The organism is Streptomyces sp. NPDC107575, from assembly GCF_055657265.1.
This window is the reverse complement of record NZ_JBVKBG010000005.1, coordinates 902118-957963: the sequence shown is the minus strand read 5'-3', so window position 1 is coordinate 957963 and position 55846 is coordinate 902118. Positions and strand designations below refer to the sequence as shown.

At 71.1% G+C, this 55846-nt stretch carries 56 protein-coding genes (2 of these 56 only partly in view); 21 read left to right on the top strand and 35 right to left on the bottom strand.

The annotated features are described in order from the left end of the window. The 10 genes from ACZ7L4_RS29130 to ACZ7L4_RS29085 form a co-directional block, all read right to left on the bottom strand. Positions 1-1417 carry the 5' portion of an SUKH-4 family immunity protein gene (locus ACZ7L4_RS29130; RefSeq protein WP_472107201.1) on the bottom strand. It extends 791 nt beyond the left edge of the window, so only the first 1417 of its 2208 coding nucleotides appear in the window; its start codon is at positions 1415-1417; its stop codon lies off the left edge, out of view. Between the two features lie 35 nt (positions 1418-1452). Then, a complete protein-coding gene (locus ACZ7L4_RS29125) occupies positions 1453-2220 on the bottom strand; it encodes a hypothetical protein (RefSeq protein ID WP_472107199.1) in 768 nt (255 codons plus the stop codon). Then, positions 2221-2607 carry a toxin-antitoxin system YwqK family antitoxin gene (locus ACZ7L4_RS29120; RefSeq protein ID WP_472107197.1) on the bottom strand — a complete coding sequence of 129 codons (387 nt, stop codon included), beginning with the start codon at positions 2605-2607 and terminating at the stop codon, positions 2221-2223. Between the two features lie 106 nt (positions 2608-2713). Further along, positions 2714-3001, bottom strand: coding sequence for a hypothetical protein (locus ACZ7L4_RS29115; protein WP_472107195.1), 288 nt, complete (start codon positions 2999-3001; stop codon positions 2714-2716). A 14-nt stretch (positions 3002-3015) separates the two neighbouring features. Beyond that, positions 3016-5250 (bottom strand): SUKH-4 family immunity protein, encoded by a 2235-nt coding sequence (locus tag ACZ7L4_RS29110; RefSeq protein WP_472107193.1) that lies wholly within the window; start codon positions 5248-5250, stop codon positions 3016-3018. A gap of 143 nt (positions 5251-5393) precedes the next feature. After that, positions 5394-6194 (bottom strand): hypothetical protein, encoded by an 801-nt coding sequence (locus ACZ7L4_RS29105; protein ID WP_472107191.1) that lies wholly within the window; start codon positions 6192-6194, stop codon positions 5394-5396. Next, positions 6187-12351, bottom strand: coding sequence for a toxin glutamine deamidase domain-containing protein (locus ACZ7L4_RS29100; RefSeq protein WP_472107386.1), 6165 nt, complete (start codon positions 12349-12351; stop codon positions 6187-6189). Before ACZ7L4_RS29100 ends, ACZ7L4_RS29105 begins: the two co-directional genes overlap by 8 nt. A gap of 140 nt (positions 12352-12491) precedes the next feature. After that, positions 12492-12803 carry a hypothetical protein gene (locus ACZ7L4_RS29095; RefSeq protein WP_472107189.1) on the bottom strand — a complete coding sequence of 104 codons (312 nt, stop codon included), beginning with the start codon at positions 12801-12803 and terminating at the stop codon, positions 12492-12494. A gap of 52 nt (positions 12804-12855) precedes the next feature. After that, positions 12856-13326, bottom strand: coding sequence for a hypothetical protein (locus tag ACZ7L4_RS29090; RefSeq protein ID WP_450810993.1), 471 nt, complete (start codon positions 13324-13326; stop codon positions 12856-12858). A gap of 146 nt (positions 13327-13472) precedes the next feature. Further along, complete coding sequence (locus ACZ7L4_RS29085) at positions 13473-13922, bottom strand: hypothetical protein (protein ID WP_472107188.1); 450 nt, start codon at positions 13920-13922, stop codon at positions 13473-13475. Positions 13923-14131: 209 nt separating this feature from the next. On the opposite strand from ACZ7L4_RS29085, the gene ACZ7L4_RS29080 reads away from it, so the two are divergent. Together ACZ7L4_RS29080 and ACZ7L4_RS29075 are read left to right on the top strand one after the other, a co-directional pair. Further along, on the top strand, positions 14132-14470 hold the full coding sequence (locus ACZ7L4_RS29080; RefSeq protein ID WP_472107186.1) for a hypothetical protein: 339 nt from the start codon (positions 14132-14134) through the stop codon (positions 14468-14470). A 410-nt stretch (positions 14471-14880) separates the two neighbouring features. Then, the gene (locus ACZ7L4_RS29075; RefSeq protein WP_472107184.1) at positions 14881-16263 is read left to right on the top strand and encodes a glycoside hydrolase family 26 protein; all 1383 of its coding nucleotides are present in this window, start codon (positions 14881-14883) and stop codon (positions 16261-16263) included. A 36-nt stretch (positions 16264-16299) separates the two neighbouring features. Here the strand turns inward: ACZ7L4_RS29075 and ACZ7L4_RS29070 are convergent, their stop codons facing one another. Genes ACZ7L4_RS29070 through ACZ7L4_RS29035 form a run of 8 tightly spaced genes read right to left on the bottom strand, consistent with a single transcriptional unit; the run spans position 16300 to position 25647 of the window. Continuing rightward, entirely contained in the window at positions 16300-17445 is a 1146-nt protein-coding gene (locus ACZ7L4_RS29070) for a GNAT family N-acetyltransferase (protein WP_472107182.1), read from the bottom strand. Next, positions 17445-18119 carry a YveK family protein gene (locus ACZ7L4_RS29065; RefSeq protein WP_472107180.1) on the bottom strand — a complete coding sequence of 225 codons (675 nt, stop codon included), beginning with the start codon at positions 18117-18119 and terminating at the stop codon, positions 17445-17447. The genes ACZ7L4_RS29070 and ACZ7L4_RS29065 overlap by 1 nt, the downstream gene beginning before the upstream one ends. Then, complete coding sequence (locus tag ACZ7L4_RS29060; protein WP_472107178.1) at positions 18116-19261, bottom strand: glycosyltransferase; 1146 nt, start codon at positions 19259-19261, stop codon at positions 18116-18118. The genes ACZ7L4_RS29065 and ACZ7L4_RS29060 overlap by 4 nt, the downstream gene beginning before the upstream one ends. Continuing rightward, positions 19258-20040: a polysaccharide deacetylase family protein gene (locus ACZ7L4_RS29055; protein ID WP_472107177.1), complete on the bottom strand. Its 783-nt coding sequence runs from the start codon at positions 20038-20040 to the stop codon at positions 19258-19260. Before ACZ7L4_RS29055 ends, ACZ7L4_RS29060 begins: the two co-directional genes overlap by 4 nt. Then, the gene (murJ, locus tag ACZ7L4_RS29050) at positions 20030-21685 is read right to left on the bottom strand and encodes a murein biosynthesis integral membrane protein MurJ (protein ID WP_472107175.1); all 1656 of its coding nucleotides are present in this window, start codon (positions 21683-21685) and stop codon (positions 20030-20032) included. Before murJ ends, ACZ7L4_RS29055 begins: the two co-directional genes overlap by 11 nt. Then, the gene (locus tag ACZ7L4_RS29045) at positions 21682-23031 is read right to left on the bottom strand and encodes an O-antigen ligase family protein (RefSeq protein ID WP_472107173.1); all 1350 of its coding nucleotides are present in this window, start codon (positions 23029-23031) and stop codon (positions 21682-21684) included. Before ACZ7L4_RS29045 ends, murJ begins: the two co-directional genes overlap by 4 nt. Positions 23032-23035: 4 nt before the next feature. After that, the gene (locus ACZ7L4_RS29040) at positions 23036-24499 is read right to left on the bottom strand and encodes an exopolysaccharide biosynthesis polyprenyl glycosylphosphotransferase (protein WP_472107171.1); all 1464 of its coding nucleotides are present in this window, start codon (positions 24497-24499) and stop codon (positions 23036-23038) included. Then, on the bottom strand, positions 24496-25647 hold the full coding sequence (locus ACZ7L4_RS29035) for a glycosyltransferase family 4 protein (protein ID WP_472107169.1): 1152 nt from the start codon (positions 25645-25647) through the stop codon (positions 24496-24498). Before ACZ7L4_RS29035 ends, ACZ7L4_RS29040 begins: the two co-directional genes overlap by 4 nt. Before the next feature lie 511 nt (positions 25648-26158). Here ACZ7L4_RS29035 and ACZ7L4_RS29030 point away from each other — a divergent pair. Together ACZ7L4_RS29030 and ACZ7L4_RS29025 are read left to right on the top strand one after the other, a co-directional pair. Beyond that, positions 26159-26515: a tyrosinase family oxidase copper chaperone gene (locus ACZ7L4_RS29030; RefSeq protein ID WP_472107167.1), complete on the top strand. Its 357-nt coding sequence runs from the start codon at positions 26159-26161 to the stop codon at positions 26513-26515. Between the two features lie 4 nt (positions 26516-26519). Continuing rightward, positions 26520-27389: a tyrosinase family protein gene (locus ACZ7L4_RS29025; RefSeq protein ID WP_472107166.1), complete on the top strand. Its 870-nt coding sequence runs from the start codon at positions 26520-26522 to the stop codon at positions 27387-27389. A 65-nt stretch (positions 27390-27454) separates the two neighbouring features. On the opposite strand, the gene ACZ7L4_RS29020 is transcribed toward ACZ7L4_RS29025, so the two are convergent. Next, complete coding sequence (locus tag ACZ7L4_RS29020; protein WP_472107164.1) at positions 27455-27730, bottom strand: chaplin; 276 nt, start codon at positions 27728-27730, stop codon at positions 27455-27457. A gap of 197 nt (positions 27731-27927) precedes the next feature. On the opposite strand from ACZ7L4_RS29020, the gene ACZ7L4_RS29015 reads away from it, so the two are divergent. Continuing rightward, a complete protein-coding gene (locus ACZ7L4_RS29015) occupies positions 27928-29124 on the top strand; it encodes an FAD-dependent monooxygenase (protein ID WP_472107162.1) in 1197 nt (398 codons plus the stop codon). 3 nt (positions 29125-29127) lie between these two features. Here the strand turns inward: ACZ7L4_RS29015 and ACZ7L4_RS29010 are convergent, their stop codons facing one another. The 5 genes from ACZ7L4_RS29010 to ACZ7L4_RS28990 form a co-directional block, all read right to left on the bottom strand. Continuing rightward, positions 29128-30000 (bottom strand): ABC transporter ATP-binding protein, encoded by an 873-nt coding sequence (locus tag ACZ7L4_RS29010; RefSeq protein WP_472107160.1) that lies wholly within the window; start codon positions 29998-30000, stop codon positions 29128-29130. Continuing rightward, positions 29997-31073 (bottom strand): FecCD family ABC transporter permease, encoded by a 1077-nt coding sequence (locus tag ACZ7L4_RS29005; RefSeq protein ID WP_472107158.1) that lies wholly within the window; start codon positions 31071-31073, stop codon positions 29997-29999. The genes ACZ7L4_RS29010 and ACZ7L4_RS29005 overlap by 4 nt, the downstream gene beginning before the upstream one ends. Beyond that, a complete protein-coding gene (locus tag ACZ7L4_RS29000; RefSeq protein WP_472107156.1) occupies positions 31070-32074 on the bottom strand; it encodes a FecCD family ABC transporter permease in 1005 nt (334 codons plus the stop codon). The genes ACZ7L4_RS29005 and ACZ7L4_RS29000 overlap by 4 nt, the downstream gene beginning before the upstream one ends. Before the next feature lie 36 nt (positions 32075-32110). Further along, a complete protein-coding gene (locus ACZ7L4_RS28995; RefSeq protein WP_472107154.1) occupies positions 32111-33163 on the bottom strand; it encodes an ABC transporter substrate-binding protein in 1053 nt (350 codons plus the stop codon). Positions 33164-33266: 103 nt separating this feature from the next. After that, positions 33267-33728, bottom strand: coding sequence for a MarR family winged helix-turn-helix transcriptional regulator (locus ACZ7L4_RS28990; protein ID WP_472107152.1), 462 nt, complete (start codon positions 33726-33728; stop codon positions 33267-33269). A 193-nt stretch (positions 33729-33921) separates the two neighbouring features. Between ACZ7L4_RS28990 and ACZ7L4_RS28985 the strand changes: the two genes are divergently transcribed. Both ACZ7L4_RS28985 and ACZ7L4_RS28980 read left to right on the top strand, forming a co-directional pair. Next, positions 33922-35181 (top strand): cytochrome P450, encoded by a 1260-nt coding sequence (locus tag ACZ7L4_RS28985; RefSeq protein WP_472107150.1) that lies wholly within the window; start codon positions 33922-33924, stop codon positions 35179-35181. Between the two features lie 26 nt (positions 35182-35207). After that, positions 35208-35417 carry a ferredoxin gene (locus ACZ7L4_RS28980; RefSeq protein WP_472107148.1) on the top strand — a complete coding sequence of 70 codons (210 nt, stop codon included), beginning with the start codon at positions 35208-35210 and terminating at the stop codon, positions 35415-35417. A gap of 43 nt (positions 35418-35460) precedes the next feature. On the opposite strand, the gene ACZ7L4_RS28975 is transcribed toward ACZ7L4_RS28980, so the two are convergent. The 4 genes from ACZ7L4_RS28975 to ACZ7L4_RS28960 form a co-directional block, all read right to left on the bottom strand. Next, positions 35461-36237, bottom strand: coding sequence for a hypothetical protein (locus ACZ7L4_RS28975; protein WP_472107146.1), 777 nt, complete (start codon positions 36235-36237; stop codon positions 35461-35463). Between the two features lie 145 nt (positions 36238-36382). Beyond that, on the bottom strand, positions 36383-36730 hold the full coding sequence (locus ACZ7L4_RS28970) for a YciI family protein (protein ID WP_472107145.1): 348 nt from the start codon (positions 36728-36730) through the stop codon (positions 36383-36385). Between the two features lie 41 nt (positions 36731-36771). Beyond that, positions 36772-37671: a Vgb family protein gene (locus ACZ7L4_RS28965; RefSeq protein WP_472107143.1), complete on the bottom strand. Its 900-nt coding sequence runs from the start codon at positions 37669-37671 to the stop codon at positions 36772-36774. Next, positions 37668-38345 carry a CatB-related O-acetyltransferase gene (locus tag ACZ7L4_RS28960; protein ID WP_472107141.1) on the bottom strand — a complete coding sequence of 226 codons (678 nt, stop codon included), beginning with the start codon at positions 38343-38345 and terminating at the stop codon, positions 37668-37670. Before ACZ7L4_RS28960 ends, ACZ7L4_RS28965 begins: the two co-directional genes overlap by 4 nt. A gap of 196 nt (positions 38346-38541) precedes the next feature. Between ACZ7L4_RS28960 and ACZ7L4_RS28955 the strand changes: the two genes are divergently transcribed. Both ACZ7L4_RS28955 and ACZ7L4_RS28950 read left to right on the top strand, forming a co-directional pair. Next, entirely contained in the window at positions 38542-39435 is an 894-nt protein-coding gene (locus ACZ7L4_RS28955; protein WP_472107139.1) for a LysR family transcriptional regulator, read from the top strand. A gap of 68 nt (positions 39436-39503) precedes the next feature. Next, a complete protein-coding gene (locus tag ACZ7L4_RS28950; RefSeq protein WP_472107138.1) occupies positions 39504-40664 on the top strand; it encodes a pentapeptide repeat-containing protein in 1161 nt (386 codons plus the stop codon). A 33-nt stretch (positions 40665-40697) separates the two neighbouring features. On the opposite strand, the gene ACZ7L4_RS28945 is transcribed toward ACZ7L4_RS28950, so the two are convergent. Both ACZ7L4_RS28945 and ACZ7L4_RS28940 read right to left on the bottom strand, forming a co-directional pair. Beyond that, positions 40698-41006 carry a GNAT family N-acetyltransferase gene (locus tag ACZ7L4_RS28945; protein WP_472107136.1) on the bottom strand — a complete coding sequence of 103 codons (309 nt, stop codon included), beginning with the start codon at positions 41004-41006 and terminating at the stop codon, positions 40698-40700. 60 nt (positions 41007-41066) lie between these two features. Continuing rightward, the gene (locus ACZ7L4_RS28940; RefSeq protein ID WP_472107135.1) at positions 41067-41585 is read right to left on the bottom strand and encodes a carboxymuconolactone decarboxylase family protein; all 519 of its coding nucleotides are present in this window, start codon (positions 41583-41585) and stop codon (positions 41067-41069) included. A 114-nt stretch (positions 41586-41699) separates the two neighbouring features. On the opposite strand from ACZ7L4_RS28940, the gene ACZ7L4_RS28935 reads away from it, so the two are divergent. The 7 genes from ACZ7L4_RS28935 to ACZ7L4_RS28905 all read left to right on the top strand — a co-directional run bounded on the left by ACZ7L4_RS28935 (position 41700) and on the right by ACZ7L4_RS28905 (position 46552). Beyond that, the gene (locus tag ACZ7L4_RS28935; protein ID WP_472107134.1) at positions 41700-42689 is read left to right on the top strand and encodes a pirin family protein; all 990 of its coding nucleotides are present in this window, start codon (positions 41700-41702) and stop codon (positions 42687-42689) included. 73 nt (positions 42690-42762) lie between these two features. Beyond that, on the top strand, positions 42763-43101 hold the full coding sequence (locus tag ACZ7L4_RS28930; RefSeq protein ID WP_472107133.1) for a GNAT family N-acetyltransferase: 339 nt from the start codon (positions 42763-42765) through the stop codon (positions 43099-43101). 111 nt (positions 43102-43212) lie between these two features. Then, on the top strand, positions 43213-43884 hold the full coding sequence (locus tag ACZ7L4_RS28925; RefSeq protein ID WP_472107131.1) for a hydrolase: 672 nt from the start codon (positions 43213-43215) through the stop codon (positions 43882-43884). Between the two features lie 77 nt (positions 43885-43961). Beyond that, positions 43962-44303, top strand: a complete 342-nt coding sequence (locus ACZ7L4_RS28920) for an ArsR/SmtB family transcription factor (RefSeq protein WP_472107130.1) — start codon at positions 43962-43964, stop codon at positions 44301-44303. A 3-nt stretch (positions 44304-44306) separates the two neighbouring features. Next, complete coding sequence (locus ACZ7L4_RS28915) at positions 44307-44810, top strand: SRPBCC family protein (protein ID WP_472107128.1); 504 nt, start codon at positions 44307-44309, stop codon at positions 44808-44810. After that, on the top strand, positions 44810-45430 hold the full coding sequence (locus tag ACZ7L4_RS28910; RefSeq protein WP_472107126.1) for a dihydrofolate reductase family protein: 621 nt from the start codon (positions 44810-44812) through the stop codon (positions 45428-45430). The genes ACZ7L4_RS28915 and ACZ7L4_RS28910 overlap by 1 nt, the downstream gene beginning before the upstream one ends. A gap of 96 nt (positions 45431-45526) precedes the next feature. Beyond that, on the top strand, positions 45527-46552 hold the full coding sequence (locus tag ACZ7L4_RS28905) for an NADPH:quinone reductase (RefSeq protein ID WP_472107124.1): 1026 nt from the start codon (positions 45527-45529) through the stop codon (positions 46550-46552). A gap of 69 nt (positions 46553-46621) precedes the next feature. Here ACZ7L4_RS28905 and ACZ7L4_RS28900 read toward each other — a convergent pair whose 3' ends face one another. Both ACZ7L4_RS28900 and ACZ7L4_RS28895 read right to left on the bottom strand, forming a co-directional pair. Continuing rightward, the gene (locus ACZ7L4_RS28900; protein WP_472107122.1) at positions 46622-47479 is read right to left on the bottom strand and encodes an aldo/keto reductase; all 858 of its coding nucleotides are present in this window, start codon (positions 47477-47479) and stop codon (positions 46622-46624) included. Next, positions 47476-47910 carry a cupin domain-containing protein gene (locus ACZ7L4_RS28895; protein ID WP_472107121.1) on the bottom strand — a complete coding sequence of 145 codons (435 nt, stop codon included), beginning with the start codon at positions 47908-47910 and terminating at the stop codon, positions 47476-47478. The genes ACZ7L4_RS28900 and ACZ7L4_RS28895 overlap by 4 nt, the downstream gene beginning before the upstream one ends. A 460-nt stretch (positions 47911-48370) precedes the next feature. On the opposite strand from ACZ7L4_RS28895, the gene ACZ7L4_RS28890 reads away from it, so the two are divergent. Then, entirely contained in the window at positions 48371-49255 is an 885-nt protein-coding gene (locus tag ACZ7L4_RS28890) for a LamG-like jellyroll fold domain-containing protein (RefSeq protein WP_472107119.1), read from the top strand. A 62-nt stretch (positions 49256-49317) separates the two neighbouring features. Next, the gene (locus ACZ7L4_RS28885) at positions 49318-51456 is read left to right on the top strand and encodes a PQQ-dependent sugar dehydrogenase (RefSeq protein WP_472107117.1); all 2139 of its coding nucleotides are present in this window, start codon (positions 49318-49320) and stop codon (positions 51454-51456) included. A gap of 93 nt (positions 51457-51549) precedes the next feature. Here the strand turns inward: ACZ7L4_RS28885 and ACZ7L4_RS28880 are convergent, their stop codons facing one another. Together ACZ7L4_RS28880 and ACZ7L4_RS28875 are read right to left on the bottom strand one after the other, a co-directional pair. Then, the gene (locus tag ACZ7L4_RS28880) at positions 51550-51948 is read right to left on the bottom strand and encodes a helix-turn-helix transcriptional regulator (RefSeq protein WP_472107115.1); all 399 of its coding nucleotides are present in this window, start codon (positions 51946-51948) and stop codon (positions 51550-51552) included. A gap of 42 nt (positions 51949-51990) precedes the next feature. Next, on the bottom strand, positions 51991-52563 hold the full coding sequence (locus ACZ7L4_RS28875) for an AraC family transcriptional regulator ligand-binding domain-containing protein (protein ID WP_472107113.1): 573 nt from the start codon (positions 52561-52563) through the stop codon (positions 51991-51993). A 207-nt stretch (positions 52564-52770) separates the two neighbouring features. Between ACZ7L4_RS28875 and ACZ7L4_RS28870 the strand changes: the two genes are divergently transcribed. Genes ACZ7L4_RS28870 through ACZ7L4_RS28860 form a run of 3 tightly spaced genes read left to right on the top strand, consistent with a single transcriptional unit; the run spans position 52771 to position 54644 of the window. After that, positions 52771-53616, top strand: a complete 846-nt coding sequence (locus ACZ7L4_RS28870; protein ID WP_472107111.1) for an oxidoreductase — start codon at positions 52771-52773, stop codon at positions 53614-53616. A 35-nt stretch (positions 53617-53651) separates the two neighbouring features. Continuing rightward, a complete protein-coding gene (locus ACZ7L4_RS28865) occupies positions 53652-54347 on the top strand; it encodes an NAD(P)H-binding protein (RefSeq protein ID WP_472107109.1) in 696 nt (231 codons plus the stop codon). Positions 54348-54404: 57 nt separating this feature from the next. Continuing rightward, positions 54405-54644: an Imm50 family immunity protein gene (locus ACZ7L4_RS28860; RefSeq protein ID WP_472107385.1), complete on the top strand. Its 240-nt coding sequence runs from the start codon at positions 54405-54407 to the stop codon at positions 54642-54644. Positions 54645-54680: 36 nt separating this feature from the next. On the opposite strand, the gene ACZ7L4_RS28855 is transcribed toward ACZ7L4_RS28860, so the two are convergent. Further along, positions 54681-55846 carry the 3' portion of a DUF3100 domain-containing protein gene (locus tag ACZ7L4_RS28855; RefSeq protein ID WP_472107107.1) on the bottom strand. Its footprint extends 190 nt past the window's final position, so 1166 of the gene's 1356 nt are visible here — the last part of the coding sequence; its start codon lies off the right edge, out of view; its stop codon occupies positions 54681-54683.

The following is a 55846-nucleotide window of genomic DNA, read 5'->3' as shown; positions in this document are numbered from 1 at the left end:
CGTGCCCGTGCTCCGCGGGCCAGGTGAGTTCCGTGCCGTACTCGTCCAGGATGTCGTCGTCCTCAAGGGACTCCGTGAGCTGCTCTCCCGTCTCCACGTCCCAGATGGCGACGTACAGCAACTCCTCCTCGTTCACCGTCCGCCGCTGCAGACCGGCGACGGCGGGCCGCCCCTCGAAGCGCACCGCCGCCAGCGCGGCCAATCGCCCCGCCTCGAGGAAGTCCGCGTGCAGGCCGCCCGGCGGCCGCCACTTCGCCCACTTGGCCCGCCATGGCAGCGCGACACCGGAGGCGGCGACCGCCGATGCGAACGCGTGGTCGTTGCGTGTGAGCGCCATCAGGTGCATCCACGACGCCCACTCCGTCTGCTGCCGCGGGACGATTCCCCAGCCCCACAGGTGGATGGCGTCGGCGGCGGCCGTGTTCCCGGGGATGTAGAAGGTGACGCTGCGCGCCGCGTCCATGAGGGCCGTCTGCGGCAGATGGGCGACGACGCGTCCGTCCCGGAGGAGTTCCTCGTACGTTCCCGCTTGTACGGCGTGCATGGCGAGCCCCGAGGCCGCGTACAGGCCGACGCTGCCGTGCCGGGCCCAGCCCTCGGGGTGCCGGAACTCGGGAGCCGAGCGCGTCAGCCAGTCCACCATGTGCCCATGGAGTCGGCGGAGTTCAGCGGCATCGGCCTCGGCTCCGGTGTCCCGGCGCAGCCTCTCGGCGAGGCCCTCGTCGACGAAGGAGACCCCGAGCGGTCCGGTCCGGAGAACTCCGGGTTCTTCTCGTACGAGCGCGGCGAGTTCGTCCTCGGTCGTCGCGTCACCGGTCAGCGCCGTGACCAGTTGGGCCCACACAGGAAGAGGTACGAAACGGGGCTCAGCCAGGGCCAGGGCCCGCAGGGCCGCCGAGTCCGGCGTCGGTGTCGGTTCGGTGGCGGGAGCCGAGACCCGGAACACCGTCTGGGCCTCGGCATCCGAGGGGAGTAGCCCCGGAACCGTGTGGATCAGCACGGTCAACTTGCCGCGCGCCAACTGCGGGAGCGTCCGGGTCACCAGGCGCTCCGCCTCGTACGAGCGTCGTGTCGGGCCGGCCCGGTGAGTGTTGACGACCAGCAGCAGCCGTTCCTGCGGCCACGCGCCGAGCCCGAAGCGCCAGGCGTGCGGCCTGTCCGCGGGCAGCTCGACCTCAAGCGCAGTGAGGGCCTGCCGCAGGACCTGCTCGGCGGTGAGGCCGGTGGCGTCGACGACGACACTGCCGGGTACCTGCTCGTGCGTCCGGCGTACGACCGCCGAGGCGTCGGGGCCGTCCTCCAGGGCGAGGAAGGCGAGGTGACCGCCACGCCCGCCCTCACGCCACCACGCGCCGACGCGGCCGGCGACCTCCTCCTCGGGGATCCCGTCGGCAGTGTCGGTGGTCGGCTCGGGCACTGTGCCTCTCCCTGGTTGGTGTCGGTTCCCTGGTCTCAGGTGGAAGGGGGCGGCCCGGACCGCTGAATCACCCGGTCGATGAAGGCCGCCGCTTCGATCTCCGAGATCTCCACGTGGGCGGTGTCATTGTGTCCCAGCGCGTACAGGTCGAAATAGTCGGTGGGTTCCCATCGCAGGTTCCGGCTGAAGGCCTCGTCGCGCGTGACGGGCTCCCTTCCGACCGCCCGACGTCGCATCAGCCCCATCGGCCGTTCCCTCGGGAACCCCTCGTCGACCACCGCGAAGTACGTGACCTTCCCCTTCGCGTCGGAATCCAGGGCGTCGAGCGTCGCCGTGCCCAACGTCAGGAACGGCGGAGCGGCGATGGCCGTGTCGAGGCCCCAGCGGGGCAGGCTCACGCCGTTGAGGTCGATGGCCTGATCGACATAGAAGCCGCCCCCGCGCTCGTACATGAGCAGCAAGGGTTCGTACGGTTCCGGGAGTTCGGGCAGATCCGTACGCCCTTGACGACGCAACTCCGCCCAGCGGACCGCACCCGTCACGGTCCGCTCGACCGAGTTCGGGCCGATCCCGCCGCGCAGGAACGCGTCGAGGTCGCTCGCGACGTCCGGGGGCAACTGCACAGACGCGTCGACGTGTTCGACGATGTCGAAGAACGGCCAGACGCTTTCGGCGCCGTAGTGCCGGGCCCACTGGGCGGAGCGGCGAAGGTATTCGCGCATCAGCAGGGCGCGCGACCGTGAGTGGTCGAAGGCCACTGTCCAGTCGTCCCAGTTGATGGTTTGGAGGCGGTCAAGAATCACTTAATTCCCAGGAGGTGCAGGGCTGTTGGAGTCCTCGGGGAAGGTCCCGTACTCCTGGAGGAGGTTGCCTTGCTTGTCCCACTTGCGGCCGCACATGCCTGTGCCGCGATCGGTGTAGAAGATGTGCTTGGCCAACTGGCCATTGCGGTGCCATGAATGCCACTCGCCAATGTGCGCTCCCAGGCTGAGTGTTCCCTCCGACCTCACGGATCCGTCAGGCCACCACCGGCGGTACGGGCCGGTCGACACTCCGTCGACATACGTCTGGAGCTGGATCAGCCGACCTTCTTTGTCGTGCGATACGACCTCGCCCGTATAGGGCTCGCCCTCGTAATGCACGATCACGTTGTCGTCCTCTGTGTACGTGTCTTCCCTGTCGACTCGCATGGTCATTATCCCTGTGTTCGGCCACCGTCCAGTCGTCCCAGTTGACGGCTCGGAGACGGCTTGAGGATCCCGTCGGACGGACAACGGGAAGCGGTCGCCACACCGTCTACTCGGGCGGCATTGGCTGGTCCGTTCCGTTCTCGAAAAGGTACCGGTACATGTCCTGTAGGTAGGAGTACAGGGCTACCTCGCTCGCGAACTCGATGTCGGTGATTCTCTCGTAATCGGCCGTCGAGAGCTGGTGATCTCGGAGTAAAGTTTCCAGTCCCTGTCGCACGCGTTCGACGTATTCAGGCTTAAATACGTGCAGAGTTGGGCGAAGTGTTCCACTGGTGTCGTACGCTTGGTCATAGTCCAGGTAGACCTTGATGAAATTCTCGAGCTCCCTGTTCACGAATGATGCTCGCGTCACTCGTTCTCGAGGATGTACGCCCATGCGGGCTGCCCGCCGCCCGTCTCGTCGACTGCGGCCAGCGCTTCCAGGGTCCTATGGGTGACCTGCCTCCGCTCGGAGCTGAGCGGGAGCGCAAGGTCGCGCGTACGCAGCCCGGTGACGAACAGGGCGACCATCGTCAGGAAGCTCTCCAGGTCGCGTGCGGCGGGAAGAGCGGTCAGGAATTCCTCGTCGGGGCCGGCCGGGTCGGGGCCGGTCGGGACGCGCAGGATGCGGCCCGTGGGCCCGTCGACGACGAGTTCGCCCCCCAGCCATCTGCCGATCTGGAAGAAGGGGCCGCGCTCCGCCGCAGGCTCGGTGTCGTCCGGCCAGTCCACCTCGTCGAGCAGGTCGACGTCCGCGTCCCCGTACGGCAGGAGCGCCATGGCGCCCTCCGCCATGTCGGGCAGCCCGAACTCGGTGAGAAGCTCACGCGTCGGCCGGTGGGTCAACTCCTCCGGGAGCTCTTCGGGTTCGGCCTCGAAGATTTCGTCTTCGCCGAACAGTGCGACCAGGTCCCGGTGGCTCGGCGGAGCGGCATCCACGGGACGGCTCGGACCGGGGGCCGGGTAGTCCCCGGACAGGGGCGTCAGCCGGAGGCCGAAGGCGTCCGAGGGGTCCACGCCGTCCGCCGACTGGAGGGCGACCAGCCCGAGTTCGCCCCCGAAGACCACTGACTCGCCCACGGTCAAGGGCGCGCAAGGCATCAGGAAATCGTGCTCGCTGCGCCGGGGCGACGACGAGGCGAACAGGTCGACGAGGCGCTGGGGCGACCCGGCCGGCTCGCCGTCCTGTGAGGTCAAGGCCGACGGGATCGGTGTGGACGTCGCAGTGGGCAGGGACAGGTCCGCACGGTGTTTCTGCGGAACCTCGTCCCGGTCCCAAGGGCCTGCGAGAAGTTCGCCCGTCTCCGCGTCCCGGACGGACACGTACGGTTCCGGAGACCTGTCGACCATGCGCTTCTGCAACCCGGCAAGGGCGGGCCGCCCCTGCCAGCGGACCTCCGCAAGCCTGGAGAACCTGCCCGTCTCGAGGAAACGTGCGTGACACCCGCCCGGCGGCCGCCAGCGGGACCACTTCGTACGCCAGGGAAGCGAGACACCGGACGAGGCCACGGACCGGGCGAACTCGAACTCGTCACGGGACCAGGCCATCAAGTGCAGCCAGGACGCCCAATCGCGCTGGCGGTTCGGTACAACTCCCCACCCCCACAGGTGAATCGCGTCGGCCGCGGGGCTGTTTCCAGGGATGATGGGGCTGTGACTGCGTGCCGCGTCGATGAGTGCGGTCTGCGGCAGATGGGCGACCGTCCGTCCGTCTGCCAGAAGTTCCTCGTAAGACCCGGCCTGCACGGCGTGCATGGCGAGCCCTGCGGCGGCGTACAACCCGACGGGGCCGGACCTGGCCCACCCTTCGGGATGGCGGAATTCGGCGGACGCGCGCAACAGCCAGTCGACCAAGTGCGCATTGACACGCCTGAGGTCCTCGGCATCAACCTCGCGCCGCAAGGCCTCGGCCACGCCCTCGTCGGCGAAGGAGACGCCGAGCGGACCGGCCACGAGAAGGTCCGAACGCTCCCGGGCCAGCCCCGTGAGTTCCTCCGCGGTCATGGTCTCGCCTGTCAGGGCGACAACGAGCTGTGCCCATACGGACACGGGTACGCTGCGCGGCTCCGCCAGGGCGAGAGCGCGCAGGGCAGCCGGAACGTCGGGAGCCGGTGTGTCAGCGGCAAGCCCGGCCAGGTGGAAGAGATTCTCGGGCTGCAGCCCCAGCGGCAGGAGCCGGGCGTCGGCATCGGTCAGCAGGGCCAGCTTCCCCGTCGCAAGGCGGCGGACGGTGCTGCGCAGGAGCCGCCGCGGCTCCTGCGACCGGCGAGTCTGCCCGGAGCGGCGGGTGTTGACGAGCACCAGCAACCGTTCCTCGTTCCACGAACCGAGCGCCTGCGGCCAGAAGCCCCGCTCGCCAGGAGACAGATCGACCCCCAGCGTGGTCAGGGCCTGGTGCATCACCTGCTCGGCGCTGAGCCCCGCGACATCGATCAGCACACTTCCCGGGACGGCCTCGTGCACCCGCCGCAGGACGGCCCCGGCATCGACCCCGTCCGGAGCGACGACATGCGCGGCACTTCCGCCCCGCCCTCCGGCACGCCACCATGCGCCCACCCGGCCTGGTACTTCTTCTGCGGGCATGCCCACGGATGTCACGGTCATGTCGCCTCTCGTCGCCACGGCTTCCGAAGTCCACCACGGTAATGGGGCAGCGTTGCCACCGGGAATCGATGCTCTGGCAGCCGCCGGCCCGGCGACTGCGCGCCCGGGGTCTGTACGACCTGCTCGGAGTTTGGCCAGGCCGACTAATGCGTGCGGATGGCTTCCTGGACGGATGCCCGTACTCGGTCGTCGCCGCTCATTGACAGATACTCGGCGAAAGCGCGTGCTTCCGGGGTGTGTGAGCGCTGGACGATGGACACCGCGTGCAGGAGAGTGCGTGGATGTGCCTCCTGTGCAAGCACGTCGGTCGCCAGTGTGACCGCGGTTGCCGCGTCCACGGGTGCCAGGGAGGCCGCTAGGTCCACAAGTTGGGTCGGCAGGTCGAACTTCCGTGGCTTCCCTGCTGCGAGAGCCGCCACGCCGTGCGCCACTACCGTGCGAATCGGTGAAATCAGGGTTGCGGCTGTCGGGGCGTCCAATTGATCCCCGAGCTTCTCGTCGAAGTACTCGCTGTCCGCGATCCCGATCAAACACCGGAAGGCCTCGGTGCGTTGGGCCCAGGTGCCCTTCTCGCCAGCGAGAACATCACTGTCGCCCACGGCGAGAGCCAATTGGGCGAAGGTGTTGTCCACCGAGAATTTGCGGTCGATGAGCAGGTCGTACCAGGGCGCCAGTTTGGGGTCCTGGGCGGCTTCGATCACGGCCGCGTACCCGGCCGGTTCGGCCCAGGTGGTCAGGGCGACGCAGGACAGGAAGCGCTCGCGGTCTTGGGCCGTCGTGTCCTGGAGGAGGGCAGTGAGCCCGGGCACGCGTTCACGATGGCGGGGGTCGTCGAGAGCTTCGTAGATCACGTCCTCAAGATCATTGGTGGGCCGGCCCTCGAAGTCCGTTCCCAGCAGTGCCTCGAACCCGTCTGCTCCTGTTCCTTTAACGAAGTCAGGCACCGAGCGACCCCTCAATGTAATCATGCGGAACGACGCCCTTGATGAGCCACTCTTCATCGCGTCGCGTGTTCATCATATCGATCATACGTTGCGCAACCCTCTTGGCCTTCGCGTTGCTCAGGCCCTGCGCTCGCGCCATTTCCTGGGCTTGCGCCTTGTTGGTCCCAGGCGGCACCGTCAGGTCCACAGGTTTGCCGGCGATCTTGTCGGCGTTCTCCTGGATGATGCTCTGGACCTTGTCGGGGGAGTAGACCTCGACGTTTTGGACGCGGCCGGCGGCAATGTCCTGCTCCAGCCGGTCCAGGTCGATGCGAATGCGATTCGACCCGAATGCCTTCGCGTTGGCACCTTCCGAACTCAAGGAAGTGTATGGGCTGTCCGACTTCGCCGGGTCGCGGCCCACTACGTGATCGACGACGCTCGCAGTGCCGTGCGGGTTTGCCGGGACCAGGTCTCCCTCCGAGTTGATGTGCGACTTGCGTTGTCCTCGACTGTTCATCTCGGAGTGGAAGTCATCGTCTTGCCGGACGAGGCCGGGCCTCGGTTCACCGGTGCCGGCCGGGTCCGCCGGGGGCCTGCGGTCCGCCCCGGCCGGGTCCGGTGGCGGTGTGCGGTCGGGGGCATCGGGCTTGTTGGGGTTCGACGAGCCCGACGGTGGTTCCTGGGCGGGCGGTGTCGTCTCGTCAGGCGCCTGGGGTGGGGTTGAGCCCTGGTCTTCGTTCTGGTTCTGGTCCGACAGGCTTTGGACAAAATTGCGAATGAAGTCCACATGCTGGTGGATTTCCGCGTCCATGAGTAGACGGTTGGGGGTCTTGTAACCTTCCGTCGCCTTCTTCGCCTGGGCTTCGGTCATGCCCTCCTGCTGTCGGGCGGCGCGCTCCTGCTGGAGCAACTGGTCGCGCTGAGGGTCGACCCGGTACGTCGTGCTGTAGTACACGGGCACGCCGTTCATGGCGGTTGACTTGCGGATGGTCTCGGAGCAGTCCGCATGTCCGGAGTTGTTCTTGCGCTCACCGCAGGGTTCTCGCTCGGTGTACAAGCCGGCGACCTTGTATGGGGGACGTCCTTCAGCTGCCCGGCCATCGTTGAGTTGGTGGATGGACTCAAGGATGTGGCTTTCTGAGTGCCGTGGGCGCACGGCGTCTCCGGCGGCCGGCACCGAGGAGTCGATGATGAAGTGGCTTTCGCCGTGCTCGTCGACGACCTCCACCACCGCGTAGTTCTTGTCGGAGAAGTCCGGGGAGTTGCGTTCCGTCGCGTCCAACAGATCCCCGAGGTCCTGTGGGACGTTGACCTTGGGGCGAGCCGTGGCCTCACGTCGCGTGGAGGCCACGGACTCGTGATGATCGTGAGCCGGGTCCGTCCTCTGCCTCTTCTTGGGCGGGGCTGTGGCGTACGGGTCGCTTCGAGGGGCAGGCTCCGGGCTTGAGCCCACGGCGTTGTTCGCGTGGAACGAGTGACTCATTCGTGCCAGGGTCGCGAGTGCTGCATAGCGGTCGCCGTCGTTCATTTGTGACCATGCCGGGTCGAGGTGGCGGCGGAGATCGCTGTCCGTGAAGTTCGTCCGCGGCATCGCGTTGTTGTCGCGGTGCGCCTGCAACGCATCTTTGTGTTGTTGGGCCGCCTGCTTCTGGGCATTCTTGGCGTCGGCCAGTCGCTGTTTGGCCTCCGCCTGCTCCGAAGGATCAGCTTTCTTCAGTGCCTGCTTAGCACGGGCGGCTTCCTTCTTGGCGTCGTCCAGCGCCTGCTTGGCGTCACGGACAGACAGTGCGGCCTCTACATGCTGCCGCCGCCGTTCCATGGACTCTTGCAACAGACCGTGCAAGGGGGACGAACCATCGCCCTGAGGCTGGGCCCAGGCACGCATCTGCTGCTGGACCGGTAGCAGATCAATGCGTCGCACCGGGTGCTTCTCGCGGAGGTCCTGCTGTGATTGGTCCGGAGGGAGGTTCGCATGCTGCTCGTTCTTGGCCTCCCGGCTGGGGAGGCTCTGGTTTCGCTGCGCGCGAGTTGCTTCGGCACTGCGTTGGCTGTCCGAAGGACCAGTCGTGCCCGAGGGGGCCTGCGATGTCGTGCGGGCGGTGGATGCCGGGGAAGCCGGGATCTGAGTGTGACCTGCGGGCCGGTTGGCGGTGTCGACAGGGCGGCGATTGGCGTCCAAGGGGATCGCGAAGACGCCGTTGTTGCCGCTGTGCAGCGGAGTGGTGCTGCTCCGGCCCGTCTGCGGGTCCGCGTAGACGATCTGGCCGTTGTGGTTGACCACGTTCCAGGCGTGGGCGCGGCCGTCCGCGTTCTGGGTGATGATCACGGCCTGTGAGCCGTGGCCCTCGTTGAGGAGGGTGGTCTCCAGGTTGTTGTACGCGTCGGGGCCGTCGCCGAAGTCGTCGAACTCGGCGCCCAGGGTGTTCTCGATACGGTCGCGGCCGCCCGGCTCGGGGGTGTCCGCCGGGGTGCCGTCCTCGTTCGGGCTGCGGCGGGCGGCGACCGTGGGGTTGCCGGCGTACGAGTCGGCGAACGCCAGGGCTCCGTCGGGGCAGTTGACGTCGCGGCCGGAGTCGTCGGGGTTCTGGCCGCGGATGTCCCCCAGCCAGGAGCCCTCGCGCGGATCGGGGGCCTGTTGGAACGAGCCGTCCTCGTTGCGCGGGAATCGTTCCTGCTGGGCGCGGTTGTCGGCGTCCGTGGGGTCGTCGTAGCCGTCCGGGGGGCCGGAGGGGCGGGTCGCCGTGGACGGTGTCGGTGCCTGTGTCGGCTCCGATGAGTCCTGGTCCTGGTCGGTGCCGTCGTTCGGGGTCTGTGCGTCGTCGGTGTCGCTGTCGGTGGAGTCCTGGGAGTTCTGGGAATCCTGCGCGGGATCGGAGTTCGGGTTCTCCTGCGTGCCCTGGTGGTCCGTGTCGTCCGTGGCTTCCGGCTGCTGGGGCGTGTCCGAGTCCGGGTTCGTGGTGGGCTCGGACGCCTGGTCCGGGGGCGGGTCGGACGACTGGGGAGCGGGCGTCGAGGTGTCGGTGCCCGAGGTGGTGTTCGTGTCCGGGGTTTCGGTGTTCTCCGTCGACGGCTGAGGCGTCGACGGCGTGAGGAAGTACGGGGTGATCGGGTTCCGGTCGGCGTCCAGCGGGGTGTAGAAGACGTCCTTGGCGCTCTGGTGGATCGGGGTCTCGCTGACGACGCCCGTTTGCGGGTCGACGAACAGGACCTGGCCGTTGTGGTTGACCGCGGCGAAGGCGTGGCCGCCACCGCCGGGCCAGTTGACGGCGATCATGGCGGCCGAGCCGTGACCTGCCTGCGTCAGCTCGTGGGATATTCGCGCGTACGGGTTGGGGTGGTCGCTGCCCGCGTACGTGCTGGGGGCGCCGGCCCAACGCGCCTGATTGTCGACCGAGTTGCGCTCCGCCGAGAAGGTGTTCAGGCTGCCGTCCGGATTGGTGTCCAGGGTGCGCGGGGCGGACACCGTCGGACGGCCGAACCATGTCTCGAGGAACGAACGGGTGCAGTCGGCGCAGTTGTTGGACCGGCCGGGCACGCCGGGGCCGCCGTCGTTCTGGAGACCGGCCCAGTTTCCTTGGCGCGGGTCCGCGAACACCTGCGGGGTGCCGTCGGGGTTGGTCGGGTGGGCGTTCTCGAGGTCCTGCTGGTGGGCCGGGTCGGGGGTGGTCAGGCCCTCGTGCGGGATGTTCAGGTCGCCACGGATGTCCGACAGGTTGTCCGCCTGGGGTGGGGGCGGAGGCGCGGTGGGCTGCTGCTGGCTCTGGTCGGGTGTCTGGTTGTTGTCGGGCGTCTGGCTCTGGTCCGGCGTCTGGTTGTTGGCGTCCGGCTGCGGGGTGTTCGGCTGGTGGTTGTCCGGCTGTTGGTTGTTCTGAGCCGGCATCCCCTGGTCGTTCGGAGTGGGCGTGGGGGACTGGGCCGGCGACTGGTGGTCCGTCGGACGGTCGCCGCGCGGCGACGTGGTCGGGCGGCTCGGCGTCTCCGTGCGCGGTGTCTCACGGCGCGGCGTCGTTGCCGGGCCGTTGTGCCCGTTGTCCCGGGACGGCGTCGTGGGCCGGGTGCCCGGCTGTTCCGTACGCGGCGTCGTGGCGCTGGGCGTGCTCGCCCGCGGAGTGGTCGTAGGGCCGCCCGCCGCCGGGGCCTGCGTCGGGATGGGGCCGGCCGTCGGCGGCGGCATGGCACCCGGGGTCGCCGTCGAAGGCGCCGCGGAGGACTGGGCCGCCTGCTGCGGGACGCCCGCGTCACCGGACTGCGCATGAGGGGCCGGGGGTGCCGCCGTGGCGGCGCCGCCCATGAGGTCGATGCCGTCCGGGTCGTTCGGGTCGTGCGGTGTCGGGGTGGCATGCGTGGGCGCGTGGCCCTGGCCGGGACTGGCGTGGGAGGCAGGAGTGTTGCCGGGCATGCCTCCGCTCGGGATGCGGCCGCTGCCGGTGCCCTGGCCCTGGTTGTCGTTGTTGGTGCCGTCGCCGGAGTCGCCCGGCGTGGGGCCCTGGGCGTGCGCGGGCATGGTGGAGACCGAGTCGGGGTCGACCTGGTGCACACCGGGGTCGGGCCTTGAGGTGTCGGGAGCCGGGGTCGGCGCGCCCTCGGGCGGCGTGGACGGCGTGGGCTCGGGACCGCGTTGGTCCGGGATCGAAGCGCCCTGGCCCGGGCTGGGGGTGTCGGCGCCCTCCGGCCGGCTCGGGGCAGCGCCCTCCGGAGTGGTGTCCGGCGTCGGGGACGTACTGACATCCGGGGACGGGGACGTGCCCTCCCCGGGCGAAGGGTCGGAGGACAGGGACGGCTCGTTGCCCGGGGGCGTGCTCGGAGGGGCGTCCGGTGTGCTGTCCGGCCGGGCGTAGTCCGGGGTGTTGTCCGGAGCCGGCCCACCTTGGATGTCCGGCGACGCGGCGGACGGCGTGGACGAGTCCGGAGCGGCGCCCGGCGTGGACGCGTCGCCGCCCGACGGCTGACTGATGCTGTCCTGGTACGCCTGCGTACCCACGTCGAACGGACTGGGCGGATCGGAGCCACGGCTCGGCGCGGGCGAGGACGACGAGCTGTCGGCGCCGTCCGTGCCGCCGCTCGGCGCCGTACTCGGGGAAGAGGAGGGCGAGCTCGCCGCGGACGTGTCCGAACCGCCACCCGAAGACGACGGCGAAGAACCACCGATGTCCGGTGCCCTGCGCCCGGAGTCCCCACTGCTCGAACTCGGCGAACTGTCGGAACCGGTGGAGGAGCCGCCCGGCGAACCGCCGTCGCCCGCCCCCGAGGTGGACGAGCCAGACGAGCCGCTGGATGAACTCCCGTCTCCCGACGAGGAGTTGCCGCCCGACGACGAACCACCGGTCCCCGACGACGAACCTCCCGAGCCCGACGAGGATCCACCCGAACTCGACGAACCACCGCTGTCGGAACTCGACGAGCCGTCACCGCCGGCGCTCGACGATCCGTCGCCGCCCTCGTGCCCGCCACCGGTCAGTCCGTGTCGCGCGCCGTGCCCCGCGCGCGAGCCGGCGCCGTCACGCAGGGACTCGCCGAAGGTGGACCCCGAGTTCTCCAGGGCGCTCTTGCCCTCTTCGTAACCCGTCTTGGCGGTGCGACCGAGGTCGTAGCCCGACTGCTTGCCGAAGTTCTGCTCGACGGTCTGGGCGACGACGTCGGAGATCATGGCTTCGAGTGCGGAGACGAAGGGTTCCTTCGCGGTCTCCAGCACCGCTTGCAGGATCTGTTGGGCTATCTCCTTGAGGAGTTTGCGCAGGATCATGCGCGTGGCGGCGGCCGCGCCCATCGCGCCGATCTCGGACAGGCCCAGGGTGAACGGTGCGGCGGCCTGCGCCGCGGCGATCTCGACCGCGAGGATGACCAACTGGGCGATCACCGCGATCTTCAGCCCGATGATGAGCATGGCCGCGGCGTCCATGCAGACGGCGATCAGCTCGGCGCCCTGGCGGGCGTCGTCGAAGTAGCCGGAGCCGCCGGCGAACTTCTCCCAGGTCTTGTTGAACCCGTCGATGGAGTCACCGGCGTTCTCGGCGAGAACGTTGCCGGCCGCCATCAGGCCGCGGGACTGGAGGTCCGTCACATCGGCGGCGAACTGGCGCCAGGTGTTGGCGCACTCCATCATCTTGTCTTCGTCGCCTGTGGGCCAGTCGAAGCCACACATCTCGAGAAGCCACTCAAGCCCGTTCGGCAGCATCAAAGCCACGACGAAAGACCCCCGTTGTCGCCATGCATATCGTGTTGTCCCGGCCTTGTGGGCCGGCCGGTCCCTTCCGCCGCACCGTCGACGGAAGGGTCAAAGGCCCGCGAAGTGGCCCGGGCCCGCTTGCGGGCGCCTCAGCCGCTGCTGCGGCGCATGCTGCGGTAGAGGTCGATCGCCGAGTCCGGCGGAAAGTTGGGGACGTACGTGACGGCCCCGTCGGCCTTGGAGATCACCATGTGGCTGCCGCCCAGGGGCGCCTGGGTGCCGGGCGGCGGCGGGGGCATGACCGCATGGACGAGGAAGCCGATGTCGAACTCCGCCACGTGCAGCGGCGCCGGGTTCCCCGCCGGGTCCAGCACTTCGAACCGGGACCGGGCGGCGGCGAGGGCCTCCTCGGCGGTGGTGGGGACGGGCTGCACCGGTGGTGGCGTGCCGGGCTGTGACACGGACTTGCTCCTGTGGGTGAGGTGAGGCGGGGCAGGGGGACCGCGAGCCGTGCTACTTGCTCACGGACTTCAGGACGTGGACCTCGCCGCCGAACTGGTTCTCCGGCGTCTGCTCCTTGACCAGAGCCTCGTTGAAGTCCTCGTTCTCCTCGTGGTTCTTCGCCATCCGCTCCAACGCCTTGCCGATCTCGTTGAGCTTCGTGGCCAAGTGGTCCATCGAGTCCGTCATGCCGTCGCGCAGGCCCTCGTAGACCACGCCGAACTTCTCGCCGAGCTCGTCGTCGCCCCAGGGCGGGGTGCCCTGCTTGTCGCTGAAGGTGGTCATGCCCTTCCAGGCGTCCTGGGCGACACTCGCGAACGACGTGTCCTTCGGCGCTTCGCCTCCGCCGCCCCCGCCGTCGCCCTGCGCTGCCAGGCCGCTCCTCAGCCTGGCGGTCGCCTGGTAGAACTCCCTGCCGATGTCGGAGAAGTTCTTCCCCTCGACCCTCAGTGTCTCCGGACTGCTCCTGAATCCGTCACCCATGACCACGCCCCCGTTTCACCAACCGGCCGCACAGCGCCACCGGTTCGCGTCCGCCTCATGTCTGTTCCAGAGTACCCAAAGGGACTGACAAGCCCTCAACCTCCGGGCGTCACAGTGTTGTTCCAAGACCAGGCCAAGACCGGGGGTCACCCCCGGTGGCCGCCGCCGCCCTGGCCCCGCTTCTTGGAACCGGTGAACAGGTTGGTCGAAGGGCCGTCGCGCTCCTCGCGCTCCTTCTGTGCTTCCTCGTCCCGCTTGCGCTCCCACTCCTCGCGCTTTCCGCGCTCGGCCTCGCGGTCCTGCATGGTCTGCGACTCGGCGGCGTTCCGGATCTCGGTCATGCGGTCGCCCAGCGCCCCCATGTAGCGCTCGTCCTTGATGGCGTCGGTCATGCCCAGCCGACCCGACAGGATGCCCTGGGCCATCTCCTGGAGCGGACCGTGCACATTGGGGTTGTGGGCCAGCGTGCGCAGCGCCTTGTGGAGGCTTTCGGCCTGCTCAGGATCCTGCGCGACGTCCATCAGTTCCGAGTCGTCGATCTCCCGATCGTTCGACCCCGGCCCGCTTCCCGGCCCGTTTCCCTGCCTGTTGGCCATGAGTTCCCCCTCCGAGCCCGAAGGGCCCTTCCCACACACCGAACGCGGCTTGCGCACTGATCGCGGCCCGCCGCACTGGTTGACGAGCCTACCGAGCCGACCGTTTGCCCCGTCAACCCATCCCCGTACGCGCCCTCTTCGCGGTGCTCCGGTTCCGTGCCGCTACGGGAGCACGGGAGCATGTACCGGAGGTCGAGTACCGCGGGTGCGTGTTCCTCAAGGACCGGTTCGTCCGGACCACCGTCGACGACTGGTTGTCGAAGCTGGGTGACGACCGCCGACGCATTGAATCCGTTGTCAACCACGTGGAGTTGTGGGACACGTTCATCAACACCCCGCTGACGGACGACGACCGGTTCGGGGAGGAGCTGCCTCAACTGGCCCTGGCGTTGGGGGAGTGCTGGCAGGGAGTGCTGTCCAGGCGCTACCCGGGGCGCGGCATCACCGTCCACGTCAGCGATGAGGAGGACGGTTCCTACGGGCCGACCGTAACCCTCTGGACCTCGCCGGACGGTGCGCCGGCGTCGGGCGCGTCCGCAGGCGGCTAGTGCGGCGCCTTGGCCGGTGCGGACGCCCCCGCTTCCTTGACGAGGCGCTGTCGCCCACGGCCGGGCCGCCTGGCAGCTGCCTCCCTCGCGGCGTGAAGCCGACGGCTGGGAGGGAGGCAGCGCGGCACTCTCATGCCGGGGTCCAGTGGACCACCGTCGCGCCCGCCGCGAGGAGCGTGTTCACCCGTTCGCCCGCAGTGTCACTCCAAAATGCGGCGCGGGGTGTACGCGTGGTCCTCTCCGTCGACCACGCAGCCGCATGACCGGCAAGAGCCACCGTGGGACGGGGCCGCAGCGGCTGATCCATGAGGGTGACGGACGGGCGTCATCGGGCGGCTCACGAATGGCGCCGTGCGCGTTCGTATGACTGATTGTCAGGAATGGAGGACGTGCGGAACTAAGGAGAAGTCATGGCCGGCAACAGACCTCGATGGAGCAATCGAAGACGATTCTCGCTGATTTCGGCGGGCGTTCTGATCCCGCTGGTGGTCGCGTCCGGGCCGGTGTCCATCGAACGCGCGGACGCCACTCCGCGCAACGGCCCGAGCCCGTCCGGCTCGGCGGACCCGCCTCCCGCCGCCTCGGACAGCCCCAAGGCCTCCTCCACCCCCAGCCCGCCCCCGAGCGCGTCCGCCTCTCCGAGCACGAGCACGAGCGCGAGCCCGAGCGTCAGCCCGAGCCCGTCCGCCTCCGGCACGGACGACACCAAGGACGAGTTCTCCGCCTTCGGCGCCTACCTGGACTACGGGCCCCAGGGCGTGACCCGGATGACGAAGCTGTCGGACTGGCTCGGCGGGGCCGACGTGCGCGTGGGGCACACCTATTTGCCGGGCGACCGGTGGAGCAACATCGAGGGCGCGCCGACGTTCCTCGACAGCTGGGCCAAGTGGCGCAGAGCGGGCGACGACAGGCTCTTCGTGCTCAACGTGCCCATGCTGGAGCGCAACGAGGCACGCGTGCCCGACGCGGAGGTGCGCACCCTGCTGCGCCGCGGCGCGGCCGGTGACTTCGACGCGCACTTCAAGGTCCTCGCCGAGCGCCTGGTCGACCTGAAGGTGCCCGACACCGTCGTGGTGCTCGGCTGGGAGATGAACGGCATCACCTACACGCACCGCTGCGGACCCGACCCGGCGGCGTGGAAGAAGTACTGGACCCGGATCGTGACGACGATGCGCTCCGTGCCCGGGCAGAAGTTCCGCTTCGACTTCACGCCGAGCCGCGGCCGGGACGCGGTGCCGTGGACCGACTGCTACCCGGGCGACGACGTGGTCGACATCGTCGGAATGGACTCCTACGACCAGCCGGAGGGCAAGTCCTTCGACGAGCAGGTGTCCGAGCCCTACGGACTGCAGAAGCAGGTCGACTTCGCCAAGGAGCACGGCAAGCCGCTCTCCTACCCGGAGTGGGGGCTGTTCCGCAACGGCGACAATCCCGAGTACATGCGGCGCATGCTCGCCTGGATGGACAAGCACAAGCCGCTCTACAACACCCTGACGGACTACTGCCCGCACGGTGTGTGGCAGTGCGACGAGAATCCGAAGGCCTCGAAGGTCTACCGGTCCACGCTGACCGGACGCGACACGGCGATCGTGCCCACGCAGCCCGCCACCCCGACGAAGCCGACCGCCCCGAGCACACCGACCAAGCCGGCCACCCCGACGAAGCCCGCGGCCCCCGTGCAACAGCCGAAGCCGGAGCCGAAGTGTCACCCGATCCGGCTGGGTGACTGGGTCGAGCGCTGGCTCGGCGGCACGGTGTGCGTCCGGTTCGACTGGTGGGACCGGAGTTCGTAGGTCAGTCCGACCGCGTGACGGTGGCGGCCCCGGCCCTCAGGCCCGGCCGCCACCGCGTTCGCGCCGGGCGGTGGCCCGCTCCCGCCACCCGTCCCGCACCCGCTTCGCGCCGCCGCGGGCCCGGATCCCGGCGACGAGCGCGGCCAGCTGGGGCGCGGAGCTCGGTCGCGCCAACAGGAGCCGCTGGTTGACGAGTTGCTCGGGTCTCCAGTGCAGCTTGTAGGGCTCGGTGCCGCGCAGCAGGCTCAGGACCTCGGACCGCGAGGCCTCCCGGAGGTGCTCGGCGTACGAGCGCAGCAGCATCGTCGCCACGTCGACCTTGTGTTCCCGCAGGCGTGGGTGGGCGCCGTAGAGATAGCCGCCCGCGAGCCGTGGTGACACGAGGGTCAGGTCGGCGGCCACGAGGTTGCCGTCGAGGGTGAACTCTGTGACCACCGCGTCGCCCGTCCCGGCCATCAGCGCGGCCGAGCGGGACAGGTGCTCGGCGAAGCGCGGGGTGGTGTGCTCGGCGGTCACCTTGCGGCCCTGCCACTGGAGTTGGTGCAGTTCGAGCAGCCGGTGCACCGAGGGGCCGGCCTCCGCCGCGGGCACGACCCGGCGTTCGATCCCGGCGGCGTCCAGCTTGCGCATCTTGGCCCGCGCGCGCTGCGCCGTGGGCCGCGGCAGGCGCCGCACCAGCTCGTCCATCGGTAGCGCGGGCAGCTCCAGGCACGCCGAGTCGTCGTAACGGCGGCGCGGGCCGGGCCAGTCGTCGTACAGCGCACCCAGGACACTGCCCGGCCGCACCTCCCGGAGGTCGAGCACCGCGCCCCTGGCCAGCCTCCACAGCCCCGCGCCCAGGGCTTTGACGGCGGACGGGGCCGATCCGGTGTCCGCTTCGTCGACGAGTACGTCGCCGAAGTCGGAGATGCCCGTTCCGAGCGGCGTCAGCACGGGGAAGGGGAGCGGGCGCAGCATCAGCGGGGCCGCCGCGACGAGCCGGCCGCCCCGGCGGACAAGGACGATGCGCAGCCGGCAGCCGCGCCCGTAGGAGAGCCACCACGAGTGCAGCCAGGCGTGGCTCTGGAAGGGGGTCGCGGTCGGTGAGGACCGGTGCAGGCGGTGCCACTCCTCGCGCAGGGACTCGAAATCGGCGGTGTCCGTGCACACCGTGACGACGGGCTCGGGCCCTGCCTGTGTCATCAGGCGCCACCCCGCGCTCCGGCCGCCGTGGCAGGAGCCGGGACCGTGGCCGCGCCCGGCTCGCGGCGCGGCCGGACCAGCAGCACGAGCCCGCCAAGCAGCCCGCCCGCACACCCGCCCACGAGCGTGGTCAGCCCGGTGGAGGGCGTCGAGGGCTCGGTCGGCTCCGCCGCCTTGGTGAAGCGCAGGAGTTTCACGTGGGTGTCGGACTTGGCGTCGGTCGCGCTGCTGGTGAGGGCGCGGGCGACGGCGTCGGCCAGCTTCTTGGCCTGCGCGGGATCGGCAGCCGACGCCGACAGAGCGACCATGGGCGCGTCCGGCGAGGTCTCGGCGCGCACCCGCGACTTCAGGTCCCGGACGGACACACCCGCGCGCTCCTGGGCGTCGGCCAGCACCGCGACCTGCGTGGCCACCCTGCTGTATGCCTGGGCGAAGCCGAGCGCGGACATCGGGTCGGACTGCTTGGTGGGTACGGCGATCACATAGCTCGTCGCCGTGTACTGCGGCGTGCTCACCGCGCCGTACACGCCGCCGGCCAGTGCCCCGGCCGCGAGGCCCAGGGGCAGCGGCCACCACCGCGGCAGCCTCCGCGCGGCGGTGACCCGGGCGAACGGCGTCCGGGAGGGGGCGGCGTCCGGTGCGGTCGCGGTCTTCACGTCGGATTCGGTCTTCACGTCAGCACTCCTGAGGCCTTGATGTCGGTGCCGCCCAGGGCCGTCGCGTACACCTCGTGGTGCAGGGCGGCGCTGCGGGCGATGTCGTAGTGGAGGGCGGCCGGCGACGGCGGCCTGGGGAGCGCCGGTTCGGCGCGGATCGCGGTGACCGCGCGGACGAACGCGGCGGGGGCGCAGGGGAGCCGCACGGCGCGCGCCCTGATCCCCGCGGGCAGGTCGTCGAGGGCCGGGCTGGTGACGTAGAGCACGGGCAGCCCGCAGGACTGCGCCTCCACCACGGCCAGGCCGAACGCCTCGTCACTCGACGGGGAGGCCAGCACGTCCATCGCGGACAGCAGGGCCGGCAGGTCGACCGCGGACCCGGACGTGGCGGTGTGCGGGCGCTCCCCGGCGAGGACGAGGCGGTCGCGCACGCCCGCCCGCAGCGCCGCCTGCCGCAGCGCCTGCTCCTCGGGCCCGGTGCCGACGAGCAGCAGGTGTACGTCGCCGGGCAGCTTGCGCAGCGCGTCGATCAGTACGTCGAACCGCTTGCCCGCGACGAGGCGACCGACGCCGCCGATCACGAACGCGTCGGCGGGCAGGCCGAGTTCGCGGCGCGCGGCGGCGCGGGCCGCGGCGTCGAAGGCGAAGCGGGGCACGTCGACGCCGTTCGGAACGACATGCACCCGATGCCGCGCCACGCCCCACCGGCCCAGCCGATCGGCCACCGCGGGGGAGACGGCGATCGTCGCGCGGCCGAGTCGCTCGCCCGCCAGATACAGGGCACGCACCCCCGGTGTCAGCGCGCGCCCCTCGATCTGGCCGTCGCCCAGGGAGTGTTCGGTGGCCACCACCGCCCGCACCCCCGCGAGGCGCGCCGCGAGACGCCCGTACAGGCAGGCCCGGTACAGGTGGGTGTGGACGAGGTCGTAGCGCCCGTCACGGATGAAGCGCGTCAGGCGGGGCAGTGCCCGCGCGTCCCGGTTGCCCGCCATGCCGAGGTGGGCGACGCGCACCCCGTCCTGGCGCAGCCCGGCGGCGACCTGCCCGGGGTTGGTCAGGGTCAGCACGTCGTGCGTGCCCGGCAAGTGGCGCAGGAGCAGGCGCAGTTGCTGTTCCGCTCCTCCGGCCCCCAGGCCCGTGATGATGTGCAGGGCTTTCATCGGGCACTCTCCTCGACCTGGCGGGCACGGCGTCGGCCGGGGCGGATGCGGCGCTTGAGTTCGAGCCGCCAGGGGGTGTCGCGCTGGCCGACGAACACACGGGGCAGGGCGTGGATGCCGGCCAGCGGGCCCGGGGAGACGGCGCAGCCGTACTGGTAGCCCGCGCGGCGCACCGCGTCCACCGTCGCCCGGTCGATGCTTCCGTACGGGTAGCAGAAGCCGTGCACCGTACCGCCGGTGAGCTCGGCGATCTGTGCCCCGCTGCGCTGGATCTCGGCCCGCCGCTCCCGCTCGCCGAGGCGGGTGAGGTCGACGTGCAGCAGGCCGTGCGAACCGATCTCCATCCCGGCCTTCGCGGCCGCCCTGATGCCCTGCGCGGTCAGCAGGGGCTTGCGCGGGCCGTCCGCGTCCCACGCGTTGTCGCCGCCGAGCCGGCCGGCGAGGACGAAGACCGTGGCCGTGCACCCGTAGTGCTTCAGCAGCGGCAGGGCGTTCTCGACGAAGTCGCCGTAGCCGTCGTCGAAGGTCAGGCCGACCAGGCCGCGCCCGGCGCCGCGCCTGCGGGCGGCGAGGAGTTCGGCGACGCCGACCCCGCGCAGTCCGCGCGAGCGCAGCCAGCTCAGCTGCTGGCGCAGGCGCTCCGGCGTGACGGTGACGTTGTACGGATCGTCGGGGGAGTCGTCCACGGAGTGGTACATCGCCACCCAGGGGTACCTGCCGGTCAGCGGCCCGCCCGGGCGGGCCCCGCAGGTCTCCGGGAACGGTGAGTCAGCGTGCATGGCGGAGCTTTCTGGTCGCGAGGCGGACGGCGGGCGAGAACGCCTGGACCCTCAGGGCCCACAGCAGGAGGCCGAACACGGCCCCGATGGCCAGGCAGCCGGCGGTGAGGGAGCCCAGGGGCTGCTCGAACCGGGCCGCGCACAGCAGCCCGGCGGCCGTGGCGGCCACCGCCGCGAGCAGCGTCTTGGCGAGTTCGAGCAGCACCACGGGAATCCGGACGGGCACACTGCGCCGGCCCATGGCGGTCAGGAGCAGCAGGGCGGTGGCCGTGATGCCCAGCGCGTTGGCCGCGGCGATGCCGCCGACGCCCCAGACACCGACCCACCACACCCCGGCGCCGGCCGTGAGGAGCATGCCCGCGGCCATCGAGGCCACGGGGTACCAGGTGGGGCGCCCTGCGGAGAAGTAGGAGCGGACGAGCGCCCCCACCAGGCAGTGCCCGAGCAGGCCCAGGGAGTAGACCCGCATCACGGCCGCGGTGGCGGCGGTGTCGGCGGCCGTGAACGCGCCGTGCTGGAACAGGAGGTGGATGATCTGCGGGGCGCAGGCGAACACCACGGCGGCGCCCGACAGGACGATGCAGGCCGCCAGCGCGACGTCGCGTTCGACACGGTCCCGGGCCTGCTCGACGTCTCCCCGTGCCAGCGCCTTGGCCACGACGGGGAAGGTGACGGTGCACAGCATGAGGGAGAGCATCATCGGCAACTGCGCGACCTTCTGCGCGTAGTTGAGCTGGGAGATGGCCCCGGACGGCAGGGACGAGGCGAGGAAGCGCTCGATGAAGACCTGCGACTGCCGGCACAGCGCGAAGAGCAGCACGACGGCGACCATGGTCAGGTCGATCGACCGCCTGTCCGGCACCTTCACCGCCTTCTCCGCTGCGGCCCCCGGGCGCGTGCCCCGCAGCCGCCGCCGCAGCGACGGCGCCTGCACGAGCACCATCAGGCAGCCCCCCACGGCCACCCCCGCCGCCGCGGCGCGCACCCCCCAGCGGTCGGCAAGGACCAGCAGGGTGGCGATGATGCCCGTGTTGTACGCGACGTAGATGGCGGCGGGCGGCAGATAGCTGGCGTGGGCGCGCAGTGCGGCACTGCAGTACCCCGCAAGACCGAACGTCAGCACACACGTCGCGGTCAACCGGGTGCAGTCGACGGCCAGTTGCGGATCCGGCAGACCGGGCGCGAGCAGGGTTACCAGGGGGCGCGCCCCGGCCATCAGGAGCACGGAGCACGCCAGGAAGGCCAGGGCGAGGCGGGGCAGCGACCCGGAGACCAGGGCCCGTACCGGGTCCTGCGCCCGCGGGTCGGGTACGGCCGCGGCGCGTGCGGCGATCGCGGCGCTGAAGGCGGGCACGAGCATGAAGGCCAGCCCGTCCTCGATCAGCAGCGTCGTCGCCACCTCGGGCACGGTCCACGCCACCAGGAAGGCGTCCGTCTGCGGGCCCGCCCCGAACAGCTGGGCCAGCGCCTGGTCGCGGCCCAGGCCGAGCAGCGACCCGGCGGCCGAGAGTCCGGCGGTCAGCAGGGCGAAGCGGGCCAGGGACGTGCCGGACGTGCGCTGCCCGTCGCTGCCGCGCCCCGCGTCGGCCTGGGCCGGCACCACACGGGACAGCGGGCCCCGCCCGGCGGACAGGACGCGCCTCATCGGCCTCCCGCCGTTCCGGACGCCGCGGGCGACAGGGCCCACCAGGCGGCCAGGCCGAACACGACGGAGGTGAGCACCGTGGACGGGCCCCCGATGTCGGAGTAGACGAAGTCGACCAACTGCCAGGTGAGCAGCCCGCAGCCGATGAGCGCGCAGTCCAGGCCGCGCCCCCGGCGGTGCGCCGCGACCAGTCGACGGGCGCCGCACACCAGGAGCGCGGCCCAGGACCCCACGACGGCGGTGAGCCCGAGCAGCCCCTGCTCGCTCAGCACCAGCAGATACATGTTGTGCGGCGACAGCAGGGGCTGGCGGTGGTAGGCCGCGCCGGCGCCGGCCACGTCGCTCCCGGCGGACAGGGCGATCGAGGCGTGACTGTCGCGGTAGGCGGGGAAGTTCTTCAGCCCGACCCCGGTGGCCGGGTGTTCCTGCCACATGTCGATCGCCGCCGCCCACATCGTGTACCGGTCCGTGACGGACTGGTCCGGCGCCGCGGTGACCTGCGTGATGCTGCTCAGCCGCTCCTCCAGCATCGACGTTCCCACGCCGAAGCCGCCGACGAGGACGACCGTCGCGGCGAGCGCGGCGGCCAACAGCCGCACGGCGCGGCGCAGTCCGCCGAGCACGATCTGCAGCACGCAGACGACGGCCGTGGCGATCCAGGCCCCGCGGCTGAAGGAGAGCGCCAGCGGCACCACGAGCGCCAGGGCGCAGACCCGGGCCGTGATCCGCACGCGCGGCGTCCGGCCGCCGAGGGCCAGGGCCACCGCGCAGACGAGCCCGTAGGCCACCACGGTGGACATGCCCATCACGTCCGAGGCGCCGAACGTGCCGACGGCCCGGATGTCCTGCCCCGCGTACGAGGCGCCCGTCCCGGTCAGATACTGGTGGACGCCGATCGCGCCCTGCCACAGGGCGAGGGCCACCAGCGCCCAGGCGACCAGCCGGAAGTCGTCCCGGTCGCGTACGAGCAGCAGTACGGCGGCCGGGACCAGCACGAGGATCTGGTAGTAACGCGCTGTCCCCTCCAAGGCGTTGGCCGCGGAGGCGGCCCCGAGGGCGGCCACCGCGACGGCGACCACCGGCAGCGCCAGGACGACGAACCCGGTGCGGGTCAGCGGGCGCCGCCGGCCGCGCGTGAGCCTCACGGCGCAGAGGGCGACGACGAGTCCGGAGACGGCGTCGGCCGGCGTGCCCCCGCCGCCGTCGCCCTCGCCCGCGCCCACGGGCAGGGCGAGCATGGCGACCAGGAGCAGCACGGGGAGCACGGGTCCGGCGCGGCGCACGTGCCGCCACCCCGCGGCCAGGGGGCTGGTGTGCGGACCGGTGACGGCAGGCAGAACGGTCACGGCGTCAGCTCCCCGTCGGGCGGAAGAACTCGCCGGCCGTGCGCAGCAGGATCGTGATGTCCCGCCACAGCGACCAGTCGGCGATGTACGCGTTGTCGTAGCGGCAGCGGTCCTCGATGGAGGTGTCGCCGCGCAGTCCGTTGATCTGGGCGAGCCCGGTGATCCCGGTCGGCATCCGGTGCCGGTCGCCGTAGCCGGGGTGCTCCTCGCTGAACTGCCCGACGAAGTAGGGGCGTTCGGGACGCGGTCCCACCAGGCTCATGTCGCCGCGGAAGACGTTCCACAGCTGGAGCAGTTCGTCGAGCGAGGTGCGGCGCAGGAAGCCGCAGAACCACGACATCTGCTGGTCGCCCGCGACGCTCCAGCGCGTCGCGGACTCGAGCGGGTCGGCCGGGCGGTGGGTGCGGAACTTGAGCAGGGTGAACGGTCGGCCGTCCTTGCCGATGCGCTCCTGCCGGAAGACGACGCCGGGTCCCTCGCTGACCCGCAGCCACAGCGCGCACGCCGCCAGCAGCGGGGCGGCCGGCACCAGCAGCAGCGCGGAGACCACCACGTCGAGCACCCGCTTGCCGGGAGGCAGCGGCAGGTGCGGGCCCACGAGGGGGCGGCAGCGGAACCCGGCCAGGTACGTCCCCGGCTCGCGCAGCTGCGGCACGTACGGCGACGGTTCGGGATCCAACTCCCAGATGTCGCAGTGCAGTTCGGCCAGTGCGCGCAGCCACGGCCGGTGCTGGGCGGCACCGGCGCTGCCCAGTAACAGCGCCCGCCGCACATCGTTCTGGATCACCGCGCGCCGCAGGTCCTCCACGGTCGTCAGTGCCGGCAGGGGCGACGGGACGCCGTCCTGCTGCTGTCCGACGCCATCACCGGCGATGCCCACGACACGGATCCCGCACGCCGGGTGCCGCTGCAGCGCGGCGGCGACGCGCGAGGCGGCCGGCTCGCTTCCCACCACAAGGGCCGTGCACGGCCGGCGCACCAGGACGGCCCGCCGCCACCGGTGGACCAGCCCCCGCCCCAGCAGGGCGCACACGACATGCGCGGCGCACCCCAGGACCAGGTCCTGCCCCGGGATCCGCGGGAGGAGGGACAGGAGCGCGCATGCGGCGGTGAGGACACACCACGCGGCCGCGGCCCGGCCGACGAGTGCGGGGCAGTCGTCGAGCATGTGCCGCTCATGGGCGAGCCGGTAGAGACCGGCGGCGGCGAACAGGACGAGGGCCAGCAGCACGAACCCGGCCACCAGCCAGGGGCGTTGCAGGAGGGGCGCCAGGACGAGCGCGCCGATCGCGGCGGCCGCGCCGTCCGTCACGAACAGCAGCAGCCGGTACGCGCCCGGTGCCGGGCCGCCGGTCGGGACGGCCCTGCCGGTGTGCGGCCCCCGCTGCGTGACGACGACGGCGGAGCCGCCCGTGTCGTCCCCGGCCAGTGGCCGGGCGGGCGACGATACGGTTCGTTCCCGGCTCACGTCGTGATCGGCTCTCTGCACTCGATGCTCTCCAGCCCCAGAAGTTCTCGGTACACGTCCTCGACCGCAGCGGCGGTGCGCCGGACGTCGTGGTGCGCGCGCACATGGCGCAGGCCGTCCTCGCCCAGCGCGCGCAGGCCCTCGGCGTCGCGCAGCAGATCCGTCAACGCCCTTGCCAGCGCCGGGGGATCGTCCGGTGGGATCAGACACCGGGGCGCCAGCCGCGGCGGCAGGCTCTCGCGGGCGCCGCCCACGTCCGTGGCGAGCACCGGGCTCCCGCAGGCCATCGCCTCCAGTGGGGCGAGCGCCATGCCCTCCCAGCGGGACGGCAGCACCACCAGGTCCGCGGCCCGGTACCAGCCGGCCGGATCGTCGAGCGCCCCGGTGAAGGTGACCCGGTCGGGCGCCGTGGCCCGCAGCCGCGCCGCGTCCGGCCCGTCGCCCACGAGGACGAGGCGGGCCCCCGGCACCGTCCGGCACACCTCGGGCCACGCCGCGAGCAGGAGGTCCTGGCCCTTTTGCCGGCACAGCCGCCCCACGCACACGACGAGCGGTCCGCCGGGGGCGGGTCCGGGAGGCTCGCGCTCGCACGGACCTCGCGGGCAAAAGCGTTCCAGGTCCACGCCGTTGGGCACGAGCCGCCATGCGGCCTCGATCCCGTGGTCGCGGCCGACGCGCTGCTCGGCGCCGCTGACGCAGAGCAGCCGGGAGGCCCAGCGCGCTCCGCGCCGCTCCCAGGCGCGGGCCAGCCGTGCCTCGAGGCCGTCGACCGCCTCGAAGGACCAGGCGTGCGGCTGGAAGACGGTGGGGATGCGGCCGCGCACCACGAGCCGGGTGACCAGACCCGCCTTGGCGCTGTGGGCGTGGACGACATCGGGGCATACGCGCGACACCAACTCGGCGAGCGTGCGCGCCTCGCGGAGCAGGCCCGGGCCCGGGGACCTGGTTGCCTCCCACTCCAGGACCTCGCAGCCGAGGCCGGCCAGGCCGTGCCGCAGGCCGCCGGAGGCGGGGCAGGCCACCGACACGGCCAGTCCCGCGGCCCGTTGCCCGCGCACGAGGTCGGTCACCACGCGCGCCACACCGCCGTCGGCGGGTTGCGTCACGTGGAGGACGTGCGGCGCCGGGGGCACGGGCGTCGCTTGCATGGATTCGACCGCGGTCCCGCGGCGCAGGAAACAGCCTTTCGAATGGGGCACGGCCTGCTTCCCTTTCCGGGAGGAATGGACGCTCCGCAGCGCGATGCTGTGCGGCGCCAGGCGAATTCGAGAAAGTCGTACTTTCCCGTCGGCTCGGGTGGTGGGAGTCGCCTCGAACGAGGCGTTCGTGAAGGTACCGGAATGCGACTTCACTTAATACACCACTGTGTATGAGTTGTGAAACTTTTACCCGCCGAGTGGCGACGCGTCGTGGCGCACCCCGGTGGCCTGGTGATTGTCCGTCAGGTGCCGTCCGCAACTAGTGCGTCATGCACCGATGTTCCGTGCGTCGGACATTTGTTCCGGTGAAATCGGAATCGAATGTGTGGCATGTTCACGGCTGATTCGTGGGGGCCTCTTCCCGGTTTCCTCCGACAATGCGTCAAACGACGAGTTTCGACGCCTGCATGGTTATGTTGGTGATGTGACCATCTCGACCAACTTGAAACGGCATCCCGCAGTGACCCGACGCAGCGCGGGCCTGATCCTCCTCGGGTCCGCCTGCAGCGCCGCCGCCGTCCTGCGGGTCCGGCCCCTCGCGCGCGACGATCCCAAACCCCAGGGCGAGGGCTTCGACGAGACGTACATGGGCCGCCGCATCGTCGGCACCCGGCTGCCGGGCCCCGAGCCTGCGGGGGCGGACGCCTGGCACGTCACCGTCGACGGCCGCCCCTTGCACCTCATGCGCCGCGCCGACGGCACGTACCTGAGCATGGTCGACCACTACGCGTCCTGCCCCACTCCACTGGACGCGGCCAAGGGGGCCGTGGCGGAGCTCGGCGACCAGCAACTGCGGGCCCACGGCAAGGAGATGTGAGGCCATGGTGCACACACGTCAGAACCAGCGCACCCTCACCAAGGCGCAGAAGCGGCGCTTCGTGGACGCGGTGCTCGCCATCAAGCGCTCCGGCCGCTACGACGAGTTCGTGCGGATGCACATCGACTTCTACAAGGGGGACGGGGACGGCGGGCTGCGCGTGGCGCACATGACACCGTCGTTCTTCCCCTGGCACCGCAAGTTCCTGCTGGAGTTCGAGCAGGCCCTGCAGGAGAAGGACCCGGGTGTCACGGTGCCCTACTGGGACTGGACCGTGGACCGCACACCGGCCGTCTCCCTGTGGGGCGACGACTTCCTGGGAGGCAACGGGGCCCGCGGCGACCGCCGGGTGACGTCGGGCCCCTTCGCGTACCGGCACGGACACTGGAAAATCACGGAGGCCGTGACCGACGGGGACTTCCTCATGCGGGACTTCGGCCGACCGCAGTCCCCGGTCGACCTGCCCTCCAAGAGAGAGCTCGCGAACGCCATGGACGAGCCGGAGTTCGACGTGCAGCCGTGGAACTCGCTGGCGCCGCGCGGCTTTCGCAACCGGTTCGAGGGCTGGCCCGCCCGGCGCGGCGGCCGCACCTGGTTCAACCACAACCTGGTGCACCGCTGGGTGGGCGGACACATGCTCGGCGCCGGTTCGGTCAACGACCCCGTCTTCTGGCTCCACCACGCCTTCGTCGACCTGTGCTGGTCGCGGTGGCGGCAGCGGCATCCGAAGGCGGCCCGCTATCTGCCCGCGCGGCCGCCCGCACTCGGCGAGTCGCAGTACGGCCGGGTGCTGGCCCTGGACGACACCCTGCCGCCGTGGGACACCCCGCTGCGCGACATGCTGGACCACGCGTCGCTGTACCGGTACGCGTGAGCGTCGGCACGAACGACGGCCCCCGGCACGGGGTGCCGGGGGCCGTCGTCGGGTTCGGGCGAGGATCAGCCGCCGTAGCCGCCGTCACCCTCGTCACCCTCGTCGCCGTTGACGCAGGTGTTGCCGAAGGCCGGGTTGAGCGCGCCGATGACGTTCACGGTGTTGCCGCAGACGTTGACCGGGATGTGGATCGGAACCTGGATCAGGTTGCCCGACAGGACACCCGGCGAGTGGGTGGCCGCGCCCTGAGCACCCGCGTCAGCCATGGCCAGACCGGCGCCACTGAGCACCACGGCGCCCGTGCCGACAGCCACAGCGGCTGCCTTCGCGATGCGAGACATCACGTTCTCCTTCTGTTCTGCAGGTGCGGCCGCGTGATCGCAGCCGTCGGCTCATACAACGGCGTTCCCTACGGACGGTCACGGCTGATACACGGATACTTCGCGAAAAAACCGAGGAATTGGGTCCCAACAGGTGAACACGGGCCCCACCGCATCCCGGAACGGAGCGCCGCGACCGCGGCGGAGAGGAACACACCATGCAGGTGGTCTGCGTCGGCGGCGGGCCCGCGTCCTTGTACCTGGCCATCCTCCTGAAACGACAGGACCGCGGCCGGGACATCACCGTCCACGAGAAGAACCCCGCCGGCTCGACCTACGGATGGGGTGTCACCTACTGGCCGGACATGCTCACCCAACTCGCGGCGCACGACGACGTGTCCGCGCGCGCCATCGAGGCGCATTCGGTCCGCTGGCGGGACGGCGTGGCGCACGTCCGCGACCGCGTCACCACCCACCACGGCGACGAGGGCTTCGCGATCGGCCGCCACCGCCTGCTGGAGATCCTCGCCGAACGGGCGGACACCCTCGGCGTCGACGTCCGCTTCGGCAGCCCCGTCCCGCGGCCGGGATCCGGCCTCGAGGGCGACGTGATCGTGGCGGGGGACGGAGCACACAGCACCCTGCGCGACCGGCACGCACACGACTTCGGCACCCGGACCGCACTCGGGCACAACCGGTTCATCTGGCTCGGCACCACACGCGTGTTCCGCTCCTTCACCTTCGCCTTCGTCGAAACGGACCACGGCTGGCTGTGGTGCTACGCCTACGGGTACGACGGCACGCACAGCACCTTCATCGTCGAATGCGCACCCGGCACCTGGACGGGGCTCGGCCTCGACACCAAGGAGCGGGCCGACGCCCTGCACCTCCTCGAAGGCCTCTTCGCCGACGTACTGCGCGGGCATCCGCTCATCGGCCGCACCGACACCGACGGCCCCTCGCAGTGGCAGCGGTTCCGCACCGTCACCAACCGCACCTGGTCCCGCGGCAATACGGTCCTGCTCGGCGACGCCGCCCACACCACGCACTACTCCATCGGCGCCGGCACGACCCTGGCGATGCAGGACGCCATGGCGCTGGCCCGCGCCCTGGGTGAGCCGGGGTCGCTCCCGACGGCGTTCGCCCGCTACGAACGCGAGCGCCGACGGGAGTTGCTGCCCCTGCAGAGCGCGGCCCGGCACAGCGCGCACTGGTACGAGAACCTGACGCGCTACATCCACCTGGAGCCGCACCAGATGTTCGCCCTGCTCGGACAGCGCCACTCGCCGCTGCTCCCGTACGTGCCGGCCCAGCTCTACTACCGCGTCGACCGGGCGGTCGACCACACGCAGGCCCTGCGCTCCCTCAAGCGCTGGCTCGGCCCGCGCGTCGCCCGCATCCTGCAGAACAAGTGACGTTCAACCTTGGCCGGGAACGGAGAGGGGCGCGGCGTTCTCGGCCGCCTGCCACGGAGCGCCCGGCACCACCAGCGGGCTGCCGGTCACCGGGTCGGGGACCACCACCGAGTGCAGGCCGAAGACCGTGTGGACCAGGTCCGCCGTGATGACCTCGGCCGGCGGGCCCTCCGCGACGATGCGGCCGTCCTTCATGGCGACGAGATGGTCGGCGTAGCGGGCCGCCTGGTTGAGGTCGTGCAGGACGGCGACGACGGTGCGGCCGCGCTCGTGGTTGAGGCGGCGCACCAGGTCGAGGACCTCCACCTGGTGGGCGATGTCGAGGTAGGTGGTCGGCTCGTCGAGCAGGAGCAGCTCGGTCTCCTGGGCGAGAGCCATGGCGATCCACACCCGCTGGCGCTGCCCGCCGGACAGCTCGTCGACCAACCGCTCGGCGAGGTCCGTGGTGTTGGTGTGTTCCAGGGCCTGCGTGACGGCGCGCTCGTCGGCCTCCGACCACTGCTGCCACCACTTCTGGTGCGGCTGACGGCCGCGGGCCACCAGGTCGGCGACCGTGATGCCGTCGGGCGGCGTGGGGCTCTGCGGGAGGACACCGATGGCCCGGGCGATGTCGCGGCCCGGGGTGCGGGCCAGTTCGGTGCCGTCGAGCAGCACCGTGCCGCCGCGCGGCTTGAGGAGCCGGCCCAGGGCGCGCAGCAGCGTGGACTTGCCGCAGGCGTTGGGGCCGACGATGACGGTCACCCTGCCGTCGGGCACCTGAAGGTCGAGGCCGTCGACGACGGTGCGGTCCTCGTACGCCAGCGTCAGGGACTCGGCGGTGAGCCGGCTCGTACGGCCGGTCGCAGCGGTGCTCGTACGGCTGTCGGTCGGACTCATTTGGTGCCTCCGGAACGACTGCGGCCGCGGGCGATCAGCCACATCAGATAGGGGGCGCCCACCGCTGCGGTGAGGACGCCGACGGGGAGTTCGACGGGCGAGAACAGCTGCCGGGCCAGGAGGTCCGCGACGACGACCACGAGCGCCCCGGTCAGCGCCGAGGACACCAGCGGGATCTGCGCGGTCCGCGTCAGGCGGCGGGCGATCTGCGGGGCGAGGAGGGCGACGAAGTCGACCGGCCCGGTGGCCCCCGTCGCCATCGAGGCGAGGACGACGCCGAGCACGGTCAGGCCGAGCCGCACCCGGTTGAGGCGGATGCCGAGCGCCGTGGCCGTGTCGTCGTCGAAGGAAGCCGAGCGCTGCGCCCGGGCTGCCCACAGCACCGCCGGGACCGCGACGAGCAGGACCAGGGCCAGCGGCGCCGCCTGCTCGTAGCCGCGGCTGTTCAGCGAACCGGTCAGCCACACCTTCGCCTGCTGGGCAACCAGCGCGTCGCCCTTGGTGAGGAACAGCTGGGTCAGCGAGCCGAGCGCGACCGAGATGCCGATGCCGATGAGGACGAACCGCGAGGCCTGCATCCCGCGCCGCCAGGCGAAGACGTACACCAGCAGCGCCGCCGCGATGCCGCCCGCCACCGAGACGTAGGGCAGCGCGGTGTACGAGGCGAGGCCGAAGCTCATCGCCGCGACGGTCACCGCGCCCGCGCCGTGGGTCACGCCGATGATGTCGGGGCTGGCCAGCGGGTTGCGGGCGACGGTCTGCACGAGGGCGCCCGCGATCCCGAAGGCGAGCCCGGCGAGCAGCCCGACCGTCAGGCGCGGCAGCCGCAGCGTCCCGACGACGAGCTGGTCCGGACTGGGCCTGCCGAGCAGGACGTTGACGACCTCGGCGGGGGAGACGAAGGCCTCCCCGACGCACAGGTACGCGACGACGGCGGCCAGCAGCAGCACGGCGAGCGCGCCGGCGACGACGACCGACCTGCGGTGGACCAGGAAGCTGGAGCGGCCGGGGCGCAGCACCGTGTGTCCGGCCGGACGGATCCGGCGCTCACGCGTGGTGGTGGCGCTGCTCATGCGGCGACCACCGCCCGGCGGCGCACCAGCGCGATGAGGAACGGCACACCGAGGATCGCGGTCATGACGGCCACCGGCACCTCCGAGGGCGGGAAGACGATGCGGCCGAGCACGTCGGAGACCAGGATCATCACGGGGCCGAGCAGCGCGGCGGCCGGCAGCACCCAGCGGTGCGCCGTGCCGACCAGGGCCCGCGCGATGTGCGGAACGGCCAGGCCCGTGAAGGCGATCGGCCCGGCGGCGGCGACCGCGGCGCCGGTCAGTACCGTCGCGGCCACCGCGCCCTGGATGCGCAGCAGGCCGACGTTGTGGCCGAGGTTGCGGGCGGCGTCGTCGCCGAGGGCGAGCGCGTCCAGGCCGCGGGCCGCGACCGCGACGAGCACCAGACCGGCGAGGACGAACGGCCAGATCTGGCCGATGACTTCGCTGTCCCGGCCGCTGATCGAGCCGACCTGCCAGAACCGGAACTCGTCAAGGGCGTGCGCGTCGGTGGTCACGACGCCGGAGACGATGGCGGCCAGGAACGCGTTCATCGCGGCGCCGGACAGCGCCAGCTTGACGGGCGAGGCCCCGCGATAGCCCCCTGCGGCGACGGCGTACACCGCCACCGCAGCCAGCGCCGCGCCCGCGAACGCGAACCAGATGTACCCGGTCAGGCTGTGCACACCGAGGAACGCGATCGCACACACCACACCGGCCGAGGCACCCTGGCTGACGCCGAGGATGCCGGGTTCGGCGATCGGGTTGCGGGTGATGCCCTGCATGACCGTCCCGGCGACGCCGAGGGCCGCCCCGGCGAGGATGCCGATGACGGTGCGCGGCACCCGCAGGGAGCGCACCAACTGGGCGTCGGGGCTGGTGCCGTGCTGCACCAGCGCCCGGACCACCTCACCCGGTGCGATGGGGCGGCTGCCGACGGCCAGGCTCAGCAGGACGGCGATCAGCAGCATCGCCGCACACCCGAGCAGCCAGGCGATCCGGCGGCGGGAAGCTCGCGCCATGTGCCGCGCTCACTCTCTTCTCTTGCGGGTGTGTGGCTACTTGGTGAGGTGTCGGCCCAGGTCGTCGAGGACGGCGTCGGCGGCCATGGTGCCGAGCCCGAGGTACCAGGTCTCGTCCGGGACGTCGTAGGCGTGGCCGGCCTTGACCGCCTTGAGGTTCTTCCACAGCGGGTTCTTCTGCACCGTGGACTTCTCCGTGGCGCTGGGCTTGCCGTAGACACCGGTGAAGATGTAGTCGGCGTCGGCCTGGTCGATGTTCTCGGCGCTGACCTCGGCGGCCAGGTCGGAGATGTCCTGGTTCTTCGGGCGCGGGATGCCGACGTCCTTGAGGATGGTGCCGATGAACGAGTCGTTCGCGTAGAGGCGGATCAGGCCCTCGGGCATGAAGCGCAGCATCGTCACGGTCGGCTTGTCGGCGCCGAGCTCCGCACCGAGGTCCTTGGCGCGCTTCTCGTACGCGGCGAGGTTCTTCTTGGCCAGCGCGGTCTTGTCCAGGGCGGCGGCGTTGAGGAGGTAGTTCTCCTTCCACGTGAAGCCGGGGCGGATGGAGAAGACGGTCGGCGCGATCTGCGACAGCTCGTCGTAGGAGTTCGCGGCGCGCAGCTGGCTGCCGATGATCAGGTCCGGCTTGAGCGCGGCGATGGCCTCGAGGTTGAGGCTGTTGATGGTGCCGACGTTCTTCGGGTGGCCCGCGTCCTTCTTGAGGTAGGACGGCAGCTCGGGCGAGCCCTCGCTCGGCGCGAGGCCGACGGGCTTGATGCCGAGGGAGACGACGTTGTCCAGCTCGCCGACGTCCAGGACCACCACGCGCTTGGGCTGCTGCTTGATGTCCGTGCTGCCCATGGCGTGCTTCACGGTGCGCGGCCACTGGCCCGGCTTGGCGTCGGTGCCCATCGCGGCGGTCTTCTTGGCGGCGTCGCCGAAGTCCTCGCCGCCCTGCGCGACGGACTTCGAGTCCTTGCCGCCGTCGGCGGCCGCGGTCTTGCCGCCGCCCGCCGCGCCGTCGCCGGATCCGCCGCACGCCGTGAGGGACAGCAGACCGGCAAGAACGATCGAAGCCGCGGCAGCGCCGCGCCGTCGGAGAAGCATGGTGCCCCCGGAGCAGTTATCAAACATTCAAAGGAAAGGTGAGGCATACCTTACGCACAGGAATGGAGGGTTCGACAAGAGGGGGTGAAGAGCTTCCGGCAGCTCAGCGGGGCCACGGGCGTCCCGTGCGCTCCTCGATGTCGGTGTTGAACCGCTCGAGATCCTCGACGAACCGCCGCAGCCGGTCCTCGGGCCAGTCGCCCAGGACGTCGGCGAGGCCGGCCGCGATGGCGTCGCGGTCCGTGCGCAGCCGCTTGCGGCCCTCGTCCGTGATCCGGAACTGCCGGGCGATGCTGCCGCCCGGATCCAGGGTCCGCTCCACGAGGCCGTCGCGCAGCAGCGCCGTCGTCTGCCGGGTGAGGGTGGAGGGGGTCAGGCCGAAGGCGTCGACGAGGTCGGGGACGGACATCGGCCCCTGCGCCTCCAGGCGGCTGAGGAGGACGTAGGCGCTGCGGTCGAGGGCGTTGTGGTCCAGGCGGGCGCGGCGCGGTGAGGTCATCTCCAAGTGCCGCGTCAGGATCAGCAGTTCGCGCTCGATACGGCCGCCCGCACGCCGTGCGTCCACGCCGACCTCCCCCTGTGTCAACCGCCGTTGCCTGGTACGCGATTGAAGCATCATGCGCTGTTGTGCGCCATGCATGGAAAGTGCATCATGCACAGGAAGTGCATGATGCACTTGACTGAACGCCGCATCGTGCCGCCCCTCTTCCGCCACCGTCGCCACCTGCCGCCTCCACCCCCACAAGGAGACGCACACCATGACCGAACAGGCCGAACACCCCTACGTCCAGCCGCCCGTCCACCTGCCGCTGTCCGGCGACACCCCGCTGGAGCCGCCCGCCGTGTGGGAGGAGCTGCGCGCGCGGTGCCCCGTCGCCCACGCCACGCTGCCCAGCGGTGACACCGCCGTCTACCTGACCCGGTACGACGACGTCCGGGGCCTGCTCTCCGACCCCCGGTTCGTCCGCCCCACCGAGCAGGACAACGCCGCCCGGATGGCGCCCGAGGGCGCCGGGGGAGCCGCCGCCACCGGCAGCTCCGCCATCAAGACCCCCAACCGCGGCGAACCGCACCAGCGTTGGCGCCGCCAGGTGGGCCGCTACTTCACCGCCAAGCGGATGACCGCCCTGCGCCCCGGCATGACCCGTCTCGCCGAGGGCCTCGTGGACACCATGCTCGCCGAAGGCGCCCCCGCCGACCTGCGGGCGAGCCTCGGCTTCCCGTTCCCCGTCTACGTCATCTGCGACCTGCTCGGGGTCCCAGCCGAGGACCGGGACCGCTTCTCCGGCTGGTCCGACAGCTTCCTCAGCGTCACCCGCTACAGCGCCGAGGAGATCCGCACCGCCCAGGAGGAGTTCGTCGCCTACATGTCGGCGCACATCGCCGCCAAGCGGGCCGCCCCGGCGGACGACCTCCTCAGCGTCCTCATCACGCAGAGCGAGGAGGCCGGGAGCGCCGGGAGCGAGGTCGAGGGCGGCGGGCTGAGCGACGAGGAACTCGTCTCCACCGGCATGGGCCTGCTCGTCGCCGGCCACGAGACCACCGCCAACAGCATCGGCAAGATGGTCTCCCTGCTGCTCGCCGACCGCGGCCTGTGGGAGCGGCTGTTGGCCGTCCCGTCGCTGGTGCGCACCGCCGTGGAGGAGTCCCTGCGCTTCGACAGCAACCTCGGCTTCGGGCTGCGCCGTTACCTCGGCGAGGACGCCGAGATCGGCGGCGAGACCGTCCCGGCGGGCAGCACGGTGGTGTGCAGCATGCCCGCAGCCAACCGGGACGAGCGTGCCTTCGCGGGCGCCGACGCCATGGACCTCGCCCGCACCCCGAACCCGCACCTCACCTTCGGTGTGGGCCCGCACTCCTGCCTCGGCCAGGCACTGGCCCGAACCGAGCTCCAGGTCGTCCTCGAGGTCCTGCTGGCCCGCGTCCCGACCCTGCGCCTGGCCGTCCCCGCCGCCGAACTGCGCAAGACGGAGGGGCTGTTGGTCGGCGGGCTGAGCGAAGTCCCGGTCAGCTGGTGACCCGTGGACCCGGAGAGGAGCAGACCGTGAAACTCACCGTCGACCAGGACAAGTGCTGCGGCGCGGGCGCCTGCGTCCTGTCCGCGCCGGAGGTCTTCGACCAGCGCGACGAGGACGGCGTCGTGACGCTTCTGACCACCGAACCCGCGCCGGCACACCACGCCGCCGTACGAGAGGCGGCCGCGATGTGTCCGACGGCGGCGATCGGTGTGAACGAGTCCCCTGCGCCCGACTGACCGTCAGAAGCCCGCGGTCAAGGGGCGTTTGCGGCGCGGAGGGTCAGATGTTCGGCGCGGTCGTGACCTTGCCGGACGGCGCCTTCGCGCCGACGGGCGTGCCGAAGTCGGACCACGTGATGGTCTGGTTGCCGGTGCCGTCGGTGTACGGCGTCTCCTGCTGCACCAGGTAGGGCTTGCCCGTGGTCGCGACGCTGTACGTGGCCTTCTTGCCCGGAGCCGTGCCCGTGCCGACGACCGTGGCGACGGGCCGGCCCGCCACCTCGGCGGCGGAGCCCTTCGTCAGCTTGATGGAGGGCTTCTCCTGCGCGCCGAACTGCTCGCCGTGGCAGTAGCTCACGAGCACCTTCGTGAGGGAGGCGGTGGGCGAGCCGTGCATCCACTGGTCGGCCTTGATGGTGCCGGCGCCGTTCTTCTTGGCCCAGGTCGAGAAGGTGGCGTCGACCTTGCCCCAGACGTCGTTGCCCTTGCGGACGACCTCGAAGGAGCCCATGTCCTTGAGGTCGACCGTGCCGACGCACTCCGTCGCGGACAGGCGGAGGTCGGACGTGGCGTCCGAGCGGGACATGACCTCGTGGACCGAGCCCGCCGCGGCCTTCGTCTCCAGGCCCTTGGCGCGCAGTTCGGCGGCGCCGAGCTTGTCGACACCGTTCGGCTTGGCGTCGGCCTTGGCCGGCTTGTCGGCTGCGGTCGACGGCTTGCTGTCGCCGTCCGCGGCCTTGTCCGAACCGCTGTTGCAGGCCGTCAGCGACAGCAGGGCCGCGGCGCAGACGAGCGCGGTGGCGGCGCGGCGGGCGGACAGGACGTGCGTGTTGTTCATCAACTTCCCCGTGGTTCCCCGTGAATGGTCGGTTGCCGTGTGTGGCATGTCCCATTCAATCAGTGACGGGTGACGCCTCGTGACGGGGGGCCGACTCAACGTTGTGAACGGCGGCCTGGTAACGGGGCCGGACGAGGCCCGCCCGTCACGCCGATTCGAGGACCGGCCGCAGCTCGAGCGCCTCGGGGGTGGGGAAACTCCGGGCCAGCTCGACGGCCTCGGCGTGGTCGGCCACCTCCAGCAGGAACCAGCCGCCGAGGGTCTCCTCGCCGCCGTGCACGGGCCTCTCGGCCACCGTGACCGAACCGTCCGCCGCCGTACGCACGGTGACGGGGCCCCGGGTCTCGGTGTCGAGGGCGTCGCCGCCCACCAGCTTGCCCGCCGCGGCCAGTTCTCCGATCCACTTCTCGTACGCCGTGCGGTGGGCGTCGCGGTCGGCACGGATCCGGGCGCGGGACGCGTCGGTCTCGAAGATGACGAGGGCGTACTTCATGACGGATTCCTTCGTTCGGTGGGTACGGCGGAGTCGGTGGTTCAGGAGGCTGCGGCGGTCGGGGCGAGGCGGGCCAGCGCGCCCGTCTCCAGGGCGGTCCACAGCGCGCCGTCCGGGCCCACGGTGATGCCGTGCGGTTCGGAGGCCGGGGTGGGCAGGTCGTGGACGGCGACCGTGCCGTCGGAGGTGATCGAACCGACCCGGTTGGCGCCCCATTCGGTGAACCACGCGGTGCCGTCCGCGTCGGTGGTGACGGCGTGCGGCCGCGCCGAGCGGTCGGGCAGCGGGTACTCGGTGATCCGGCCGTCGGGCGTCCTGCACCCGATCTGACCGGCCGCGATCTCGGTGAACCAGACGCTGTGGTCGCGGGCCACGGTGACACCCACCGGCGCCGCCCCCTCGGTGGGCAGCTCGTGGACCGTGACGCGGCCGTCCATGGCGATGCGGCCGAGGGCGTTGGCCTGGTTCATCGTGAACCACATCGCGTCCTCGCCCGCGGCGAGCGCGGAGGGGAAGGCGCCGGTGCGCGGCAACGGGTACTCGGTGACCGACCCGTCGGTGGTGATGCGGCCGACGCGGTCGGCGGCGGTCTCGGTGAACCACAGCGCGCCGTCCGGTCCGGCGGCGATGCCGAAGGGGCCGCACTGCGCGGTGGGCAGCGGGAACTCGGTCACCTCGCCGGCGGTGGTGATCCGGCCGATCCGGTGCGTGCGGTACTGGGTGAACCACAGGGCGTCGTCCGGACCGGCACAGATGATGGTCGGGCCGCTGTCCGGGTCCAATTGGTGCAGCACCGGCTCCTGCCCCGGGACGAGCCGGCCGATCCGGCCGCTGTGCACCAAGGTGAACCACAGGGCCCCGTCCGGGCCGGTGGTGATCGCGTACGGGCCGCCGGCGGGGTCGGAGACCACGTGCTCCTGGACTGTCGGTGTCGTCGTCACTGCTGCTCCAGCCCCTCGGCCGCGGCGATACGGGCGATGTCCTGCGGTGAACCGGCCATGATGGTCCGCGCGTTGGCGGTCACCAGGTCGACGGGCCAGTCCCACCAGGCGGCGCGCAGGAGCTGTTCCACGGAACGGTCGTCGAAGCGCTGCCTGATCGCTCTCGCCGGGTTCCCGCCCACGATGGTGTACGGCGGCACGTCGGCGGTGACCAGCGCGCCCGCCGCGATCACGGCGCCGTCCCCGATCCGTACGCCAGGCATCACCGTGGCCCCGTATCCGAACCACACGTCGTTGCCGACCACCGTGTCACCGCGGCTCGGCATGCCGGTGACGATGTCGAGCGTGCGCTCGGCCCACTCGCCCCCGAACATGGTGAACGGGAAGGTGGACACCCCCATCGACGGATGGTCGGCGCCCGCCATCAGGAACGTCGTGCCCGTCGCGAGCGCGCAGTACTTGCCGATGACCAGGCGCTCAGGACCGTAGGCGTACAGCACATTGCGCCGTACGAAGTCGGTCGCGCCGTCGGGGTCGTCGTAGTAGGTGAAGTCACCCGCCTCTACATGGGTCCCGGCGACCAGGGGCTTGAGGAAGACGACCCGCTTGTGGGCGGGCACGGGGTGCAGGGTGGCCGGGTCGGGTGTGCGCGCGGCACTGTCGTCGGATGTCACGCGGGAATCTCTCCAGGGTGGTCTCTACGGGGCGGGGCAGGGGGCGCGGACGGCACCGCTCCCTGTTCCCACACAGCATGCGCAGCGAACCCGCGGGGAACAACAGCCGATCTTGCTAGGGTCGTTAACCCAGAGGTTCACGATCCGAGGCGTCCGGTGTCCTGCGGCGGGGCCACGAGGAGCGGGCGGGGCAAGGATGGAACTGCGGGACATCGAGATCTTTCTGACGCTCGCGGAGGAACTCCACTTCGGCCGCAGCGCCGAACGGCTGAACGTCTCCCCGGCCCGCGTCAGCCAGGCGATCAAGAAGCAGGAACGCCGCATCGGGGCCCAGCTTTTCGAGCGGACCAGTCGGCAGGTGTGCTTGACGCCCATCGGCGAGGAACTGCACCAGCGCCTGAAACCGGCCTACGACACCATCCAGACCGCCATCACCGAGGTGGCGGCCCTCGCCCGCCGGCCTCCCGCCACACTGACGCTGGGGATGATGGGTGCCCAGATGCACGAGATGCGTCCGGCTCTCGACCGCTTCCGGAAGCGCCACCCCGACGTCGAACTCCGGTTCAGGGAAGTGTTCTTCAGCGATCCGTTCGGAGCACTGCGTGCGGGTGAGGTCGAGGCGGTGGCCGCCTGGCTCCCGGTGCGCGAGCCGGACCTGACCGTCGGCGTGGTGCTGCGCGAGGAACCGCTGCGCCTGATGGTGGCCGCGGACCACCCGCTCGTCGGGCAGGAGTCGGTGAGCCTGGAAGTGCTCGGCGACCACCCGGTCCCGAGCCTGCAGGGACCGATCCCCGCCTACTGGACGAGCGCGGTCCTGCCGACCCGCACACCGAGCGGGCGTCCCGTCAGCCAGGGCCCGGCCGTCTCCACCTTCTACGAGGTCCTCGCGCTCGTCGCCGCGGGGGACGTGGTGTGCACCGTCCCGGACGAGGGGCGGCGCTATCACGCACAGTCCGACGTGGCCTTTCTTCCCCTCCGCGATGCGCCGCCCGTCCAATGGGGACTGATCTGGCGCACGGACCGCGCGACTCCACTGGTGCGGTCGCTCGCCGACGCGGCGGCGGAGTGCGGGGGAGTGGTACCGCAGTAACCGCGGTCCGTCCGCCGCGGGTTCACGCTCTTGATCGACTCTTGCGCGGCGCTTAGGCTCTCCTGTTCATGGGGACGGGGGAGCCCGATCGCGGGCGGCGTGCATGGTACGGCGGGCCGGTCGCGCGGCGCGTGGGCGCGGGTCTGCTGGTGGCCGCCGGACTGGCCGCGCTGGGCACGGCGTTCGTCCTGCTGCCCGGGGTGGTGGTCGGCCACGATCTCGCCGGAGCGAAGGTCGACGCGCAGGACCGGCTGAAGGCCGTCAACGATGTCCGTACGACACTGCTGCAGGTGGTGGGCGGCCTCGTCGTGCTCTTCGGCGCGTACGCCACCTGGCGCCAACTGCGGGTGAGCCAGGACGGGTTGCGTGCCACGCAGGAGGGCTACGTCACCGACCGGTTCAGCCGCGCCGTCGACCAACTCGGCAGCGACAAACTGGATGTGCGCATCGGCGGGCTGCACGCGCTGTGGCGGATCGCGGAGCAGTCCGACCGCGACCGGGAGGCCGTCATCTCCATCCAGGCCGCGTATCTGCGCACCCACCTGCCCTGGCCGCCCACCACCCCGGAGTCACCGGCGGCGGACGTGCCCATCAACGACATCGCACCCCTGGAGACGCGTGCCGCGGACGCCCAAGTGGCCCTGACCGGACTCGGTGTGCTGTGTCAGCGCCGGGAACAGTCCTGGGTCAACCTCAGCCTCACCGACCTGCGCCGGGCCGACTGCGACGGACTGTGGTTCCCCGAAGTCAACCTCGACCGCGCCTGCCTGGAGGCGGCGGGCCTGTACCGCGCCAACCTGACCCAGGCGTCCCTGGTCTCGGTCAACCTGCGGCACACCGACCTCACGACGGGGACCCTCCGCCGGGCCCGCTGCGTCATGGCCGACCTGAGGGCCGCGAAGCTGGTCCAAGTCGACCTGCGCGACGCCGACTTGACGGGGAGCGACCTGCGCGAGGCGAACCTGCGCAAGGCCGACGCCCGCGGCGCCGTCCTCCACCGCGCCGACCTGCGCCTGGCCGATCTGCGCGGCACCGACCTGAGCACGGCCGAGCTCGCCGACGCCCGCCTGACCGGCGCGCTGGCCAGCGAACACACCCGCTGGCCCGACGGCTTCGACCCCGCGGCGGCCGGAGTCGTCGACGGCGAGGACCCGGGCCCCGAGCCCTCGCCGCTGCTCCAGCCGCCGAGCATGACGCAGCAGGCACCGCCGCTGCGCACCGCTCCCTGACACGGGCCCTGGACGGCAGGTCCTACGGGACGGTCAGTCCTCGACCTTGCTGCGGCTCTGGTAAGCGAGGTCCTGGTAGTCGGGGTGCCGGGCCATCCAGCCGGAGATGAACGGGCACACGGCCAGCACCCGGAGCCCGTCCGTCCGGGCGGCGTCCAGGGCCGCGCGGGCCAACGCCGAACCGACACCCTGCCCGTTGTACTCCGGGTCGACCTCGGTGTGCGTGAAGACGACGAGCCCGCTCTCCTTGGTGCGCATGTACTCGGCGAATCCCGCGTGCTGCCCGTCGACCCGGGCCTCGTAGCGGTTGGTTTCGGGGGAGTCGGTGATCTCGATGGCCATCGGGGGCCCTCCGTGAAGTGGGTGACTTTTGCGTAGTTTGACGTAGTGGGGCGGATCAGGTCACTGGACGGCAGGGCTCGGCACGGCGGCCGCCTGGCGCACAGGGTGCTTGCTGAGGATGGAGACCCGGTTGAAGGCGTTGATGGTGATCGCGGCCCAGATGGCGGCCGAGATCTCCGCGTCGTCGAACACCTCCCGGGCCGCGGCATACGCCACATCCTGTGCGGTGGCGTCGTCCGGGTGCGTGACCGTCTCGGCCAGGCCGAGCGCCGCGCGCTCCCGGTCGGTGAACACGTCCGCGTCCCGCCACCCCGGCAGCACACCGAGGCGCAGCGGGGACTCGCCGGCGCGCAGGGCGGCACGGGTGTGGGTGTGGAGGCAGAAGGCGCACCCGTTGATCTGTGAGACGCGTACGTTGATCAACTCGAGCAGGGCCGGCTCCAGGCCGGCCGCGGCGGCCGTGGCGCGAACGGTCTCTGAGGCGTGACGGAAGGCCTGGTACGCGTCCGGGGACTGCTTGTCGATGAAGACGCGGCGCCGGTCCTGCGTGCCGGTGGTGGTCGCGGTGCTGCTGGTCATGGGTGAGCCCTCCCTCGTCCGTGGCCGCCGATGGGAGTGGCGGCCCACGCCAATATAGTTTACCGTTCAATCACCTTGCGACAGGGAAGATCGAAAAAGAGGGGGCGGGGCATCATGTCCGCACACGAGCAGGCACCGGCCGAGACGGGGCGTCCGACGGTGACGCCGCATCAGACCACCGCGGACGAGCGGCGGGTGGAGGTGCTCCCGGCCCGCGAGGTGCCGCTCGGCGGGCCGCGGGCGATGACCGTGCGACGCACGCTTCCCCAGCGGGAACGCAGCCTGATCGGCGCGTGGTGCTTCGTCGACCACTACGGACCCGACGAGGTCGCCGCCACCGGCGGGATGGACGTCGCACCGCACCCGCACATCGGCCTGCAGACGGCGAGTTGGCTGTTCGACGGGGAGATCGAGCACCGCGACAGCCTCGGCACCCACGCCATGGTGCGGCCCGGCGAACTGAACCTGATGACCGCCGGACGGGGCATCAGCCACTCCGAGGTGTCCACTCCGGGTACCACGGTGCTGCGCGGCATCCAGCTCTGGATCGCCCTCCCGGACGGCCATCGCGACGTCGCCCCGGCGTTCCGCCACCACGCGCCCGCCACCATCGCCCTGGACGGAGCCGAGGCCAGGATCTTCCTCGGCACACTGGCCGGAGACACCTCCCCGGTCTCCACGTACTCCCCGCTGCTCGGCGCGGAACTCGTCCTCGACCCGGGCGCACACCTCGCCCTCGCGGTGGACCCGGCCTTCGAGCACGGCGTCCTGGTCGACGAGGGGACCGTCCGGGTGGACGGCACGGCCGTTCCGGACGGACAACTGGGCTACCTGCCGCCGGGCGGGGACACGCTCACCCTCACCAACGACGGGAGCGGCCCGGCGCGGCTTCTGCTGCTCGGCGGCACACCCTTCGGCGAGGAGATCGTGATGTGGTGGAACTTCATCGGCCGCAGTCACGAGGACGTCGTCGCGGCGCGGGCGGAATGGGAGGCCGGGACGGAACGCTTCGGCACGGTCCCGGGCTACCCCGGGGCGCGCCTCCCGGCCCCCGAACTGCCCAACAGCCGCCTCAAGTCGCGCGGCAACCGCGGGCGGCACTGACCCGCCCAGGAACACACCGACACACCAACGCCGTTCACGTAGGACGCGCGCAAGACACCAGGAGACAAACGCCATGACATCTGCCCCCACTCCGGCCGTGGAACACCGCCCCGACGAGCAGCGCTACGTCATCACGGTCGACGGCGAACAGGCCGGCCTGACCGAGTACCGCGACCGCGACGACCAGCGGGTCTTCTTCCACACCGAGGTCGACGACCGTTTCGCCGGTCAGGGCCTCGCCTCGACCCTGGTGACGGAGGCGCTGGCGGACGTCCGCGCCGCCGGCAAGCGGGTGGTCCCGGTGTGCCCCTACTGGGCCAAGTACGTCAAGAAGCGCGAGCAGGAGACGTCCGACGTCGTGGACCCGGTGACCCCGGACATCCTGACCTGGCTGCGCGGCCGGATCGGCTGAACCGGGAGCCGTCTCCCTTCGGTCGAAGTCGGCGCGCCGCGCGAAGCCTTCGGCCGGGTCCGCCCGGCCGTGGGTACGCTCGGTCTGCCCAGACGTGAGAAGGGGACAGGCATGACCGCCGACGCCGCACACACCAAGACGGCTCCCGAGCCCGTCCGTGACACCACCGCCGACCACCTGCTCACGCCGGACAACTGCGCGGTGGTCTTCATCGACTACCAGGAGGGTCAGTACGCCACGATCGGCTCGGCGAGCCGCGAGGAGATCGACCTCGGGGCCGTCACCCTGGCCAAGCTGGCCCGCGCGTACGAGATCCCGACGGTGCTGTCCACGGTGGCCGTGGGCATGGGCGTGAACCGGTCGACGGTCCCGGAGATCACGGACGAACTCCCGGACGTTCCCGAGGTCGACCGCACTGGCGTCAACTCCTGGGAGGACGCCGACTTCCGGGCTGCGATCAAGGCGACCGGCCGCAAGAAGATCGTGATGGCCGGCCTGTGGACGGAGGTCTGCCTCGCCTTCCCCACACTGGACATGCTCCGCGAGGGCTTCGAGATCTACCCGGTCGTCGACGCGGTCGGCGGAGTCTCCCCGGTCACCCACGCCACGGCGATCGAACGCATGACACAGGCCGGCGCGCAGCCGATCACGTCCCTCGCCTTCGGGTGCGAACTGATGCGCAACTGGGCCCGCCCGGACGCGGACCTGTTCCGGTCGGTCATCAACGACTACTTCGAGCGCAAGCGTGCCATCGGCGACAAGACGGGGACCCTCTTCACGTAGCCGTCCGTACGGCGCGACGGCGGCCCATCGACCCCGCCCGGGTTGACGTATTCCCATATCGGCATACGATGAGTGGCATGGCACGAGCAGCGGCGACGTCGGACGTCTTCAACGCGATCGCCGAGCCGCAGCGGCGGGACATCCTCGCGCTGTTGCGGGCGGGGGAGCGGCCGGTGGGTGAGCTGGCCCAGGAGTTGGGGCTGAGCCAGCCGGGGGCGTCCAAGCATCTGCGGGTGCTCCGGGAAGTGGGTCTTGTGCGGGTCCGCGAGGCGGGCAAGCAGCGGCTGTACGGCCTGGATGCCGACGGGCTGCGGCCGGTCCACGAGTGGGTCGGCGGGTTCGAGCGGTTCTGGAGCGAGAGCTTCGACCGGCTGGATGCCTACGTGCAGGACCTCAAGCAGGCGCGGCAGGAGGAGTGACCGATGGCAAGGGCTGGGCAAGAGGCACAGGCGGAGTCGGTGGCTGATCGGGAAGTCGTGATCTCCCGAGGCATCGACGCTCCGCGGGAGCTGGTGTTCGAGGCATTCACCGAGGTACGGCATCTGTCGCGGTGGTGGGGGCCCGAAGGGTTCACCACCACCACGTCGTCCTTCGAGTTCCGGGAAGGCGGCGAGTGGGTCTTCGTCCTGCACGGGCCGGACGGGACCGACTATCCCGAGTGGATCCGCTGGGTACGGATCGCGCCGCCGGAGCGGATCGAGCTGCTGCACGGCGAGTACGCCGACGACCCGAACTCCTTCGAGACGGTCCTGACCTTCGAGGCCGACGGCGCGGCGACCCGGATCGAGATGCGCTCCGTGTTCCCCACCAAGGAACAGCGCGACGAGGCTGTCGAGAAGTACCACGCGGTCGAGGCCGGCCGGCAGACCCTCGGCAACCTCGCGGACTACGTCACCGAGCTCGTGCGGAACGGGGAGGAGGGCTGATGAGCGGCAAGGTGTTCTTCAGCGTCTCGATGTCGCTGGACGGGTTCATCGCACCCGCGTCCCTCGGGGAGTTGATGGGGCGGCAGTGGATGGAGCTGCAGCAGTGGATCTTCCCACAGCGGTTCTTCCGGGAGAACCTGAAGCTGGGCGAGGGCGGCGAGGAGGGGCGCGACAACGACATCGTGCGGGAGGCCTTCGAGCGCACCGGCGCGAGCGTCATGGGCAAGCGGATGTTCGACGCCGGTGAGCAGATGTGGCCCGAGGACCCGCCGTTCCACACACCGGTGTTCGTCGTGACGCACACCAAGCGCGACCCCTGGGAGCGGGCGGGCGGCACCACGTTCCACTTCGTCAACGACGGCATCGAGTCCGCGCTCGACCGGGCCCGCGACGCCGCCGGGGACCGCGACGTCCGCATCGCGGGCGGCGGCGAGACGATCCTGGAGTACGTGAACGCCGGCCTGGTCGACGAGTTCTCGATCGCGCTGTCACCGGTGCTGTTCGGCTCCGGAATCCGCCTGTTCGACGGCGTGGACGCGTCCAAGGTCGCGCTGGAACCCGTCCGTTCGGAGTCCTCGCCGCGGGTGACACACCTGACGTACGCCGTGCGCCGGAGGTAGCCGCGCCGCCCCGGAGTGTCACGCCGGGCGCGGGAAGTCCGCGGCACGGACCCGCGTACGGGGAATACGACGAGCGCGGCAGCGATTGCCCACAGCATGAAGGCCATCGTGTACAGCAGCAACGGCGACTCCGAGGTTCTCAAGGTCGAGGAGCGCCCCGTCCCCGACCCCGGACCCGGCGAGGTCCGCGTCGAAGTCCATGTCTCCGGCGTCAATCCCACCGACTGGAAGGTCCGGGCAGGGGTGTCCGGAAGCCTCGGGGACGGCGAGAGCCAGGTGCCCAACCAGGACGGCGCGGGCCGGATCGACGCGGTCGGCGAGGGCGTCGATCCCGCGCGGATCGGGGAGCGGGTGTGGCTGTACCTGTCCGCGGCCGGGCGCCCGGACGGCGGCACGGCCCAGGAGTACCTGACCATCCCGGCCGAGCGCGCCGTGCCGCTCCCGGAGGGCGCCGGCTACGACCTGGGCGCGGCGCTGGGCGTGCCGGCGCTCACCGCCCACCGGGCCCTCACCCTCGCCGCCGACGGGCCGGACCGGCTGGCGCACGGCGCGCTCGCCGGGTGGACCGTGCTGATCGCCGGGGGAGCGGGCGCGGTCGGCAACGCGGCGATCCAGCTCGCCCGTTGGGCCGGGGCGACGGCCATCACGACCGTCAGCTCCCCCGAGAAGGCCGACCTGGCGAAGGCCGCAGGCGCCCACCACATCGTCAACTACCGCACGCAGGACGCCGCCAAGGTCATCCAGGAGCTGGCGCCGGACGGCGTGGACCTCGTCGCCGAGGTCGCCCCGGCGGTCAACGCGGAGCTGGACCTCGCCGTCACCAGGAACAACGCGACGATCGCCTTCTACGCCAACAACGGCGGCGACGAACTGCGCCTGCCGCTGCGCGCCACCTTCGGCCGGAACCTGGACTGGCACGGCCTGTCCCTCTACACGGTCCCGGCCGAGTCGATGCGCAACGGCGTGGCCGCGGTCTCCGAGGCGGTCGCGGCAGGCGCGCTGCAGGCCGGCGCGGCGGCCGGACTGCCGCTGGTCCGCTTCCCGCTCGACGAGACCGCCCGGGCACACGAGGCCGTCGAGGGCGGCGCCGTGGGCAAGGTCCTCATCGACGTCGCGCGGTAGGTGTCACACGCCCCGCTCACGACGTGCTCGCAGCGCGCGGAGCGGGGCGAAGACGCCGGGGCCCGGGTGTCACTTCCCGCTGTAGACGGGGAACACGCTGTGCTCCCCGTAGTCCACGTGCCGCAGGCCGCGCAGGGCGTCCATGTCGTCGCCGGAGATCTCGAAGTCGACCTCGGCGTTGGAGCGCATGTGGTCGGGGTTCGCCGTCTTGGGCAGCGACACCGTGCCCAGCTGCAGGGTGTAGCGGATGCACAGCTGCGGGACGGACACACCGTACTTCTCGGCCATCGCCCGGACCTCGGCGTTCTCCAGGATCGCCCCGTGGGCGATCGGCGAGTACGCCTCGACGAGGATCTCCTTGTCCTCGCAGTAGTCCAGGAGCTCCGACGGGGTGTTGCCCGCGTGCACGAGCAGCTGGTTCACGTGCGGCACGACGCTCGCGCCCTGGAGGATGTTCTCCAGGTCCTGCTGCTGGAAGTTGGACACACCGATGGAGCGGATCCTGCCCGCCTGGTGTGCCTCTTCCAGCGCGCGCCAAGCCGCGCGGTTGCCCTCGGCGTACTCGCCGCCGCGGAAGTCGTCCCACGGCTGCGGGCTGTGGATGAGCATCAGATCGATGTACTCGAGGCCGAGCGTCTTGAGCGACTCGTCGATCGAGGCGACCGCCTCGTCGTAGTCCTTGATCTCGGCGGCGAGCTTCGTCGACACGAACAGCTGCTCGCGGGGTACCGCGGCGGTGCGCACGCCCTCGCCGACGCCGCGCTCGTTGCCGTAGGCCTGGGCGGTGTCGATGTTGCGGTAGCCGATCTCCACGGCCGCGCGGACCGCCTCGGCGGCCTTGTCGTCGTCGATGAACCAGGTGCCGAGCCCCAGCTTGGGGATCTCGACGCCGCCCGCCAGCGTGCAGGTCTCGTCCAGGATGCTCATGCGTTCGCTCCGTTCCTCGGCAGCTTGCCGTACACCTCGTCGGTGACGGGCTCGAGCCATTCGTTGCTCACGTCCTCACCGGGAGTGATGAGGGCGACGTGGGAGAACCACGAGTCGGCCTTCGCCCCGTGCCAGTGCTTCGTGCCCGCCGGGACGCGGACCACCGTGCCCGGTTCCATGCTGATGGGGTCCTCGCCCTCGGCCTGGTACCAGCCGCTGCCCGCCGTGCACAGCAGGATCTGGTCACCGCCGCCGCCCGTGCCATGGTGGATGTGCCAGTTGTTGCGGCAGCCCGGCTCGAAGGAGACATTGCTGACGGGAACGCTTCCCGCGGCGAGCGGGGCCAGGTAGCTCTGACCGGTGAAGTACTGGGCGTAGGCGTCGTTCCGCTCCCCGAGCGGGAAGATCTGGTCGAATCCGTTGACAGTCATTTTCTGGTGCGTTCTTTCTGTTGCAGCCCGTCCCGCCCGGCGTTCCCCGGCGGCCGTGCCCTCCACGCTAAGGCGCGGAGCCGCGATGAGGGAGGCACTGTCAGTACGCCCCTCAGCGGGGACACTCTCGCTTGGACCACTTGCAGTAGCACACGGTGGAGGCGTTCCCACGAAGGGAGCCCCGACACGGGTGTCGGCATGGGTTTCGACACCCGATTCGACACCGCATTCGACAACGTTGTCCGCGCCCTTGTCGCGCGCCCCTGATGTTTGTACGTTGCACCAGGCATCTCACAGGAAGCGCTTTCACCGCTTGCTCCCGGGAGGGGACATGACGCCTCGCACAGTCACGCCTTCACGCCGACGCAGATCCTTAAGAGCCAGGTCAGGGCCCCTCGCGACGGCCGCGGGTGCCGCCCTGCTCGCCGCCGCGCTCCTCACGCCGCCCGCGGGCGCGTCGGTGCCGGACGCCGGGGCCGCGGCCACCGCGTCGGGTGTCCGGGGGAGCCTGGTCGCGGGCTACGACTTCGAGCATCCGGACCCCGCGGACGCCGGGCGCGAACGCGACGTGGGGCCGTCCGGCACCACCCTGTCGCTCGTCAACGGCGGCGCGGCGATGCGCGTGCGCGACGACGCCGATCCGCGGCGCGGCCACGTCCTGCAGACCCGGCAGATCGCCCCGGACACCGCGGGCAACGACGACTGGAAGGCCGGTGTGTACGACCCGGACGGCGCGGCCTCGCTGCACGCCTTCAACGGGGCGCGCCAGGCCACCGTGATGGGCTGGTTCCGGACCACCGGGCAGAACCCGAGCCCGAATTCGGGTTCGGCCGACCCCGCCGACCGCTACAACGCCATCGGACTCTCGGGCCTCCTGACCGGCGACTCGAACGGGCACGACGTACGGGCCCTGCTCGAACTCATCGACGTCAAGGGCGAGTTGCGGCTCGTCGCCCTGGGGCGGCGCGTGGACGGATCCGCGTCCCAGACCTTCGCGGCGGACGGCGACTGGCGCACCCACCTGCCCGACGGGCAGTGGGTCCACCTGGCCGCGACCTTCGACTTCGACACGGGCGAGATGGCGCTGTACCGCAACGGGCGTGCCCTGCCCGGCAGTTACGTGCGCGACGACGACCCGTGGGCGCTCGCCGGGGAGCCGGAGCCCGACCTCGCGTCGCCGACCGACCCCCGCGGCATCAAGATCGGTGGGAGCTTCCCGCAGAACACCCGCGAGGCCAACCCCTGCAACTGCCGCATGGACGGCCTGCTGTTCACGGACCGCGCCGCCACCCCCGGCCAGATCATGGCCGAGTACCGCCGCACCGGCGGGCGCCCCGCGTCGTGATCCTCTCGTCCTCCCGCGCCGCCGCACGCGCCTTCCGCGCGTCCCACACGAAGGGATCCCTCTTGTCCCCATCGGCCCCGCACGTCCGGCCACGCAAGAGACCGCTCCTCGTCCAACTCCTCACCGGCGCCCTGCTCGCCGCGGCGCTCACCGCCGCGCCGGTGGCGGCGTCCGCGGCCGAAGCGCCCGTCGACGCCGCGTCCGCCGCCGTCACCGACCCCATCCCCGGCAAGCCGGTCACCTCCGGACTCGGCCTCGAAGTACAGGAGTTCGCGCAGCTCCCGAAGTCCGAGCCGCGCCCGGGACCGGTCGAGGACGACCGGCTCGTCCGGTACAACCGGATCAACTACCTGACCCCGTTCCCCGACGGCTCGAACCGCCTCGCCGTCGCGGACCAGAACGGCATGTTCTACTCCCTGAACAAGGACGGCTCGGGGCAGCGCCCCTACCTGGACCTGTACAAGGAGTTCTCCTCCGCCTACTACGCCAGCCGGGGCCTGGGCACCGGCTTCGGCTACGTCGCCTTCGACCCGGACTTCCGGCACAACGGCCGCTTCTACACCGTCCACACCGAGAAGCCCGAACTCACCGACGCCAAGCCGGACTTCGACCAGCCGAGCGGGAACGGCTTCCACGGCGTCGTCACCGAATGGACCGCCGACGACCCGAGCGCGCCCACCTTCTCCGGCACCCACCGCGAACTGCTCCGCATCGGCTTCAACGGCCAGGTGCACGGCATCCAGCAACTCGACTTCAACCCGAACTCCCGGCCCGGCGACGCGGACTACGGGCTGCTGTACATCACGGTCGGCGACGGCGGCAAGGGCAGTACCACCGGCGACCCGCAGAACCGCGCCCTCCCGCACGGAAAGCTCCTGCGCATCGACCCGCGCGGCCACGACAGCGCGAACGGCGAGTACGGCATCCCGCCCAACAACCCGTTCGTCGGCGAGTCCGGCACCCTCGGCGAGATCTACGCCATCGGCATGCGCGACCCGCACCGCTTCAGCTGGGACACCCGCGGCAGCCATCGCATGTTCCTCTCCCACGTCGGCGAGCACGCCATCGAGTCCGTGTACGAGGTGAAGGCCGGCGACAACTACGGCTGGAGCGAACGCGAGGGCGCCTTCGTCTTCGACAAGAAGGCCACCGACCCCTGCGCCAAGATCCTCCCGCTGCCCGCCGACGACGCGAAGTACGGCTACACGTATCCCGTCGCCGCCTACGACCACGACCCGCCGGCCGACTGGAACTGCAAGTCCGACGTCGGCGTCGGCATCTCAGGCGGCTATGTCTACCGGGGCCACGACCTGCACGGACTCCAGGGAAAGTACATCTTCGGTGACATCGTCGACGGCCGACTCCTCTACTCCGACGCCGCCGACATGCGCCGCGCGAAGCCCGGCACGCAGCAGCGCCTGGCGCAGCTGTACAGCCTGATGGTCTACGACGCGAAGTCCGGCAAGCGGGTCACCATGCAGCAACTCGCCGGTGACAAGCGCGTCGACCTGCGGTTCGGCCAGGACGCGGACGGCGAGCTGTACATCCTCTCCAAGGCCAACGGCAAGATCTGGAAGGTGACGGGCACGCGCACGTTCGCGAGCTGCGACACGAGCGGCACGACCCTCACCCATGTCATGTCCGCTGACAACTGGGCGCCCGTGACCCCCTCCAAGTGGCAGTTCAAGGAGGGCGAGGCGGTGATGACCGAGCCGGGCGTGGAGCGGCCCGGGCCCCGCCGCCCCTACGAGTACGCGGTGCTCAAGGCCGGCCCCGCCTACCGCAACGTCCGCATCGACGCCGAGGTCCGCATCGACACACCGACCGACATCGACAACCGGGACGTGATCGTCGTCTTCGGCCACGAGTCGGACACCCGCTTCGGCTACGCACATCTCTCCCAGGACAACACCATCTACCCGCACAACGGCGTCTTCACGGTGGACGACGCCGACCGCCTGCGGGTCGAGGACCAGTGGAACGGCACCACCGGCGCCCCACCCGCGATCAGCGACGCGGCCTGGCACCGGGTCACGGTGGTGCGCTGCGGGGACACCGGCGAGACGGCCGTCTACATGGACGGCTCACGGCACCCGCTGATGACCGCGGTGAGCGCCCGCCCCGGGGACGGCCGGATCGGCTTCGGCTCCTTCGACAACGCGGGGCGCATCCGCGGGGTGAAGGTCTCGGGCACCTCGTAAGGTGCTTGCGCGGCGGCCGGCGACAAGTGTGCGCCGGTCGCCGCGGTGTTGCGGGGGCGCGGGTCGCACGTCGCCCGGGAGTCACGGTGGGGATCAGGTCGCGGGCGAGGCGGGAGCGAGGCGGCCGTCGTTGCGCGCGGCGTCCGGCGTGAGTCCGGTCCAGCGGCGGAAGGCGCGGTAGAACGAGTTGGTGTCGTCGTAGGCCAGGAGGTAGGCGACCTGGGAGGTGGGCAGCGACCGGTCCGCGAGGTAGCGGCGGGCGAGCTTCTCCCTGGTGTCGCCGAGTACCGCCTGGTAACTGGTGCCCTCTGCCTGGAGCTGCCGCTGGAGGGTGCGCGGGCTGATCGTGAGCTGGGCGGCGATGGCGTTGATGGAGCTCTCGCCGGCGGGCAGCCGCTCGTGGAGCGCGGCGCGCACGCGGTCGGCCGCGGTCGCGGACGCCTCGATTTCGGACAGGCGACGGCGAAGCTCGGGCGCGAAGAAGTCCCACATGGACTCGTCCTCGGTGAGGAACGGCAGCGAGGCATCCGCAGCTCAGAAGGCGACGGTGTCGGCCGCGCCCTCGTGAACCTGCGTACCGAAATAGGAGGTCGTCGCGGCCGAGGGCTCCGGGACGCGGCGCATGGCGACCCGGGCCGCTCGCACCTCCCGGCGCGTGCCGATCCGCGCCAGCGCCACCCAGAACGCGAGCTCGGCCGCGACCAGCAGCGGGGGTGGCGTCGGCCCCTCGGGCCAGTGGAACGTGATCGTCAGGCCCGTCCGGTCGAAGGTGACCTCGAGCCGCGCCGGGCAGATGAGCGGCTTGAACGCGGCGATGCGCTCGGCCGCCGTACGCAGGTTCGCGCTGCACAAGGCCGCGAAGATCGGCGGGTTGAAGGCCTCGACGGACACAGCTCGCCCGATCCGCACCGCCAGGTCGGGATCCGCGGCCTCGGCGTCCAGCGCCTCCCAGAACCGGTAGTACTCCTCGGTCGGCATCGTGACCGCGCTCTGGGCGAACAGCCCGGCAGGGAGCCGGGCCCACCGCAGCACGCTGGTGACGGAGACCCCGAGGTCGTGCAGGAGCGCACGCGTCCCCGGATCCAGGGTGAACTGCTGTGATGCCATGCCTTGAGGTTAGATCCTCCTTGGGGGAGCGGAGGATGCCGTGCGCGCCAAACGACATGCAGAAGGCGCCATCCCGGAATGGCGCGAAAGGCAAGTGGTCGGGCGTCATCGGCTAGTTCCTCGGCGGGCTCGCCGGCCTAGCGTGGAAGCCACGAACCACCGCCCGGACCGGCCACGCTCTCTCCGGCCAGACGACGAGGAACCCCCATGACCACCTCCGCGCCCACACCCAGGACCGCCCTCGTGACCGGCGCCTCCTCCGGCATCGGCGAAGCGACCGCCCTCAAGCTGATCGGCCTCGGCTACACCGTCTACGGGGCGGCCCGCCGCACCAACCGCCTGCGGCAACTCGCCGAACACGGTGTGCGCCCGCTCGCGATGGATGTCACCGAAGACGAGTCCATGCGAAGCGGAGTCGACCGCATCGTCTCCGAGACCGGCCGCATCGACGTCCTGGTCAACAACGCCGGATACGGCTCGTACGGCGCGCTGGAGGACGTCTCGCAGGACGAAGCCCGCCGCCAGTTCGACGTCAACGTCTTCGGCGCGATCCGGCTGACCCAGATCGTCCTGCCGCACATGCGGGCCCGGCGCAGCGGAACGGTCGTCAACGTCACCTCGATGGGCGGGAAGATCCACACCCCGCTCGGCGGCTGGTACCACGGCACCAAGTTCGCCCTCGAAGCCCTCAGCGACTGCCTGCGCCTGGAGGTCAAGCCGTTCGGGATCGACGTCGTCGTCATCGAACCCGGCGGCATCCGCACCGAGTGGAGCGGCATCGCCGCCGACAACCTGGAGAAGTCCTCCGTCTCGGGTGCCTACGCCGACCAGGCCGAGGCCGTCGCCGCCTCCATGCGCTCCGAGGCCATGGTCAAGCGCATGTCTCCGCCGACCGTCATCGCCGACTCCGTCGGCAAGGCCGTCACCGCCCGCAGGCCCAGGACCCGCTACGCCACCGGCTTCGGCGCGCGCCCGCTGCTCGCCCTGCGGCGTATCCTGCCCGACCGCGCCTTCGACGCCATGATGGCACGGTCCGTAAGCCTCCCTCGCTGAATCCGCCCACTGCCCCCTCACCCCCGGGAGAACTCGTGCGCGTCATCGTCTTCGGAGCCTCCGGAATGGTCGGGCACGGCGCCCTGCACGCCAGTCTGCGTGACGATACGGTCACCGAGGTCCTCGCCGTCGTCCGCTCTCCCCTGAACGTGACCCACCCCAAGCTGCGGCAGATCGTCCACGCCGACTTCACCGACTACGCCGCGATCCAGGATCAACTCGCCGACCTGGACGCCTGCTTCTACTGCCTCGGAGTCTCCGCCGTCGGTCGTACCGAGGCCGAGTACACCCGGATCACCTACGACTACGCGCTTGCGGCCGCGAACGCTGTGACGGCGGCTTGCCCGAACCTGACGTTCGTGTACGTCTCCGGCGAGGGCACCGACGCCACCGGCAAGAGCCGTCAGATGTGGGCCCGCGTCAAGGGGCGTACGGAGAACGGCATCCGGGCACTGCCCATGACCGCCTACATGTTCCGCCCCGGCTTCATCCAGCCGGTCGACGGCGCGGTCTCCCGCACCCCGCTCTACCGCGTCCTGTACCGGGCCACGGCCGTCATCCACCCGCTCCTCAGGCGTCTGTTCCCCCGGTACATCACCACCACGGACCTCGTCGGCCGCGCCATGCTCGCCGCCACCCGCCCGGACAACAACGCCCCCACCGTCCTGCGCACCCCGGACATCAACCGCCTTGCCACAGCAACGAAGGGGCCCACGGAGCAGAACGCATGATGGACGTATCCGTCCAGGGGGCCGGCGTCGCGCTCCGGTTTCGCAGCCACGAGTCCTCTGCCTGAATGGCAAGCCAAGGACTTCAACGCCTTCGAGTTCCACCTGCGGTTCAACTCGGTTGCGGAACTGCGTGTCTCGGGGTGGTCCGCTCCGGCGGCGAAGTCCGTGCTGGTGTCGTCCGGTGCCGACGGAGGAGTGAGGTTCTCCGCGCGCGGGCCCGGGTCACTTCTCGAGTTCACGGCCGGGCAGGTCGAGGTGACCTGCACACGTGCCTACCTGGCCTCCGCGGCTCCGTGAGCACATGCGGTGCCCGCTACCGGGCGGCTCCCGCCGTCACCCCCACAACCCCAACGCGAACTCCGCCGCGACGGTCGACAGGACGAAGGAGGCGATGATCGCTGTCGTGCCCACGGGGATGATGCGCCAGCCGATCTTGCGCAGCATCGGGAGGTCCTTGCCGAGGCTCAGGCCCGCGATGGTCAGGAGCGTCGTGATGACCGTGAGGATGTCGACGCTCTCGCCGACCTCGGTCAGCCGGTCCGCGACCGGGGACATCGGTGAGGTGAGCAGCGCGCCGAGCGTGATCACCACGACGACCGCGGGCAGCCGGCCGCGCGTGACCCGGGCCGCGCCCAGGCCCGCCAGGACGAGCGCGGCGAGGACCGCGTAGCAGGCGAGCATCGACCAGGAGAAGCGGTGCGCCGCGACCGTCGCGACCAGGAGTCCGATTCCGGCGACGATGGCCGTCGTGGTCCAGAGCGGGACGTGGGTCGTGGCCGGGGCGGGTGTGGAGACTGCCGACGCCGACTGCTCGCGGTGCGGGGCGGTCTCCCGGTTTCCCGTGAGCAGGCGGTAGCAGCGGTCGGCCAGTGGCAGGGACACCCATACGCCGATGTAGAGGCCGAGGACGCTGGTGATCAGGTTCGACGTGGACGCCAACGCGAGGGCCTGGTCGGAGAGTTCGGGGTGCGCCGCGACGATCGAGGCGGCGCCCGCGGCCATCATCGACGACGAGCCGATGCCCGCGCCCATGGCCAGCGCACGCGGGTCGAAGATCCCGAGGGAGGCGGCCAGCGAGGCCACCAGGCTGACGACGAGCGCGCCGAAGATCGTGCCGTACACGTACATCGACAGCACACCGCGGTACTGCGGGGAGTCGGAGCCGTAGCGCTCGCTGACCATCGCGAAGGACGTCTCGCGGTCGATGGAGAAGGTGGCGCCGATGGTCGCGGGGCCCATCCGAAGCAGCACCGCGAGGGGGAGGGCGACCAGGATCGTGCCGAACAGGTGCCCCACCTCCTGGAGGAGCAGCGCGGGCCCGGCGTCCAGGAGCATCGGCATGCTGGGGCCGATGGTGAACGCCAGCCGGGCGCCGAGCACGAGGACCGCGATGCCCATGACGATGTTGGCGGCCTGTTGCAGGTCGACGGGCAGCGGCCTGATCCGCTGGCCGGAGGTGACGGCGCCGGCGAGCAGGCCCCAGATCATCGGCAGGAGAG

Coding starts and splice junctions, on each gene's coding strand:
- ACZ7L4_RS28925 (WP_472107131.1), top strand. CDS start 43,213: ATGACCGCCGACGCCGCACACACCAAGACGGCTCCCGAGCCCGTCCGT.
- ACZ7L4_RS28940 (WP_472107135.1), bottom strand. CDS start 41,585: ATGACCAGCAGCACCGCGACCACCACCGGCACGCAGGACCGGCGCCGC.
- ACZ7L4_RS28915 (WP_472107128.1), top strand. CDS start 44,307: ATGGCAAGGGCTGGGCAAGAGGCACAGGCGGAGTCGGTGGCTGATCGG.
- ACZ7L4_RS29090 (WP_450810993.1), bottom strand. CDS start 13,326: ATGGGTGACGGATTCAGGAGCAGTCCGGAGACACTGAGGGTCGAGGGG.
- ACZ7L4_RS28975 (WP_472107146.1), bottom strand. CDS start 36,237: ATGAACAACACGCACGTCCTGTCCGCCCGCCGCGCCGCCACCGCGCTC.
- ACZ7L4_RS29000 (WP_472107156.1), bottom strand. CDS start 32,074: ATGGCGCGAGCTTCCCGCCGCCGGATCGCCTGGCTGCTCGGGTGTGCG.
- ACZ7L4_RS28920 (WP_472107130.1), top strand. CDS start 43,962: ATGGCACGAGCAGCGGCGACGTCGGACGTCTTCAACGCGATCGCCGAG.
- ACZ7L4_RS29060 (WP_472107178.1), bottom strand. CDS start 19,261: ATGAAAGCCCTGCACATCATCACGGGCCTGGGGGCCGGAGGAGCGGAA.
- ACZ7L4_RS29025 (WP_472107166.1), top strand. CDS start 26,520: ATGGTGCACACACGTCAGAACCAGCGCACCCTCACCAAGGCGCAGAAG.
- ACZ7L4_RS28895 (WP_472107121.1), bottom strand. CDS start 47,910: ATGACTGTCAACGGATTCGACCAGATCTTCCCGCTCGGGGAGCGGAAC.
- ACZ7L4_RS29055 (WP_472107177.1), bottom strand. CDS start 20,040: ATGCACGCTGACTCACCGTTCCCGGAGACCTGCGGGGCCCGCCCGGGC.
- ACZ7L4_RS29075 (WP_472107184.1), top strand. CDS start 14,881: ATGGCCGGCAACAGACCTCGATGGAGCAATCGAAGACGATTCTCGCTG.
- ACZ7L4_RS28950 (WP_472107138.1), top strand. CDS start 39,504: ATGGGGACGGGGGAGCCCGATCGCGGGCGGCGTGCATGGTACGGCGGG.
- ACZ7L4_RS28955 (WP_472107139.1), top strand. CDS start 38,542: ATGGAACTGCGGGACATCGAGATCTTTCTGACGCTCGCGGAGGAACTC.
- ACZ7L4_RS28880 (WP_472107115.1), bottom strand. CDS start 51,948: ATGTGGGACTTCTTCGCGCCCGAGCTTCGCCGTCGCCTGTCCGAAATC.
- ACZ7L4_RS28905 (WP_472107124.1), top strand. CDS start 45,527: ATGAAGGCCATCGTGTACAGCAGCAACGGCGACTCCGAGGTTCTCAAG.
- ACZ7L4_RS29085 (WP_472107188.1), bottom strand. CDS start 13,922: ATGGCCAACAGGCAGGGAAACGGGCCGGGAAGCGGGCCGGGGTCGAAC.
- ACZ7L4_RS28910 (WP_472107126.1), top strand. CDS start 44,810: ATGAGCGGCAAGGTGTTCTTCAGCGTCTCGATGTCGCTGGACGGGTTC.
- ACZ7L4_RS29035 (WP_472107169.1), bottom strand. CDS start 25,647: ATGCAAGCGACGCCCGTGCCCCCGGCGCCGCACGTCCTCCACGTGACG.
- ACZ7L4_RS29110 (WP_472107193.1), bottom strand. CDS start 5,250: ATGACCGTGACATCCGTGGGCATGCCCGCAGAAGAAGTACCAGGCCGG.
- murJ (WP_472107175.1), bottom strand. CDS start 21,685: ATGAGGCGCGTCCTGTCCGCCGGGCGGGGCCCGCTGTCCCGTGTGGTG.
- ACZ7L4_RS29005 (WP_472107158.1), bottom strand. CDS start 31,073: ATGAGCAGCGCCACCACCACGCGTGAGCGCCGGATCCGTCCGGCCGGA.
- ACZ7L4_RS29100 (WP_472107386.1), bottom strand. CDS start 12,351: ATGCTGCCGAACGGGCTTGAGTGGCTTCTCGAGATGTGTGGCTTCGAC.
- ACZ7L4_RS28875 (WP_472107113.1), bottom strand. CDS start 52,563: ATGGCATCACAGCAGTTCACCCTGGATCCGGGGACGCGTGCGCTCCTG.
- ACZ7L4_RS28995 (WP_472107154.1), bottom strand. CDS start 33,163: ATGCTTCTCCGACGGCGCGGCGCTGCCGCGGCTTCGATCGTTCTTGCC.
- ACZ7L4_RS28900 (WP_472107122.1), bottom strand. CDS start 47,479: ATGAGCATCCTGGACGAGACCTGCACGCTGGCGGGCGGCGTCGAGATC.
- ACZ7L4_RS28930 (WP_472107133.1), top strand. CDS start 42,763: ATGACATCTGCCCCCACTCCGGCCGTGGAACACCGCCCCGACGAGCAG.
- ACZ7L4_RS29010 (WP_472107160.1), bottom strand. CDS start 30,000: ATGAGTCCGACCGACAGCCGTACGAGCACCGCTGCGACCGGCCGTACG.
- ACZ7L4_RS29120 (WP_472107197.1), bottom strand. CDS start 2,607: ATGCGAGTCGACAGGGAAGACACGTACACAGAGGACGACAACGTGATC.
- ACZ7L4_RS28970 (WP_472107145.1), bottom strand. CDS start 36,730: ATGAAGTACGCCCTCGTCATCTTCGAGACCGACGCGTCCCGCGCCCGG.
- ACZ7L4_RS29020 (WP_472107164.1), bottom strand. CDS start 27,730: ATGTCTCGCATCGCGAAGGCAGCCGCTGTGGCTGTCGGCACGGGCGCC.
- ACZ7L4_RS28935 (WP_472107134.1), top strand. CDS start 41,700: ATGTCCGCACACGAGCAGGCACCGGCCGAGACGGGGCGTCCGACGGTG.
- ACZ7L4_RS28945 (WP_472107136.1), bottom strand. CDS start 41,006: ATGGCCATCGAGATCACCGACTCCCCCGAAACCAACCGCTACGAGGCC.
- ACZ7L4_RS29015 (WP_472107162.1), top strand. CDS start 27,928: ATGCAGGTGGTCTGCGTCGGCGGCGGGCCCGCGTCCTTGTACCTGGCC.
- ACZ7L4_RS28870 (WP_472107111.1), top strand. CDS start 52,771: ATGACCACCTCCGCGCCCACACCCAGGACCGCCCTCGTGACCGGCGCC.
- ACZ7L4_RS29070 (WP_472107182.1), bottom strand. CDS start 17,445: ATGACACAGGCAGGGCCCGAGCCCGTCGTCACGGTGTGCACGGACACC.
- ACZ7L4_RS28985 (WP_472107150.1), top strand. CDS start 33,922: ATGACCGAACAGGCCGAACACCCCTACGTCCAGCCGCCCGTCCACCTG.